At 67.3% G+C, this 57671-nt stretch carries 52 protein-coding genes (2 of these 52 running past the window's edge); 24 read left to right on the forward strand and 28 right to left on the reverse strand.

Translation table 11 applies throughout. The features are described 5' to 3' along the window. The 6 genes in view from A5688_RS25760 to A5688_RS25785 are tightly spaced (at most 44 nt apart) and all read right to left on the reverse strand, a layout consistent with a single transcriptional unit that may run on beyond the window. A protein-coding gene (locus tag A5688_RS25760; protein WP_067913912.1) for a thiamine pyrophosphate-binding protein crosses the window boundary here: on the reverse strand, positions 1 to 1202 show its 5' portion. The gene continues 511 nt to the left of window position 1, outside the view; 1202 of the gene's 1713 nt are visible here — the first part of the coding sequence; its start codon is at positions 1200 to 1202; its stop codon lies beyond the left edge, outside the window. Between the two features lie 44 nt (positions 1203 to 1246). Next, positions 1247 to 2389, reverse strand: coding sequence for a CaiB/BaiF CoA transferase family protein (locus A5688_RS25765; protein WP_067913909.1), 1143 nt, complete (start codon positions 2387 to 2389; stop codon positions 1247 to 1249). Positions 2390 to 2402: 13 nt separating this feature from the next. Next, complete coding sequence (locus A5688_RS25770; RefSeq protein WP_067826929.1) at positions 2403 to 3356, reverse strand: SDR family NAD(P)-dependent oxidoreductase; 954 nt, start codon at positions 3354 to 3356, stop codon at positions 2403 to 2405. Then, on the reverse strand, positions 3353 to 5218 hold the full coding sequence (locus tag A5688_RS25775; protein ID WP_067913906.1) for a flavin-containing monooxygenase: 1866 nt from the start codon (positions 5216 to 5218) through the stop codon (positions 3353 to 3355). The genes A5688_RS25770 and A5688_RS25775 overlap by 4 nt, the downstream gene beginning before the upstream one ends. 5 nt (positions 5219 to 5223) lie before the next feature. Continuing rightward, on the reverse strand, positions 5224 to 6591 hold the full coding sequence (locus tag A5688_RS25780; RefSeq protein ID WP_067913903.1) for an aromatic ring-hydroxylating oxygenase subunit alpha: 1368 nt from the start codon (positions 6589 to 6591) through the stop codon (positions 5224 to 5226). Then, positions 6588 to 7445 carry an SDR family NAD(P)-dependent oxidoreductase gene (locus A5688_RS25785; protein WP_067826920.1) on the reverse strand — a complete coding sequence of 286 codons (858 nt, stop codon included), beginning with the start codon at positions 7443 to 7445 and terminating at the stop codon, positions 6588 to 6590. The genes A5688_RS25780 and A5688_RS25785 overlap by 4 nt, the downstream gene beginning before the upstream one ends. A 219-nt stretch (positions 7446 to 7664) precedes the next feature. Here A5688_RS25785 and A5688_RS25790 point away from each other — a divergent pair, with 219 nt between their 5' ends. Genes A5688_RS25790 through A5688_RS25810 form a run of 5 tightly spaced genes read left to right on the forward strand, consistent with a single transcriptional unit; the run spans position 7665 to position 13960 of the window. Beyond that, positions 7665 to 9287 carry an SMP-30/gluconolactonase/LRE family protein gene (locus tag A5688_RS25790; protein ID WP_067913900.1) on the forward strand — a complete coding sequence of 541 codons (1623 nt, stop codon included), beginning with the start codon at positions 7665 to 7667 and terminating at the stop codon, positions 9285 to 9287. After that, positions 9287 to 10027 (forward strand): GntR family transcriptional regulator, encoded by a 741-nt coding sequence (locus A5688_RS25795; protein ID WP_067827008.1) that lies wholly within the window; start codon positions 9287 to 9289, stop codon positions 10025 to 10027. Before A5688_RS25790 ends, A5688_RS25795 begins: the two co-directional genes overlap by 1 nt. Positions 10028 to 10050: 23 nt before the next feature. Then, positions 10051 to 11691 carry an AMP-binding protein gene (locus tag A5688_RS25800; protein WP_431602688.1) on the forward strand — a complete coding sequence of 547 codons (1641 nt, stop codon included), beginning with the start codon at positions 10051 to 10053 and terminating at the stop codon, positions 11689 to 11691. 2 nt (positions 11692 to 11693) lie between these two features. Next, on the forward strand, positions 11694 to 12476 hold the full coding sequence (locus A5688_RS25805; RefSeq protein ID WP_207546747.1) for an SDR family NAD(P)-dependent oxidoreductase: 783 nt from the start codon (positions 11694 to 11696) through the stop codon (positions 12474 to 12476). Next, complete coding sequence (locus A5688_RS25810) at positions 12461 to 13960, forward strand: AMP-binding protein (RefSeq protein WP_067913894.1); 1500 nt, start codon at positions 12461 to 12463, stop codon at positions 13958 to 13960. The genes A5688_RS25805 and A5688_RS25810 overlap by 16 nt, the downstream gene beginning before the upstream one ends. Here the strand turns inward: A5688_RS25810 and A5688_RS25815 are convergent. Then, positions 13957 to 15117 (reverse strand): NDMA-dependent alcohol dehydrogenase, encoded by a 1161-nt coding sequence (locus A5688_RS25815; RefSeq protein WP_278184224.1) that lies wholly within the window; start codon positions 15115 to 15117, stop codon positions 13957 to 13959. The two genes, A5688_RS25810 and A5688_RS25815, sit on opposite strands and share 4 nt — an antisense overlap. Beyond that, complete coding sequence (locus tag A5688_RS25820) at positions 15114 to 15584, reverse strand: SRPBCC family protein (RefSeq protein ID WP_067913886.1); 471 nt, start codon at positions 15582 to 15584, stop codon at positions 15114 to 15116. The genes A5688_RS25815 and A5688_RS25820 overlap by 4 nt, the downstream gene beginning before the upstream one ends. 124 nt (positions 15585 to 15708) lie before the next feature. On the opposite strand from A5688_RS25820, the gene A5688_RS25825 reads away from it, so the two are divergent. Further along, entirely contained in the window at positions 15709 to 16074 is a 366-nt protein-coding gene (locus tag A5688_RS25825; protein WP_067826903.1) for a nuclear transport factor 2 family protein, read from the forward strand. Positions 16075 to 16113: 39 nt separating this feature from the next. Further along, positions 16114 to 16335, forward strand: a complete 222-nt coding sequence (locus A5688_RS25830; RefSeq protein ID WP_067826901.1) for a hypothetical protein — start codon at positions 16114 to 16116, stop codon at positions 16333 to 16335. Positions 16336 to 16445: 110 nt separating this feature from the next. On the opposite strand, the gene A5688_RS25835 is transcribed toward A5688_RS25830, so the two are convergent. Further along, positions 16446 to 17183: a DUF899 domain-containing protein gene (locus A5688_RS25835; RefSeq protein WP_067826897.1), complete on the reverse strand. Its 738-nt coding sequence runs from the start codon at positions 17181 to 17183 to the stop codon at positions 16446 to 16448. A 25-nt stretch (positions 17184 to 17208) separates the two neighbouring features. Further along, positions 17209 to 17979 carry an SDR family oxidoreductase gene (locus A5688_RS25840; protein ID WP_067913883.1) on the reverse strand — a complete coding sequence of 257 codons (771 nt, stop codon included), beginning with the start codon at positions 17977 to 17979 and terminating at the stop codon, positions 17209 to 17211. 158 nt (positions 17980 to 18137) lie between these two features. Between A5688_RS25840 and A5688_RS25845 the strand changes: the two genes are divergently transcribed. Together A5688_RS25845 and A5688_RS25850 are read left to right on the forward strand one after the other, a co-directional pair. Then, positions 18138 to 19094 carry a sigma-70 family RNA polymerase sigma factor gene (locus A5688_RS25845; RefSeq protein WP_067826892.1) on the forward strand — a complete coding sequence of 319 codons (957 nt, stop codon included), beginning with the start codon at positions 18138 to 18140 and terminating at the stop codon, positions 19092 to 19094. Between the two features lie 158 nt (positions 19095 to 19252). Beyond that, positions 19253 to 24082, forward strand: a complete 4830-nt coding sequence (locus tag A5688_RS25850) for a cation-translocating P-type ATPase (protein ID WP_067826889.1) — start codon at positions 19253 to 19255, stop codon at positions 24080 to 24082. A 63-nt stretch (positions 24083 to 24145) separates the two neighbouring features. Here the strand turns inward: A5688_RS25850 and A5688_RS25855 are convergent, their stop codons facing one another. Beyond that, the gene (locus tag A5688_RS25855; protein ID WP_067913963.1) at positions 24146 to 25711 is read right to left on the reverse strand and encodes an AMP-binding protein; all 1566 of its coding nucleotides are present in this window, start codon (positions 25709 to 25711) and stop codon (positions 24146 to 24148) included. Beyond that, complete coding sequence (locus tag A5688_RS25860; protein ID WP_067826882.1) at positions 25701 to 26597, reverse strand: SDR family NAD(P)-dependent oxidoreductase; 897 nt, start codon at positions 26595 to 26597, stop codon at positions 25701 to 25703. Before A5688_RS25860 ends, A5688_RS25855 begins: the two co-directional genes overlap by 11 nt. A gap of 302 nt (positions 26598 to 26899) precedes the next feature. Here A5688_RS25860 and A5688_RS25865 point away from each other — a divergent pair, with 302 nt between their 5' ends. Further along, positions 26900 to 27643 (forward strand): cutinase family protein, encoded by a 744-nt coding sequence (locus tag A5688_RS25865; protein WP_067913878.1) that lies wholly within the window; start codon positions 26900 to 26902, stop codon positions 27641 to 27643. A 46-nt stretch (positions 27644 to 27689) separates the two neighbouring features. Here A5688_RS25865 and A5688_RS25870 read toward each other — a convergent pair whose 3' ends face one another. The 4 genes from A5688_RS25870 to A5688_RS25885 all read right to left on the reverse strand — a co-directional run bounded on the left by A5688_RS25870 (position 27690) and on the right by A5688_RS25885 (position 32229). Further along, positions 27690 to 29054: an aldehyde dehydrogenase family protein gene (locus A5688_RS25870; protein ID WP_067828151.1), complete on the reverse strand. Its 1365-nt coding sequence runs from the start codon at positions 29052 to 29054 to the stop codon at positions 27690 to 27692. 35 nt (positions 29055 to 29089) lie between these two features. Further along, positions 29090 to 30193, reverse strand: a complete 1104-nt coding sequence (locus A5688_RS25875) for an AMP-binding protein (protein ID WP_067828146.1) — start codon at positions 30191 to 30193, stop codon at positions 29090 to 29092. A 171-nt stretch (positions 30194 to 30364) separates the two neighbouring features. Continuing rightward, the gene (locus tag A5688_RS25880) at positions 30365 to 31129 is read right to left on the reverse strand and encodes an SDR family oxidoreductase (RefSeq protein WP_067828143.1); all 765 of its coding nucleotides are present in this window, start codon (positions 31127 to 31129) and stop codon (positions 30365 to 30367) included. A 149-nt stretch (positions 31130 to 31278) separates the two neighbouring features. Then, entirely contained in the window at positions 31279 to 32229 is a 951-nt protein-coding gene (locus tag A5688_RS25885) for an oxygenase MpaB family protein (RefSeq protein WP_067828139.1), read from the reverse strand. A gap of 182 nt (positions 32230 to 32411) precedes the next feature. Between A5688_RS25885 and A5688_RS25890 the strand changes: the two genes are divergently transcribed. The 3 genes from A5688_RS25890 to A5688_RS25900 all read left to right on the forward strand — a co-directional run bounded on the left by A5688_RS25890 (position 32412) and on the right by A5688_RS25900 (position 35302). After that, positions 32412 to 33035 carry a TetR/AcrR family transcriptional regulator gene (locus A5688_RS25890; RefSeq protein ID WP_067828148.1) on the forward strand — a complete coding sequence of 208 codons (624 nt, stop codon included), beginning with the start codon at positions 32412 to 32414 and terminating at the stop codon, positions 33033 to 33035. Between the two features lie 15 nt (positions 33036 to 33050). Beyond that, positions 33051 to 34427, forward strand: a complete 1377-nt coding sequence (locus tag A5688_RS25895; RefSeq protein ID WP_067828136.1) for an adenylate/guanylate cyclase domain-containing protein — start codon at positions 33051 to 33053, stop codon at positions 34425 to 34427. Between the two features lie 128 nt (positions 34428 to 34555). Then, a complete protein-coding gene (locus tag A5688_RS25900) occupies positions 34556 to 35302 on the forward strand; it encodes a methyltransferase domain-containing protein (protein ID WP_067913875.1) in 747 nt (248 codons plus the stop codon). 34 nt (positions 35303 to 35336) lie between these two features. On the opposite strand, the gene A5688_RS25905 is transcribed toward A5688_RS25900, so the two are convergent. After that, entirely contained in the window at positions 35337 to 35795 is a 459-nt protein-coding gene (locus A5688_RS25905) for an SRPBCC family protein (RefSeq protein ID WP_067828131.1), read from the reverse strand. Positions 35796 to 36040: 245 nt separating this feature from the next. Beyond that, complete coding sequence (locus A5688_RS25910) at positions 36041 to 36736, reverse strand: SDR family oxidoreductase (protein ID WP_067913872.1); 696 nt, start codon at positions 36734 to 36736, stop codon at positions 36041 to 36043. A 147-nt stretch (positions 36737 to 36883) separates the two neighbouring features. On the opposite strand from A5688_RS25910, the gene A5688_RS25915 reads away from it, so the two are divergent. Beyond that, complete coding sequence (locus A5688_RS25915) at positions 36884 to 37474, forward strand: CGNR zinc finger domain-containing protein (protein ID WP_067832422.1); 591 nt, start codon at positions 36884 to 36886, stop codon at positions 37472 to 37474. On the opposite strand, the gene A5688_RS25920 is transcribed toward A5688_RS25915, so the two are convergent. From A5688_RS25920 to A5688_RS25940, 6 genes are all read right to left on the reverse strand, one after another. Beyond that, positions 37409 to 38020: a class I SAM-dependent methyltransferase gene (locus A5688_RS25920; RefSeq protein WP_067832401.1), complete on the reverse strand. Its 612-nt coding sequence runs from the start codon at positions 38018 to 38020 to the stop codon at positions 37409 to 37411. The two genes, A5688_RS25915 and A5688_RS25920, sit on opposite strands and share 66 nt — an antisense overlap. A gap of 27 nt (positions 38021 to 38047) precedes the next feature. Next, positions 38048 to 38212 (reverse strand): hypothetical protein, encoded by a 165-nt coding sequence (locus tag A5688_RS27865; protein WP_165606908.1) that lies wholly within the window; start codon positions 38210 to 38212, stop codon positions 38048 to 38050. A gap of 156 nt (positions 38213 to 38368) precedes the next feature. After that, a complete protein-coding gene (locus tag A5688_RS25925) occupies positions 38369 to 39214 on the reverse strand; it encodes an SDR family oxidoreductase (protein ID WP_067913867.1) in 846 nt (281 codons plus the stop codon). An 86-nt stretch (positions 39215 to 39300) separates the two neighbouring features. Continuing rightward, positions 39301 to 40065 (reverse strand): DUF2127 domain-containing protein, encoded by a 765-nt coding sequence (locus A5688_RS25930; RefSeq protein WP_067832405.1) that lies wholly within the window; start codon positions 40063 to 40065, stop codon positions 39301 to 39303. Positions 40066 to 40131: 66 nt separating this feature from the next. Continuing rightward, positions 40132 to 41520: an MmgE/PrpD family protein gene (locus A5688_RS25935; RefSeq protein WP_067913960.1), complete on the reverse strand. Its 1389-nt coding sequence runs from the start codon at positions 41518 to 41520 to the stop codon at positions 40132 to 40134. A gap of 110 nt (positions 41521 to 41630) precedes the next feature. Further along, positions 41631 to 42584, reverse strand: coding sequence for a LysR family transcriptional regulator (locus A5688_RS25940; RefSeq protein WP_067832408.1), 954 nt, complete (start codon positions 42582 to 42584; stop codon positions 41631 to 41633). A 180-nt stretch (positions 42585 to 42764) separates the two neighbouring features. Here A5688_RS25940 and A5688_RS25945 point away from each other — a divergent pair, with 180 nt between their 5' ends. Continuing rightward, a complete protein-coding gene (locus A5688_RS25945) occupies positions 42765 to 43286 on the forward strand; it encodes a carboxymuconolactone decarboxylase family protein (RefSeq protein ID WP_242660371.1) in 522 nt (173 codons plus the stop codon). Positions 43287 to 43365: 79 nt separating this feature from the next. On the opposite strand, the gene A5688_RS25950 is transcribed toward A5688_RS25945, so the two are convergent. Beyond that, a complete protein-coding gene (locus tag A5688_RS25950) occupies positions 43366 to 44232 on the reverse strand; it encodes a helix-turn-helix domain-containing protein (RefSeq protein ID WP_067913864.1) in 867 nt (288 codons plus the stop codon). A 115-nt stretch (positions 44233 to 44347) separates the two neighbouring features. On the opposite strand from A5688_RS25950, the gene A5688_RS25955 reads away from it, so the two are divergent. The 5 genes from A5688_RS25955 (at position 44348) to A5688_RS25975 (ending at position 49088) form a co-directional block, all read left to right on the forward strand. Continuing rightward, positions 44348 to 45400 carry a zinc-binding dehydrogenase gene (locus A5688_RS25955; protein WP_067832428.1) on the forward strand — a complete coding sequence of 351 codons (1053 nt, stop codon included), beginning with the start codon at positions 44348 to 44350 and terminating at the stop codon, positions 45398 to 45400. Then, the gene (locus A5688_RS25960; RefSeq protein ID WP_068268309.1) at positions 45397 to 45810 is read left to right on the forward strand and encodes a nuclear transport factor 2 family protein; all 414 of its coding nucleotides are present in this window, start codon (positions 45397 to 45399) and stop codon (positions 45808 to 45810) included. Before A5688_RS25955 ends, A5688_RS25960 begins: the two co-directional genes overlap by 4 nt. Continuing rightward, positions 45811 to 46629, forward strand: a complete 819-nt coding sequence (locus A5688_RS25965) for an SDR family NAD(P)-dependent oxidoreductase (RefSeq protein WP_067909130.1) — start codon at positions 45811 to 45813, stop codon at positions 46627 to 46629. It begins immediately after the preceding gene. A 253-nt stretch (positions 46630 to 46882) separates the two neighbouring features. Then, entirely contained in the window at positions 46883 to 48190 is a 1308-nt protein-coding gene (locus tag A5688_RS25970; protein ID WP_082955033.1) for a sodium/calcium exchanger protein, read from the forward strand. A 61-nt stretch (positions 48191 to 48251) separates the two neighbouring features. Then, positions 48252 to 49088, forward strand: coding sequence for an SDR family oxidoreductase (locus A5688_RS25975; protein WP_082955034.1), 837 nt, complete (start codon positions 48252 to 48254; stop codon positions 49086 to 49088). Between the two features lie 68 nt (positions 49089 to 49156). Here the strand turns inward: A5688_RS25975 and A5688_RS25980 are convergent, their stop codons facing one another. The 3 genes from A5688_RS25980 to A5688_RS25990 form a co-directional block, all read right to left on the reverse strand. Then, on the reverse strand, positions 49157 to 50734 hold the full coding sequence (locus tag A5688_RS25980; RefSeq protein WP_067909133.1) for a flavin-containing monooxygenase: 1578 nt from the start codon (positions 50732 to 50734) through the stop codon (positions 49157 to 49159). Then, positions 50731 to 52536, reverse strand: coding sequence for a flavin-containing monooxygenase (locus A5688_RS25985; RefSeq protein ID WP_067909136.1), 1806 nt, complete (start codon positions 52534 to 52536; stop codon positions 50731 to 50733). The genes A5688_RS25980 and A5688_RS25985 overlap by 4 nt, the downstream gene beginning before the upstream one ends. Positions 52537 to 52677: 141 nt before the next feature. After that, entirely contained in the window at positions 52678 to 53358 is a 681-nt protein-coding gene (locus A5688_RS25990) for a TetR/AcrR family transcriptional regulator (RefSeq protein ID WP_068268311.1), read from the reverse strand. 320 nt (positions 53359 to 53678) lie between these two features. On the opposite strand from A5688_RS25990, the gene A5688_RS25995 reads away from it, so the two are divergent. From A5688_RS25995 to A5688_RS26010, 4 genes are all read left to right on the forward strand, one after another. Then, positions 53679 to 54698, forward strand: coding sequence for an LLM class flavin-dependent oxidoreductase (locus A5688_RS25995; protein WP_067910728.1), 1020 nt, complete (start codon positions 53679 to 53681; stop codon positions 54696 to 54698). Between the two features lie 150 nt (positions 54699 to 54848). Then, positions 54849 to 55499: a TetR/AcrR family transcriptional regulator gene (locus A5688_RS26000; protein WP_068268313.1), complete on the forward strand. Its 651-nt coding sequence runs from the start codon at positions 54849 to 54851 to the stop codon at positions 55497 to 55499. 48 nt (positions 55500 to 55547) lie between these two features. Then, the gene (locus A5688_RS26005; protein WP_067909479.1) at positions 55548 to 56807 is read left to right on the forward strand and encodes a cytochrome P450; all 1260 of its coding nucleotides are present in this window, start codon (positions 55548 to 55550) and stop codon (positions 56805 to 56807) included. Beyond that, on the forward strand, positions 56804 to 57671 hold the 5' portion of the coding sequence (locus A5688_RS26010) for an AMP-binding protein (RefSeq protein ID WP_067909476.1). The gene runs 791 nt beyond the window's last position; 868 of the gene's 1659 nt are visible here — the first part of the coding sequence; its start codon is at positions 56804 to 56806; the stop codon falls past the right edge of the window. The genes A5688_RS26005 and A5688_RS26010 overlap by 4 nt, the downstream gene beginning before the upstream one ends.

Here is a 57671-nt window from a genome sequence, read left to right on the forward strand (position 1 = left end):
AAGATCACGGTCGCGCCGCCGTCGCGCACCAGGATGCCATCCTCGAGTTCGTTGAACGCCTTGGTCGCCTCGACGACGTAGCGCGCCGGGTGGATCGGCGAGCGCCCAGACGGCGCCGATTCCGCCATGTCCGCAAGCTCTTTCGCATCCTTTTCGATCAGGGCCTGCAGCGTGGGTGCGGGTTGACGCGGCGAATCCTTGAGTGCGGAGACCAGCTGCGGCACGACACCGCGCAGATCGCCGACCAGCGCCACGTCGAAGCGGCGGTTGACACCGATGGCGGCTGGGTCCTGCTCGACGTACACCCATTTGCGGTTCGCATCGTTGCCCGCCCAATGCTGGGTCCGACCGTAGTGCATGGGCTCGCCGAGTTCGGTGCCGAGCGCGACGCACAGGTCGGATTCCTCGACGGCCTCGTTGGCTGCCGGGGAGAACAAGTAGGGGAACGTGCGGTCCTGCAGTCCCGGGATGTACGAGGTGCCGCCGGAGGTTTGGATCACCGGGCAGGCCATCAGCTCGGCCAGTTCCTTGACCTCCTGTTGGGTCCGGGAGGTGTGCACGCCGTGGCCGACCAACAGGACCGGGCTCTTGGCCTCGCGGATCAGCTTTACCGCTGCGGCCACCTCGCGGGTACCGGCGCCCTGGTTGACCAGCCGGTAGGCCGACGGGCTCGGCGCCTCGGCGACGTCGAGTTCCTCCAGGATGACGTGCGACGGGTACTCGATGTAGGCCGGGCCGGGCGTGCCGGACATCGCGCGGCGAATGGCCTCGTGGACGATCTCGTCGGTCTGGTCGGCGTATTCGATCGAGGCGCTGTACTTGACGGACGAGGCGAAAAGTGGTTCCTGACGGACGAATTGGATGCGTCCACGCCGGACCCGGCGCTCGGTGATGCGGGCGCGCTGGCCGCCGAGAAAAATCACCGGCGAGTTCTCCACAAGCGCGCACTGGATCGCGCCGGCGATGTTGGCCATGCCCGGGCCGAGCGTGCCGATGCACAGCCCCGGCTTTCCCGTCATCCGCGATGCCGCCTCGGCCATGAAACCCGCGCTCAGTTCGTGGTGCGGTGCAACCACCGACCACCCGCGGGCGTCGGCCTCGGCGAACATGTGCACGAAGTTGGGATCGGGGATGCCGAACAGCGTGTTCACGCCCTCGGCCTCGAAAAGGTCGAGGATGCGCTTGTAAACGGGCACGGCCATGGTGGGAAACTCCTTTACTGACAATAGGTTTCGATAAGCGAGTGTTATCCGGGGTTCACGTCGACGGCCAGCCCCAGCTCGTCGAGCACCGCCGCGGTGTGGGCGCCGAGCTCGGGCGCCGGCCCCGCCACGCGGCCCGGTGTTTGGGAGAACCAGGTGGGTACGCCGGGGAAGCGCACCGGTCCGTGTGGGCTGTCGACCGTCTCGAACATGCCGACGGCGTTGAGATGCGGATCGTCGAAAAGCGCGCCGGGCGTGTTCAGCGGCGCGGCCGGTATCTCGAGTTCGCGCAGCAGCTCCAACCACTCCGCGGTGGACCGCTCTTTCATGGTCTCGGCCACCAGCCCGTAGACCGTGTCGATCTCGCGGGCGCGCTGTTCCAGCGTCGAATACAGCTCGCTGGCCCACGGCGGCCGAACGGCTTTCATGAAAGCGTTCCAGTGCTTGTCGTTGTAGATCAGCGCGGCGATGTGGCCGTCGCTGGTGCAGTACGGGCGGCGGTTGGGTGCCACGGTGCGCGGATACACCGCGGGACCCAGGGGCGGGTCGAACAGGGCGCCGTTGGCGTGTTCGACGAGCATGAACGAGGCCATGGTTTCGAACATGGCAACCTCGACTTCTTGCCCCTGCCCGGTGCGCTCGCGGTGGAACAACGCCATCGTCGTCGCGTACAGCGCCGTCAGGCCGGCGATCTTGTCCGCCATGATCGTTCCAACGTAATCGGCCTCACCGGTCAACTGCTGTTGCACCGCGGGCAGGCCGCATTCGGCCTGGATCGTGTCGTCGTAGGCGGGGCGATCGTGGTCGGGTCCGCGGCGCCCATACCCGTAGCAATTCGTATAGACGACAGCGGGATTGATCGCGGCGACGTCGTCGTAGCTGAAGCCGAGTTTGGCGATGGCCTTGGCGCGCATCGAGTGGATGAACACGTCTGCCGTCTCGACGAGAGCGCGCAACGCGCGGGCTCCGGCGTCGGTTTGCAGGTCGAGCACGACGCTGCGCTTGCCCCGGTTGACGTTGACGAACACCCCGCTCATGCCCGGCGCCGGACCCACCGAGATGTAGCGGGTGTTATCGCCTTGCGGCGGTTCGACTTTGATCACGTCCGCGCCCATGTCGGCCATGATCTGCGTGCAGTACGGTCCCATCACCATGGCGGTCAGGTCGATGACGCGCACACCGGCCATCGGGCCCGTCGGGCTAGCCATTGAGCGCTCCTTGGTCGGTCAAGCCATGTAGTTCGTTTGACCTCCGTGCCAGGTCGAAGCTGTAGCGGATGTGCTCGTTGTGTCCGTCGGGGACGGCCGGAAAGATGAGGGGTGCCGCCACGTATCGGATCGCATCCAGGTGGTTGGCGACGTCCTCGACGGTCCACGACGGCCGGCACACGCCCGGGCTCTCGGCGATGACCGCCCGGGCCACGCGACCCGCCAGCGCGATGAACAGTTCGCCGGTCACCGAGCAGGATTCGTGCGCGAGCCAGCCGACCACTGGCGCAACGAGATCCGCGCCCATCGGCGGGTAGGCCGAGGTATCGATGCCGTCCGCCATGCGCGTCACTGCGGCCGGCACGATCACGTTGCACCGCACGCCCTCGGCGGCGCCTTCGAGCGCGGCGACGTTGGACAGTCCGATCACGCCGGCCTTGGCGGCCGCGTAGTTGGCCACGTCGTGGTTTCCGTACAGGCCGCCGATCGATGATGTCAGCACGATGCGGCCGTAGCCCGCCGCGCACATGTGCGGAAATGCGGGCCGGACCACGTTGAAGGCGCCGCGCAGATGCACGTCGAGCACGGCGTCGAAGTCCTCGTAGCTCATCTCCTTGAGCGAGGCGCGGCGGACGTTGCCGGCGTTGTGCACCAGAACGTCGATGCGACCGTAGCACTCGAGCGCGGTCGCGATGATCGCCTCGCCGCCTTCGCGGGTCGCGACGGATGCGCTGCACGCGACGGCCTCGCCCCCGGTTGCGGTGATCTCGCCGGCCACCTGCTCGGCCGGACCGGCGTCGACGCCCTCGCCGCCGAGGCTGCCGCCAACGTCGTTGACGACCACCTTCGCCCCGCGCGAAGCGAGCAGGTGCGCATACGCACGACCCAGCCCGCGTCCGGCGCCGGTCACCACGGCGACGCGGTCGTCGAAACGCAACCCGCTCACGAAAGCTCAAGGCCTTCCAGGTCACCCCGGGCGCGCCACTCGGCGATCAGGTCACCGAAGGCGTAGAAGCCCGGCGAGTAGAAATCACCGAGGAACGCACCATTGTCTTTGGCGCCACCCTGACCCTCGTTGTTGTAATAGCCAGGGGTGCAGGACATCTCGAAGGCCGAGTTGTCGATCGCGAGTTCGGCGACCGTTTTGACCCAACGGTCCTGGCCCTCCTGACTGGGTTCGACGGTAGTCGCCCCACGTTTCTTCGCCTCGGCGATGATGTAGGCGATGTGCTCGGCCTGTTGCTCGAACATCGCGGTGGTGTTGGCCGAGACGCCGCCCTGGATGAAGCCTGTGAAGAACTGGTTGGGGAATCCACGGGTGGTCATGCCGTGCAGCGTCTGGTACCTGTCGTGCCAGTAGTCGAACAGCGACAGCCCGTCTCGGCCCTCGATGACGTCGACCGCGAAGCGCCGACTGATCTCCGTGGAGATCTCGAACCCGCTGGCGAAGACGACGCAATCGACCTCGTACTCAACGCCGTTGGCGACAATGCCATTTTCCGTCAGGCGTTCCACTCCCTTGGATTCGGACACGTCCACCAACGTCACGTTGGGCAGGTTGAACGCCGGCAGGTACGTCTCGCTCGAACACGGCCGCTTGCACATGAAGCGGTAGTACGGCTTGAGCGCCTCGGCGGTGTCGGGGTCGTCGACCAGCGCGGCTACGCGGCGGCGCAGCCGCTCCATGATCTTGTAGTCCTCCTCCTCCCGGATCGCCATGATCTCCTCGATCCCCAGCGAGGCGGGATCCGGGCTGGCGGCAATCCGGGCGGTCATGTTGCGGCCCAATTCGGTCCAGAAGTCGCACACCAGATCCGGTTCGCCGAAGACCACCCCCACAAACGGTGACCAGTTGTGGAAGTTGCGCTTGCGCTCCTCCTGCCAACCGGGCTGCAGGGCCGCCGCCCAGGCCGGGTCGGTGGGCGTGTTGGCGCGCATGTCCACCGACGAAGGTGTGCGCTGGAACACGAAGAGCTGCTTGGCATCCCGGCCGAGATGCGGCACCAGCTGGACTCCGGTAGCACCGGTGCCGACGAGTGCGACCCGCTTGTCGGCCAGCCTATGCAGGCCGCCGTTGGCGTCGCCGCCGGTGTAGTCGTAGTCCCAGCGTGCGGAATGGAACGCGTGGCCGCCGCTGTCCAGGTACTCCTTGATACCGGGGATACCGGGCAGCTTCGGCTTGTTGTACGAGCCCTGCGCCATCACCACGAACCGCGCGCGGATGTCGTCGCCTCGGTTGGTGATCAGTCGCCAGCGCTTGCTCGTCTCGTCCCAGCGCATGGTCTCGACCTGCGTTGAGAAGATCGCGCCGTCGTAGAGGTCGAAGTGTTTGCCCATGGCCTGGCAGTGCGCGAAGATCTCGGCGCCGTCGGCGAACTTCTTGCTCGGCAGGAAGTCGAGCTCCTCGAGCATGGGGATGTAGCAGTAAGCGTCGTTGTCGCACTGGATGCCCGGGAAGCGGTTCCAGTACCACACTCCGCCGAAGTCCCCGGCCATGTCGATGACCCGAACATCCTGCACACCGGCCTTTTTCAGATAGGCGCCCGACAACAATCCGGCGAACCCGCCGCCGAGGACGGCCACCTCGATGTCCCCGTCGATCGGGGCGCGGTCGGCCACCGGGGTGTACGGGTCCACCTCGTAGAGATCGGCCAGGTCACCGTCGAGTTCGAGGTACTGCGCGCCGCCGTCGGTGCGCAGGCGCTTCTCGCGCTCCCGGGCGTACTTGGCCCGCATCGCTTCGATGTCGACGTCCTGCGGTACGTCGGTGGGCCCGCAGATCTCGGACCGCCCATCAAACTGGGTCATCTATCTCAAAGCTCCTGTGGCTCGCCGGTGCCCATGTATCTCGACAGTTGGTAGTGCAGATTGACCGTGCTGCGTTCCCGGTACGGATTGGGCCTGGTGCCCGGGAAGCCGAGGGACTTCATGCCCTGCTGCACGGCGGCCATATTGGAGAAGTCCTGCGGTAGAACCGACCGCCACCGGGGGTCGCCGACCGGCGTGTACTCCCACTCGGTCTGGGGCTCTTGACCTTTCGGGTACAGCTCGAAGACCGATACCTCGAAGATGCACTTATCCGGGTTGTAGCTGGGATGCGGCCGCGCTCCGTAGCACAGCGCAACCGTCAGACCCTGGCCGATCTGGAAGTTCGGGAAGATCTGCCACGCGGTGCCGGCCTGTCCGAGGATGTCGGACGGAATCGTCGGCCAGATCACGCCGCGCGCCTCGTCGTCGCGGCGCGCCGAGGCCAGCCAGTGCTCGAGGACCTTGTCGGCCGGTGTCCCCTCGGGCAACTCGTCGACCAGGCGTTTGGCGGCGTTCACCAGTGTCTCGGTGGTGGAGGTGTTGGTCTCCTCCATCGTGTAGATCTGCATCTCCGCGGTCGACACCCGCGGATCGCCGCCGGTGCCGAGGCGGATCTTGGACTTGGTCGCCGCGAGATCGTCCGGGGCGTCGTAGCCGATATTGCTGTGCCTGCCCTGCGCCTTGGCCCAGCCCTTGAATTCGCCGAACTTGTTGAACTCGGGATGCGTGGTGAACACGTGGTAGGTCTCGTTGAAGGCCTCCAGCGCGACCTTCCAGTTGCAGTCGAAGGACAGCCACTTGCGCCACTTGTAGCGCATGTCCTCCAAACCGAACGGGTCGAGGATCTTCGCGGCGGGGAACAGGTAGTCGGCCAGCGGCTCGCAGTCGGGGTCCATGTTGATCCACAACCAGCCGCCCCAGGTATCGACCCGGACCGGACGAAGGTGGGTGTTGTCGGGCGTCAGCGCGTCCTGCCAGTCCTGCTGCTCGCGGATATGCGTGCACGCCCCGTCCAAACCGTAAGTCCAGCCGTGAAATCCGCAGACAAACGATTTACGGGCGCGGCCACAGGCATTCTTCGCCCCCTCGGGGGTGTCGATCAGCCGGCGGCCGCGGTGCATGCAGACGTTGTGGTGGGCGTGAAATTCGTTGCTGCCGGTGCGGACCACGATGATCGAGTCGTCGAGAATGTCGTAGGTGAGGTAACTGCCCACCTCCGGCAGCTCCTCGACGCGCCCGACCTGCTGCCAGACTTTGCGCCACAGCTTGTCGCGTTCGGCGCGGGCATACTCCTCGGAGATGTAGGCCTCGACGCCGATCGTCATCGGTGCCGAAAGTTCCTCGGCCACCGCATCTTTGGCCAGGTCGGTCATTCCATCCTCCTAATCGCCGCGCGGAAGGATTCGTCCTTGAGGAAAAGCGACGTGTTGTCGGCGGCGAGATGGCTCCACTTGAGGTCCAGCCCGCCGTCGACCAGCAACGTCTGGCCGGTGATGTAACTCGACATTTCCGAGAGCAGAAAAAGGATGGCGCCGGCCTGCTCTTCGGGCCGTCCACGCCGACCCATCGCGATCGCCTGCCGGTCCCGCTCGGGGTCCTCGTCGACGTAGGTGCGCGAGGCCGCCGTCTCGGTGACGCCCGGCGCCACGGCATTCACCCGAATTCCCGACAGCGCCAACTCGAGGGCCATGGTCCGGGTCATCGCGGTGATCGCGGCCTTGGCGGTGCCGTAGGCGACGTGGAAGGGCGCGGTGTTCATGCCGCTGATCGAGGAGATCGACACGATCGACCCCCGCTGTTGCTGCGCGACGAGTTCGGATGCCAGGGCCTGGCTCATGAAGAATGCCGTTTCGAGATTGTCGGCGAAGATCTTGCGCCAGTCGCTGCGCGTCACCCGGGTCGACGGCATCCACGTCGACGGCTCGGCGCCGCCGGCAACGTTGACCAGCCCGTACAAGCTGCCATCGGCGCGGCGCGCCTGGTCGATCACCGCGGCGATGCCCTCGTCGGTCGACGCATCGGCGGCGACGGGCACCACGGACAGTCCCTGGGCTGCCAGCGGAGCGATGTGCTCGTCGAGGTTCTCCTTCGACCGGCTCACCGCGATCACCGTGGCCCCGGCCCGGGCGGTCATCGCGGTGACGGTCGTACCGATGCCACCTCCACCGGCACCGGACACCACCACGATGCGACCGTCGAGCGCAAGGAGATCCTCGTGATCGGCCATGACCTGCTTCCGCCTGCCGCCAACGCGTCGGGCGCCGCGGCGGGATCGAATACTCGTTTTGTCCGGACAAAATATTGCATTCTGTCCATTGGAGAACACTATTCCGATCGGTGGACTTGGCTGTCAAGGCCGGGCGGGGACGCTTTGGGTGGCTATTGTCTGGACTAGTAGGAGTTGATAGCGTCCAGCCCAACGGCTGACGGAAGGACCTCAGCGAGCATGTCCATCTCAAGGGCCATCTCTACGCAGCCCTCGCGGTACGCGGTGCCACACCCCGTCGACGTCGCCGCGGGCTGGGAGCTCGAACGGGTCACCGGACCAAGTCGGCTGTTCGGCGCCAACGGTCTGCGCACCGGTCCGGACGGCCGCATCTACATCGCCCAGGTGACCGGCAGCCAGATCAGCGCACTGGATCACCGCACCGGGGAACTGGTGACCGCCAGCCCCAAGGGCGGCGACATCGTGGCGCCCGACGACGTCGCGTTCGACGGCGACGGCAACCTGTACGCGACCGAGGTGATGGACGGCCGGGTCAGCGTACGCGACACCAGCGGCCGGACCCGGGTGCTGCGCGACGACGTGCCGTCGGCCAACGGCATCACCTTCCAGCAGGGCCGGTTGTTCATCGGCGAATGTCGCGAGGGTGGGCGACTCCTGGAGTTCGACCTGGCGGGTGGGCCGCCGCGCGTGCTCCTGGAAAACGTGCCCTCCCCGAACGCGATGGAGGTCGGCCCGGACGGCCTGCTGTACTTCCCGGTGATGGGCGCCAACGAAATCTGGCGCATCGACCCCGACGGCGGCGACCCGCAGTGTGTTGCAACCGGTCTCGGTGTCCCCGACTCGGTCAAATTCGACGCACAGGGCTACATCGTTTCGACGCAGGTGGCCAGCGGGCAGGTGCTGCGCATCGATCCCCGCAGCGGCGAACAGCGGCTGCTCGCCCAGCTGAATCCGGGGCTGGACAACTGCACCTTCGTCGGCGACAAGCTGTTCGTGTCCAACTTCACCGGCGAGATCACCGAGATATCACCCGATGGCACAACGCGATCCGTGTTGGCGGGCGGACTCAACTGGCCGATGGACCTCGCGGTGGGCCACGACGGGCAGCTCTACATCGCCGACGGTACGTACTTCTACGTCGCCCTGCCCGATGGATCCCTGCACACCGCGGGGATGCTGTTCAGCCCCGGCTATCCCGGGTTCCTGCGCGGCGTCGCGGCCAGCGGACCCGGCGAGTTCGTCGTCACCACGTCCGGCGGCCAAGTCAGCCGCTATCGGCCGGAGGCGAACGAAACCGACGTGCTGGCAGACGGTTTCGATCAACTCTACGGTGTCGCCCTGAGCGCCGGCGGCGTGATGTTCGCGGAACTGGGCACCGGCCGGGTGCTGTCGCTGCACTCGGGTGGCATCGAGGTGCTGGCGACCGGGCTGCTCGAGCCGGTCGGCGTCGCAATCGATGCCGACGGCGCGTGTCTGGTGGCCGAGGCCGGAGCCGGGCGGGTGATCCGGCTGAGCGGGTCGAGGATCGACACCGTCATCCCCGATCTGCAACGCCCGCAGGGCCTTCTGGTCCGCGACGGTGTGCTCTACGTCGTCGATGCCGGCGCCAAGGAGTTGATCGCGCTCGATCTGAGCACCAACGTGCGGCAGACCATCGCCTCCGGGCTGCCGGTCGGTCCCCCGCCGGGCGTGACGCCCAAGCCGTTGCGCGGCATGCCGCCGTTCTCCGGGCCGCAGGGCCCGTTCGCCGGGATCACCGCCGCGGCCGACGGGACGCTCTACCTCTCGGCCGACGGCGACGGCAGCGTCCTGGCGGTGCGCCCGGCACCGGGCGGCCCATGATGTCCCAGGCCATCGCCGGCGATCACCGCTACCTGCAGATTGCGCGCACGCTGCGCAAGGAGATCGTCGACGGCGTTTACCCGGTCGGTTCGCAGCTGCCCACCGAGCACCAACTGTGCGAGCGCTTCGCGGTGAGCCGTTACACCATCCGCGAGGCGCTGCGCCGGCTGCGCGAGGACAACCTGGTCGCTTCCCGGCCGAGGGCGGGCACCCGGGTGGTTCCCCGGCCGGCGTCGAGTTCCTATGCGCAGGATGCCATGTCGATCGACGACCTCCTCGCGTTCGCGGCCGGTGCGCAGCTGACCATCGAATCGAACGCGATGGTGACCATCGATGACGAGCTCGCCGTGCGGACCGGCCTGGAGGTCGGTACCCAGTGGCTATCGGTCCGCGGCTACCGCCAGGCCGACGGCGCGTCGGTCCCGCTGTGCCGAACGGAGTACTACATCAGCCGGAATTTCGCCGCGGTCGGCAGGCTGCTGCAGCGCCACGTCGGTCCGATCTTTCCGTTGATCGAGGACCTCTTCGGCGTGAGCGTCGCCCAGTTGCATCAAGAGATCGCCGCCGTCCTGCTGTCACCCGAACTGGCCGACGGCCTCGGTGTTGAAGCGGGGACCGCCGCGCTGGAAATGCGACGCACCTACACGACGTCCGACGGCGAGGTGGCCCAGGTGACGATCAACACCCATCTGTCTTCGAGGTTTCGGTACGCGATGACCATGCGTCGCGTGGATGAATAGGCCCCAAGTATGAGGTCGCGGTGATCGGCCGGGCTCCCCGGGACGCGGCGCGTGCGGCAGAGGCGTACCGGCGCGGCTTGTGGGTGCACACGACGCTGGCCGACTGGCTGCGCGCCGCCGCGGAAACCTCGCCCGGACGGACGGTGCTGGTGGACGCCGATATTCGAATGGACTGCGCCACGCTATATGCCCAGGCCCGCGGGCTGGCGACCGGCCTGCTCGCGCGGATGCAGACCGGCAGCGTCGTGTCGTTCATGCTGCCGAACTGGTACGAGGCCGCCGTCATCTACCTGGGCGCGACCATGGCCGGGATGGTGGTGAACCCCATCCTGCCGTCGCTGCGCGACCACGATCTACGTTTCATACTCGAAGATGTCGGCGCCGCGGCGGTTTTCGTTCCGCGGCAGCACAGCGGCCATGACTACGCGGCGATGCTCGAACGCGTGACGGCCGCGATGAGCCCGGCGCCCGAAGTAGTGGTGCTGCGCGGCGATGCCGGCTCCCACACTCCGTATCCGGCCTTGTTCGAGGATCATTCGGATACCGCCGTGCTGCCGGCGCTGGATCCCGACGCCGTTCGGATGGTCCTCTACACCTCCGGCACCACGGGTCGCCCGAAAGGCGTGTTGCACAGCCATAATTCGATCAATGCGCTGATTTCCCAGCTCCGTGACCACTGGAACATCAACCCGGGCGACACGTTCCTGGTCCCTTCGCCGATCGCCCACATCGGTGGGTCGATCTACGCATTCGAATGCCCACTGCTGCTGGGCACCGCCGCGATCTTGATGGACCGGTGGGATCCGGCGGCGGCCGTAACGCTCATGGGCCGCGAGCGGTGCACCCACATGGCCGGTGCGACACCGTTTCTGCAGCAACTGTTGTCCGCCGCGCAGCGCGCCGGCACAAGCTTGCCTGACCTGAAGGTGTTCATCTGCGGGGGCGCATCCGTCTCACCGTCGCTCATCCGGAGCGCCGCAGGGTATTTCGACCGTGCGGTCATCACCCGGGTGTATGGCTGCACGGAGGTTCCGGTCGCGACCGTCGGCGCACCGCGGCCGGACGAAGCCGATTACGCGGCGGACACCGACGGCAGGCCCGGCATCGCCGAAATCAAGCTCGCCGCTCACGACGCCGCGCCCAGCGGCTGCGGTGAGATCTGTGTGCGCGGACCTCAGATGCTGCTGGGCTACCGTCATCCCGAAGACGATGCGGAGTCCTTCGATGCCGAAGGATTCTTCCGCACCGGAGATCTCGGACGCTGGGTCGACGAGCGGTACCTGCTGGTGACCGGCCGCGCCAAAGACGTCATCATCCGCAACGGTGAGAACATCTCGGCCAAGGAAGTCGAGGATCTGCTCGCCGAACATCCCGGTATCGGAGAGATCGCCGTTGTCGGGCTGCCCGACGCGCGGACCGGGGAACGGGCGTGTGCGGTCATCGTGCCCAGGGGTGAGCCGGCGCCGGATGTGGCAAGCCTGCTCGCCCTCCTGCAGAGCAAGGGCGTCGCGAAATTCAAAGCGCCGGAACAGGTCGTGGTGTGGGATGCGCTGCCCAAGAACGATGCGGGCAAGATACTCAAGCATCAGATCCGGGCGTCGCTGATGCGCGGTGATCGCGAGCGCGGCGAAGCCGGGCGCGGCGGGTCGCCGCGCGGAGACTAAGGATGGGTGAGATGCAGGTCGCAATCGTCACGGGAGCAAGCAGCGGCATCGGCCTGGGGTGCGCGACGAAACTCGCCGAGATGGGCATGGCGGTCGTCGGCACCGGCCGCGACTCCGAACGGCTCGCCGAACTGGAAACGGCGATCGGCGACCCCGACCGCGTCGCCACCATCGCCGTCGACCTGACCGACGACGACGCGCCGCGCCGCATCGTGGACCTCGCGGTCGAGCGGTGGGGCCACATCGATTTCCTTATCAACAACGCGGGGGTGGGCAGCCCGAAGCCGCTGCACGAAACCGACGACGAAACCCTGGACTACTTCCTGGATTTGATGCTGCGTGCGCCGTTTCGGCTCGCGCGCGACGTGCTGCCGCACATGGCGCCCGGGTCGGCGATCATCAATGTGACGTCGACCTTCGCGGTCATCGGCGGCCTGCGCGGCGGCGCCTATTCCGCCGCCAAGGGCGGGCTGACCGCGCTGACCACTCATATCGCCTGCCAGTACGGCGCATCCGGCATCCGCTGCAACGCCGTGGCGCCCGGCGTGACCGTGACGCCGATGGTCGAAAAGCGGCTGGAGGACGAGCGTTTCCGCAAGATCAACACCGAGATGACGCCGCATCAACGGTTGGGCCGCATCGACGACATCGCCAGCACCGTCGCCTTCCTGTGCTCCGAGGGAGGCAGTTTCATCAACGGCCAGACGATCGTCGTCGACGGCGGATGGAGTTCGACGAAGTACCTTTCGGAATCCGCGCTGGCCGCGGAATGGATCGAGCGATGAACCTGTTTGCGATGCTCGATCAGGCCGCGAGCCGATTCCCCGACCGTGGCGCCGTGTATCTCGGCGAGCGCCGCATCTGCACCTGGATCGAGTTGCGCGACCGGGTATTGCGGCTGGCCGCATCGATAGGGCGACAACAGGGTGCGGGCGCCCGGATCGCGGTCGCGACCCACAATCGGCCGGAGATCATCGAGCTGATGTTCGCAATCTGGGCCGCCGAATGCGTCGTCGTCCCGATCAACTACAAGCTGCATCCCCGCGAGATGGCACAGATCCTGGAGGATGCGGGCGCTGCGCAGGTGTTCGCCTCCTCGGCAATCGGCGCCGAGCTCGCGCCGATCACCACGGCCCCGACGGAAATCATTGATTCGCAAGACTATTCACGGCGCTTCAGCGTCACCCCGTCGGCGCCGCCGCGCACCGACCCCTCGGCGCTGGCGTGGTTGTTCTACACCAGCGGAACCACCGGCCGATCGAAGGGCGCGATGCTCTCGCACCGCAACCTGACGGCGATGACCGTCGCGCACCTCGCCGACATCGACGCTCCGGACCAGGACTGCAGCCTGCTGCACGCGGCACCGATGTCGCACGGCTCCGGCCTCTACATCCTGCCGTACGTGCTGCGCGCCGCGCGCCAAATCATACCCGCCTCAGGCGCGTTCGATCCCGACGAGTTCCTCGATCTCTGCGGGCACCACCCTGGCGTCAGCGCGTTTCTGGCCCCGACGATGGTGCAGCGCCTGGTCGACACGGGCCGCGGTCGCCCGGCCAATCTCCAGCTGATCGTCTACGGCGGCGGCCCAATGTACGTCGAAAGCCTGCGGAAGGCGATCACGGCGTTCGGTCCGATCTTCGCGCAGATTTACGGGCAAGGTGAGTCACCGATGACCATCACCGGATTGCGTTGTGCCGATCACGAATCCGACGACGACGCGATCCTGGGTTCGGTCGGCTACGCGCGGTCCGGGATGGAGGTCGCGGTGCTGCGCGCCGACGGCGACCCGGCATCCGTCTCCGAGATCGGCGAGATCGTCTGCCGCGGCGACGCGGTCATGTCCGGGTACTGGCGCAATCCCGATGCCACCAGCGCCACCCTCAAAGGCGGCTGGCTGTACACCGGCGACATGGGTTCGTTCGACGCGCGCGGTTTTCTCACGCTGCGGGATCGGTCGAAAGACGTCGTCATCAGCGGCGGCAGCAACATCTACCCGCGCGAGGTGGAGGAGGTCCTCCTGGAGCACCCCGCTGTCGCAGAGGCATGCGTGGTCGGCACACCCGATACCGAATGGGGTGAGGTGGTGGTCGCGTTCATCGTCGGCGCGGTCGACCCCGGGGAGTTGGACGCGCATCTGTTGCGGCGCATCGCCCGCTTCAAACGGCCCAAGCGCTACGAATTCGTCGATGAGCTGCCGAAAAACAGCTATGGCAAGGTGCTCAAGCGGGAACTGCGGGCGACCCTGGCGCCACCGGACCGGGTTGGTTAGACGCCGGCGAAGTCGATAATTCCGCGAATGTTGCGGCCCTCGCGCAGGTCCGCCATCGCCTCGTTGATCTCGTCGAGCCGGTAGTGGCGGGTGACCAGTTCGTCGAGTTTCAACGCCCCCGCCTGATACATCGAGAGCAGCATCGGGACGCTGGTGCGCGGATTCATCCCGCCGTAGAGCGCCCCCTTGAGTTGCTTGGCCGACAGCACCATCTCCTGCAGGACCAGCGGAACGGTGGGCTCGGTGTAGGGCGTGATGCCGGTGACCACACACGTCCCGCCCTTGCGAAGCAGCCTCATGGCCAACGGGATAAGGTCCACATGCACCACCCCGGCGGTCACGACGACGCGGTCGGCCATGACGCCCGCGGTGATGTCGGTTACCAGCGGTATTGCCTCCTCCGCGGAGGCGGCGCTGTGCGTGGCACCGAATATCTTTGCCGAATCGCGTTTGTATTCAACGGGATCCACCGCGACGACGTATTTCGCGCCGGCGGCGCGTGCCCCTTGCAGGGCGTTCATCCCCACACCGCCGGTGCCTAGGACCACGACCGTGTCACCGGGCTCGGTGCCCGCCGAAATCGTCGCGGAGCCCCAGCCGGTGCTGACCCCACACGACACCAGTGAGGCCGCATGAAAGGGAATCGCGTCGTCGATCTTGATGACGGACCGTTCGGTGAGCACCGCGTATTCGGCGAATGTGCCGAGTTGGCCATAGGCCATGAGGTTTTCGTCGCCGAGATGCCGGCGGCAGGTTCCGTCGGTCGGCATCTCCCTCGAAAAAAGGCTCGCGCCGGCGTCGCAGATGTAGCTCTGACCGTTCACACAAAACCGGCAGCTGCCGCATGCGGGAATGAACGACATCGCCACGTGGTCGCCAGGCTGCACCGTCGTCACCCCGGGCCCGACCTCTTCGACGACACCGGCGCCCTCGTGGCCACCGAGCATCGGGAACCAGTCCGGCTCGGGGATACCGGTCAAGGCACGCACCTCGGGTGTCGGCAACACGTCGCCGGTCACAAGGTGGTCGTCGGAGTGGCAGATGCCGGCAACGGCCATCCGCACCAGAACCTCACCGGCGCGGGGCGGATCGAGCTCGATCTCGCGGACCTCCCAGTCCCCACCGACCCCACCGAGCACAGCGCCACGACACTTCATTGCGACCTCCCTAGTTCGAAGTGACCCCGGATGCCCGCCAGCATCTTGATGTGCGCCTTGACACCCTCGCGGATGGTGACGCCGGCCAGTAGCCGCGGGGCGGTGATCGCGATCCGTTCGGTGATCCGGGTGCCGCCGTCGACCGGATCGAAGCTCACCGTGCCGCGCAGCCGCACGCCCGGTGACTGATCGGCCTCGGTCAGTACGTCGCCGTCGACGGGCACTCGCAGCCGGGCCTGGTATACGGTTCGTAAAGTGAATGGTCCCAATGGGATTCGGTCGACGACCCGATAGGTCTGATGGTAGCCGTCCTGGGTTTCGCTGCGGGACAGCGTTTCCACGGACACGATCAGTGGGTGCACCAGCTTGAGGTTGTCCAGGTCCGCGTAGTAGTCGCGTACGGCGTCGGGCGGCGCGGGCACCTGCTCGCTCAGCGTCCGGTCGGCGTGCACGGTCCACCAGCTCATAAGAGGAACCTAGCCCGACGACGATGCGCGCCGCGCAGCGGCGGGCTGAGGAGTCAGGCAATCGAACCTGGCCCGACGGGACTGTCGGGCCTACCGTTGACCCAGCCGAGCAAGCGGAGGCGACATGCGCACTCAAGATCACGCGGTCGAGCGCTACCTGGAATGCCTGGCCGCTCATGACTGGGACGGGCTGGCCGACACCATCGCCGAGCGGGGCCTGACCCGGGAGGGTCCGTTTTGCGACGTGGTCGAGGGCAAGGCCCACTACGTCGCCTACCTGCGCAAGGTCTGCACCAATCTGCAGGGCCATCGGTTGCACGTGGAACGGGTCTCGCACGTGGACGCCCGGGTCTCCTTCGCCGAGCTGTCCGAGACGTTCGAGATCGACGGCGTTGCGACGACGTGGCCCGAATGCATCCTGTTCGAGCAGGACGACGACCGATTGATCTGTCACGTCAGCGTGTTCTTCAAGCAGCGGGGCGGCGGCTGACTATTCCCTCCCCCACCGAATTGACCTACCGTGGCATGCATGGAGGCAGATGCAACTCCGGAGTCGGTGTCGGTCGAGAAATTGCACTCGGGCGACCCGATCACCGATTGTGGTCAGCGGTACATAGTTCTCGAATCGAAGGCGCTCAGCGACTGCGTGGTGCTCGAGCTCGAATCCAGAGTCGACCACCAGCTGCAGGTCATCGAGAAGTCATTCCCCGCCGGGTATCAGGTCGGCAGAGCGAACCACCGAATCCTGTAGCCGAATTTCGTCGCAAGTAGTGCGCGAGTAGCCGGTCGACGGCTACCGCGCATTCGTGTTTTCAGGCCACATCAAGCTGGCACCACGAAGTACCAAACACGCCGCGCCACTTAGCTTTCGCGCGGCGGCCGGATGTCGTTGGGGTCATCCGGGTCGGGCTCGCCGAACCAGCGTGACGGCTCATGCCGGCCGTACGCGTCGTGCCAGTCCCACCACTCGTAGGGCGCGGTCTGCGGGTAGCCCTCGGGCGAATCCTCCCAATTCTCCTGGCGTCCCAGCGCGGTCATGTCGAGGAAGCTCCACGTGGTTCCGAGCGCCTCGTCGCCGCGGTTGTTGATGAAGTAGGTGCGAAAGACGCGGTCGCCGTCGTGGATGAAGGCGTTGGTGCCGTGCCATTCGTCGACCCCGAAATCGGTGTCGAAGTCGTCGGTGAGGGTGTACCACGGCATTTTCCAGTCCATCCGGAGCTTGAGTCGCCGGATGTCGGCCTGCGGCGCGCGCGACACGTACACCAGCGTGGTGTCGCGGGCGTTCAGATGGGCCAGATTGCCGACGTGGTCGGCCATCATCGAGCAGCCCCGACAGCCGTGGTCGGGCCAGCCGTCGATGTCGGGTCCGTAGAAGGCGCGATAGACGACGAGCTGGCGCCTGCCCTGGAACAGATCCAACAGGCTGAACCTGCCCTCGGGTCCCTCGAATTCGTACTCCCTGTCAACGGCCGTCCACGGCATCCGGCGCCGCATAGCCGCCAGTGCGTCATGGGCCCGGGTGAGTTCCTTCTCCTTTGCCAGCAGCTGCTGGTGCGCGCTCGCCCACTTCTGGGCCGAGACGATCGGCGGGGTGTTCATCGCTGTCTGCCTTTCGGTTTCGGTTTCAGGCCAGCGGCGCAAGGCCGGCCGAGGTGAGCAGGTAGGCGTCGTGCTCGGTGGCGCCGCCGGTGGCGATCTCGAGCACGGACTTGCCCACCTGCTCGGCGGTCAGCGCCGGCCCGGTGGCCTGCACGAAGGACTCGACGTCGACGCCCTGCCGCTCGGCGTAGGCCGCGACGGCGACCGCGCCCAAGCCGGTGGCCGGCGTCAACCGCGGCAGGACCGCGGTGAAGCCGATCCCGAGACCGGCACGTTGCGACTCGATGGTGGCATAGCTGGTGATGAACCTGACGGTCGCCTTCGCACCCGCGTAGCCTCCGGACAGCGGCGACCCGGCCAGGGCGGCACCGCTGGACATCGCGATCACAGAGCTGCCCGGCGCCAGCGGGCGCCGCAGCGCATGACGAATCCAGTGAAACGCCTGTGCGACGTCGGAGTTCCAGTTCTCACTGAACGTCTCCCACGACTGGTCCTGTAGCGGCGTCATCCGCGGGGTCGCGCCGGCGCACAGCACCAGTGTGCGCGGCCGGTATTGGTCGATGAGCCGGCCGGCTATCGCCGGGTCGGCGGCGTCGGCCACCATCGGGGTGAAGGAGTCGCCGAGCTGGGCGCGCACCTCCTCGAGTTGCAATCGGGTGCGCGCGACACCGACAACCTGCGCGCCGGCCGCCGTCAACGCCGACGCGATGGCACGGCCGAAGCCGCGGCCGGCTCCGGTCACGATCGCGGTGGTACCGGCGAGCCCATCGGGGTGGGCGGTGCGGGATTGGTTCATGGTTGTTCTCGCTCTCTGAGGTGGTCTGCGGCTGTGGCCGCGCCTTCACCAATGCAGATACGGCCCGGCCGCCGGATTCATCGCCTGCGAACCGATGAATCTCGGGGGCCGGATGTCTCTAACGGAGTAGGTTGCGTCGCAGCCGAGAGGAGGAGGTCGTGCCGACGCAGGAGGATTTCGTCGAGCAGGCGGCACCGTTTCGGGCCGAGCTGATCGCGCATTGCTACCGCATGTTGGGTTCGGTGCACGACGCCGAGGATCTGGTCCAGGAAACGTATTTGCGGGGTTGGCGCGGCTATCCGGCATTCGAGGAGCGCGCGGCGTTGAAGACGTGGCTGTATCGGATCGCGACGACCGCCTGTCTGCGTGCGTTGGAGAGCCGGGCCCGCCGCGTGCTGCCGATGGGAGTGGGGGACGGCTCGCTGGACCCGGACGCCGATTTCGACGCGAAGGTGGCCGCACACGCCTGGCTCGAACCCATTCCCGACGCGATGATGTTCACGGGCCCGGAGGAGGGCCTCGCCGCCAAGCAGAGCGTGCGGCTGGCAGTGATGACGGCCCTTCAGGAGCTTCCGGCGCGGCAGCGCGCGGTGTTGATTCTGCGCGACGTCGTGCAATTCAGCGCCGCGGAGGTCGCCGAACTGCTCGAAACCACACCCGCCGCGGTGAACAGTGCGCTGCAGCGCGCCCGGGCGCATCTTGCCGAGCTCTCCCCCGCCGAGGAGAGCATGTCCGAGCCCGACGATGCCGGGCGCCGCGAATTGCTCGACCGGTATTGCGCGGCATTCGAAAACGCGGACATGGCGGCGCTGACGGCACTGCTGCAAGCCGACGTCAAACTCGAAATGCCGCCTATGCCAATCTGGTTCACCGGCCGAGATGCCGTGCTGCGGTTCCTCGCCGGCCGCGCTCTGGCCGACCCCGGGGATGTCGTGATGATCCCGACCGCCGCGAATGCGCAACCCGCCGTTGCCGAATACCGGCGCGCCCCAGACGGGGAGATGCGGGCCCATTCCATCCACGTCTTGACCACCCGGGCCACCGGGGTGGTCGGCATCACCGTCTTCCTCGACCCCGGGCTGTTCAGCACGTTTGGTTTGTCGTCAACCCGGTAACCTTGTCCCGGGACGTGATTGCGCCCTTGCCCGTTAAGGGAGGCCCACCTGCATCGTCATCGGCGTCGTCGCACGGTTTACCGTCCCGGCGCACGTGTGGACAGGTCCTGCACCGGCCAGGATCATTAGGCGCGGTAGACGAAGTTGAAGGGTGACGAGTGAAGATTCCCGGCGTTTCCAGCGTCGTCGCTGGTGTAGCTGGCGGAGCCGCGCAGGTGGTGCGGGCCGGTGTGTCCACCGCGGCAGGGGCCGCTGGCGCGCTGCAGACGTTGGCCAGTCCGGTCACCGAACTCGCCGGCCCGGTCATCCAATCGGTGGCGCAGACCACGGGACGAGTGATCGGGTTGGACGGTTCGTCCAACGGCGCCCCCGCCATCCTGCCGCCGGTGCGCTGGCACAGCGGGCAACGAGTGCACCTGGACTTGGATCCGTTGTTGCCGTTCCCGCGTTGGCACGAGTACGCGCCCGCCGTGGAAGAGCCGGTGCGCCGAATCCCGGGTGTGGCCAAGGCCCACGTGGAGGGGTCGCTGGGCCGCCTGGTGGTCGAACTGTCCGACGACGCGGACAACGGCGCCGTTCTGGACGAGGTGCGCGCGACGGTTTCGTCGATCGCCTCCGACATCACCTGGTCGAAGTCGGAGGCGGCGCCGCTCTCCGCGCCATTCGCCGACCCGGGTAACCCACTGGCGATCCTGGTGCCGCTCACCGCCGCGGCAATGGACGTCGTCGCGATGGGGGCCGCGGTCACCGGGTGGGTGACCCGGCTGCCCGCCGCACCGCAGACGACCCGGGCCGCGGCCGCGCTCATCAACCATCAACCGCGCATGGTCTCGATCCTGGAGGGCCGGTTGGGGCGGGTGGGCACCGACATCGCACTGGCCGCGACTACGGCGGCCGCCCACGGCCTGACTCAATCATTCGGCACACCGATGCTGGACCTGACGCAACGCACCCTGCAGGTCTCCGAGGCGTCGGCGCACCGGCGCGTGTGGCGCGACCGCGAGCCGCAGCTGGCCTCCCCCGACCGGCCGCAGGCTCCGGTGGTCCCGGTCATCTCCTCGGCCAAGTCGGAGGTGCCCCGGCACAGCTGGGCCGCCGCGGCGGCCGGTGAGGCCTCACACGTCGTGGTCGGCGGAACGATCGACGCCGCAATGGATAAGGCCAAGGGCTCGATGGCCGGGCCGGTGGAAAGCTATGTCGATTCGGCTGCCAACGGCTCGTTGATCGCCGCCGTCAGTGCGCTGGTCGCCGGCGGCGGCACCGAAGACGCCGCCGCGGCCATCGAGGCCGGGGTACCCAGGGCCGCGCATATGGGCCGCCAGGCCTTCGCGGCGATACTCGGCCGCGGGCTCGCCAATTCCGGGCAGCTGGTCCTGGATCCGGGCGCGCTGCGCCGCCTGGACCGGGTGAAGGTGGTCGTCATCGACGGTGCCGCGCTGCGCGGCGACCATCGCGCGGTCTTGCACGTCCGCGGCGACGCTCCCGGCTGGGACGACGACCGGGTCTACGAGGTGGCCGACGCGCTGCTGCACGGCGAAGAGGCGCCCGAGCCCGATCCCGATGAGTTGCCCGCGACCGGTGCGCGGCTGAGATGGGTTCCGGCGCAAGGATCTTCGGCGACACCCGCGCAGGGCCTGGAAAGCGCCGACCTGATCGTCGACGGCGAATGCGTCGGCAGTGTCGACGTCGGCTGGGAGGTCGACCCCTACGCGATCCCGCTCTTTCAGACCGCGAACCGCACCGGTGCGCGAGTGGTGTTACGCCATGTCGCGGGGACCGAGGACCTCACCGCCAGTGTCGGCACCACGCATCCGCCCGGCACGCCGCTGCTGAACGTGGTCCGCGAGCTGCGAGCCGATCGCGGACCGGTGCTGCTGATCACCGCGCTGCATCGGGACTTCGCCTCGACCGACACCCTGGCCGCACTGGCGATCGCCGATGTCGGTGTGGCGCTGGATGATCCGCGTGCCGCCACCGCGTGGACCGCGGACATCATCACCGGCACCGACCTGGCCGACGCGGTGCGCATCCTGTCGGCGATCCCGGTGGCGCGGTCGGCCAGCGAATCGGCGGTGCACCTGGCGCAGGGCGGCACCACGCTGGCCGGGCTGCTGCTCGTCACCGGTGAGCAGCAGACATCCACCAGCCCGGTGAGCTTCCGGCGCTGGCTCAACCCGGTCAATGCCGCGGCGGCCACCGCCCTGCTGACGGGGACCTTCTCGGCGACCCGGGTGCTGCGGCTGCCCGACCCCACTCCGCAACCGCTGACCGCTTGGCACGCACTGGATCCCGAGATCGTGTACTCGCGACTGGCCGGGGGTGCGCGGCCGATGGCCGTCGAAACCGAATCGTCCTGGCGGCGGCGCCTGGACGACCTGTCCTACAGCCCGGCGCTGGAACCCCTGCGCAAGCCCTTGCACAACGTGGCCCGGCTGGCGTCCGCCACCCGCACCGAACTCGCCGATCCGCTGACACCCATCCTGGCGGTCGGTGCGGCCGCGTCGGCGATCGTCGGCAGCAACATCGACGCGCTGCTCGTGGCCGGCGTCATGACCGTCAACGCGATAACCGGTGGAGCACAACGACTTCGGGCCGAGTCCGCGGCGGCCGAGCTGTTCGCCGAGCAGGACCAGCTGGTGCGCCGGGTGGTCGTTCCGGCCGTCGCGACGACGCGCCGCCGGCTCGAGGCCGCCCGACACGCGACCCGCACCGCGACGGTGTCCGCGAAGTCGCTGCGGCCCGGCGACGTGATCGACCTGGCCGCACCCGAAGTGGTGCCCGCCGACGCCCGCCTGCTGGTCGCCGAAGACCTGGAGGTCGACGAGTCGCTGCTGACCGGGGAGTCGCTTCCGGTGGACAAGCAGGTGGACCCGGTCGCCGTCAACGACCCCGACCGCGCCAGCATGCTGTTCGAGGGCAGCACCATCGTCGCCGGACGTGCCCGGGCGATCGTCGTTGCCACCGGTGTCGGGACCGCCGCGCACCGCGCGATCTCGGCGGTGGCCACCGTCGAGACGGCGGCCGGTGTTCAGGCCCGGCTGCGCGAGCTGACCAGCAAGGTGCTGCCGCTGACGCTGGCCGGCGGTGCCGCGGTGTCGACGTTGGCGTTGCTGCGCCGCGCGCCGCTGCGCCAGGCGGTGGCCGACGGCGTCGCGATCGCGGTGGCCGCGGTCCCCGAGGGCCTGCCGTTGGTGGCCACCCTCTCGCAGCTATCGGCCGCCCAGCGGCTGACCGCGCGCGGAGCCCTGGTCCGCGCCCCGCGCACCATCGAGGCGCTGGGCCGGGTGGATACCGTCTGCTTCGACAAGACGGGCACGCTCACCGAGAACCGGCTGCGCGTCGTGTGCGCCGTGCCCCACGACGTGGATCCGCACGATCCGTTCCCCGAGCTGACCGATCCGGCGTCGGCGGCGCTACTGCGGGCCGCCGGGCGGGCGTCCACGCAGCCGCAGGAGGGCCAGGGGCACGCGCACGCCACCGACGAGGCGATCGTGACCGCGGCGAGTTCACTGAACGGGCACAGCGATTCGGACTGGACGATGCTCGCGGAGGTGCCGTTCGAGTCCAGTCGCGGCTTCGCCGCCGCGATCGGCACCGTGGGCGACGGCACCGGGGCCGCCGCTGACGGCCCGCTGCTGATCATCAAGGGGGCCCCCGAGGTCATCCTGCCGCGCTGCAAGTTCGCCGACCCGGAGGCCGATCAAGAGCGGGCCGAGGCGGTGGTGCACGGCCTTGCCGAGCAGGGGCTGCGGGTGCTCGCCGTGGCGCAGCGTATTTGGAAGCACGAGACGGAGGACGACGACACGGACGCCGACGCGGTGGACGCCGCGGCGAAGAACCTCGAACTGCTCGGCTACGTCGGCCTGGCCGATACCGCCCGGGCATCGGCCCGCCCGCTGATCGAAGCGTTGGTGGACGCCGGCCGCGACGTGGTGCTGATCACCGGCGACCACCCCATCACCGCGCAGGCGATCGCCCGGCAGCTGGGCCTGCCCGAGGATGCGCGGGTGGTCACCGGCGCCGAACTCGCCGGCCTCGACGAGGACGCGAGCGCCAAGCTGGCCGCCGACGTGCAGGTGTTCGCCCGGGTCAGCCCCGAGCAGAAGGTGCAGATCGTGGCCGCCCTGCAGCGTTGCGGGCGGGTGACCGCGATGGTCGGCGACGGCGCCAACGACGCCGCGGCCATCCGGATGGCCGATGTCGGCATCGGGGTCAGCGGTCGCGGCTCGTCGGCCGCCCGCGGCGCCGCCGACATCGTGTTGACCGATGAGGATCTGGGCGTGCTGATGGACGCCCTGGTCGAGGGCCGCAGCATGTGGGCCGGGGTCCGCGACGCCGTCACGATCCTGGTCGGCGGCAACGTCGGCGAGGTGTTGTTCACCATCATCGGCACCGCCTTCGGCGCCGGACGGGCACCGGTGGGGACGCGTCAGCTGCTGCTGGTCAACCTGCTCACCGACATGTTCCCCGCGCTCGCCGTCGCGGTCACGTCGCAATACGTCGAACCCGACGAAGCCGGGTACGAGTCCGCCGAAGCCGCCGAGGAGGCGCGCCGCATGCACCGCCGCGCGGTGCTAACCGGACCCACGCCCTCACTCGACGCCCCGCTGATGCGCCAGATCGTCACCCGGGGCGCCGTCACCGCCGCCGGGGCGACGAGCGCCTGGGCCATCGGACGGTGGACGCCGGGCACCGAACGCCGCACGTCGACCATGGGCCTGACCGCGCTCGTGACAACGCAGCTGGCGCAGACACTGTTGACGCGCCGGCACAGCCCGCTCGTCGTGGCGACCGCCCTGGGCAGCGCCGGCGTCCTGGTCGGCATCGTGCAGACCCCGGTGATCAGTCAGTTCTTCGGGTGCACGCCGCTCGGTCCGGTCGCCTGGTCGGGGGTGTTGGGTTCGACGGCGGGAGCCACCGCGATCTCGGCGCTGGCACCCAACTGGCTGGCCAAGCAGGTCGCCGCGCTGGAGCCCGGCGAGAAGTGAGCCTTCAGTCCGGCGACGGCGAGCGCCGTGTAGCGGCGCGAGTAAGGAGGCGGACGATCGTGTCTAGCCGGACAACTCCCCGCGCAGCACCTTGCCGGCGGGGTTACGCGGAATGCTGTCCACGACGTTGATGTCGCGGGGCTGTTCGAACCGGGAGACCCGGCCCTTGAGGTATTCACGCAGCTCCGCCTCGTCGATCTCGCTGCCCTGCTGCGCGACCACGAACGCCGCCAACCGATGCCCGAACCGTTCGTCGGGAACACCGATGACCACGCTGTCGGAGATGGCGGGGTGCTGGGCGAGGGCATTTTCGACCGCCCGCGGGTAGACGTTCTCGCCGCCGGAGATGATCATGTCGTCTTCGCGGCCGACGATGAACAGTCGGCCCGCGTTGTCGAGATAGCCCATGTCACCGGTGCTGGTCATGCCGTCGACGACGGCCTTGGCACCACCATCCGTATAACCCTCGCTTGCCAGCTCGCCGCCGACGAAGATCCGCCCGGTGACCCGCGGCCCGACCGGTTGGTTGTTCTTGTTCAGGATGCGCACCGGGCACCCGGCGACCGGCTTTCCGACGGTCTCGGGCGCCTCGCGCAGATCGGCCGGCGTGGCCAGCGCACCGATGCCGACCTCGGTGGAGCCGTAGCCGTTGTAAAGGATGTCGCCGTAGGCGTCCATGAACCGCTGGCCCAGAGTGGGGTCGAGGCGGTCGCCGCTGGAAATCACCGTCCGCAGGTACGGCACCGGGTTTCGGGCCCGCACCTCGTCGGGCAGGTCCAGGATGCGAGCGAGCACGACCGGCACCGCGGTGAAGGCGTCGGCGCGGTGTAGCGACGCCTGGGCGAGCGCGGCTTCGGCGTCGAAGTCACGACGCGTGAGCGCGGTGCCGCCAAGGGCGATCGTCAGCATTAGCATGCCCAGCCCAAGTCCGTGAAACATGGGCATTGCCACCGAGATTCGCGATCCGGTGCGTAACCGGGTGCGGTCGAGGAGTGTCACCCAGACGCCCACCGCGGAGCGCATCCGCGGGGTGCGCGGCACCCCTTTGGGTTTGCCGGTGGTGCCCGAGGTCAGCAGCACGATGCGGCCGGGTGCGGCCACGTCCGGCCGGCGGGCGTCCTCGTCGATCCCAACCGTCGCGGGGTCGATGGGGACAACCGATTCGTCGGCGGCCCGGACCCGCTCGGCGAATTCGTTGTCGGCGACGATCGTTGAGATGCGGTGGCTTTCCACCGCGGCCGCCAGCGCGTCGCTGCGGAACTCCGTACTGATGAGGACGACGTCGGCGCCGAGCAGAGCGGCGGCGAAAACGCCCGCCACGAAACCGCGTCCGTTGCGGCACATGACCCCGACCGCCTGTCCGGCCGCGACACCCTCACCGGACAACCGCCGCGCCAGCGACTCGGTGGCCAGTTGCAGCTGGCGATAGCTGAGGGCCCCGTCGTCGTCGACGATCGCCGTTCGGTCGGGCCAGCGGGCCGTCGTGACCGCCAACAGCGTGTAGGGATTCGTGCCGCCCCGGCGTGCCTCGTGGAGCAGCCGGAAAGCCGCAAGCGGCGCCGGTGGATTGAGCAGACCGGAATGCATCAGGGCCCGGGCGGCGGTGGTGACCACGCGGTCATTCGTCATGGTCGGCCTCATCGTCGTCGGGCTCGGTGAAGAAGCGGCGATACCACAGCCTGGCCGCGTAGTCGGCCGGGCCGGCCAGGAGCACCGAGGCCAACTCGGCCGGCAGCACCCAGGGCGGTTCGATGGTGCGGGGCCGCTCGATGATCGCTTTGGCAATCGCGTCGGCGGCCTCGTCCGGCGACATACCGGGAAGGCGGCCCAGCAGCGGGGTGGGCGCGATCATCCTGGTGCGGACCAGCGCGAAGTAGACCGTGGTGACCTCGACACCGTCAGTGTGCAGTTCCGGAGCGACGCTGCGTAGCCAACGATCGAAGGCGCCCTTTGACGCCTGGTAGACGCCCCACTGCGGACCCGGTGCGACCCGCACGGCAACGCTGGACACGTTCACGATGTGCCCGCTGCCGTTGCTGCGCATGGCCGGCAGCAGGCCAAGAAGCAGCCGGACAGGCCCCAGATAGTTGATGTCGATGGTGCGCTGGAAGTCGTGCGGTCGGTCGTACTGGTCGTGCAGCGAGCGGCGCAACGACTTGCCGGCGTTGCTGACCACGATGTCGAGCGGGCCGTGCTCCTCGGTGATCCGCTTGGTCAGGGTGGTCACGGCCGATTCGTCGGTGAGGTCGGTCGGGTACGCGACCGCGTGACCGCCACCGGCGTCGATCGATGCCGTCAGGTCGGACAGCCTGTCCTCGGATCGGGCGACCACCAGCACGGTGGCCCCCGCGGCGGCCAGGCTGCGCGCGGTCGCCTCGCCGATCCCGTAGGAGGCGCCGGTCACCAAGGCGGTCTTGCCGGAGACGGCGTCGCGCAACTTGCCGGGATCCGACACCCGCGCCGGGTTGGCGACGTGGTCCGTGATCGTGTTCAGGGCTTGCGTTATCGCGTTCACTTCGCTGCCGCATTCACTCGAGCCGCTCGTCGAGGTCGGCCGTTGCTTCACCGTGCCCCGACTCGTAACTACCAGAAGCACACCACATTGCACCGCGGGCCCGCGCTCCGCCCCGGCCGTAACGACTCCCAGGGGCAAACTCGATGATTGCCGGGCACACGCAGTGCGAGCGCCCGCGCCGGATGAGCGCCGCGCACAACCAATCTCAGCCCGTCCGCATCAGCGGCGGTTCTTTTATGAGAACACAGTAATTTCGGTGTTTCCCGTGTTTAAGAGGCGTGTCGGCTGGGCACAATGGCGGCATGATCGCACGTCACGTCATTCGTTCCCTTGGTCCCGCAGTAGTTATCGCAGCCTCGGGCGTGGCCTTCTCGGCCATGTCCGCTTCCGTTATTCCCTCCGCCTCGGCCCAGTGTCCGGACGTGCAAGTGGTGTTCGCCCGCGGCACCGGTGAAGCACCGGGTGTGGGCCCCACCGGTCAGGCCTTCGTCGACTCGTTGCGCCAGCGCGTGGGCTCACGGTCCTTCGACGTCTATCCGGTCAACTACCCCGCCACCGACCAGTGGGACACCGGCATCGACGGCGTCAGAGACGCGGGCGCCCACGTGGTTTCGATGGCCCACGACTGCCCCAACACCAAGATGGTGCTCGGCGGCTACTCCCAGGGCGCGGCCGTGATGGGCTTTGTCACCTCGGCCGCCGTGCCCGACGGCATCGACCCCAACACCGTGCCCAAACCCTTGGACCCCTCGGTGGCCAGCCACGTCTCCTCGGTCGTGCTGTTCGGCATGCCCAACGTGCGGGCCATGAACTTCCTCGGTGAACCGCCCGTCGTCATCGGACCCACCTTCGTCGACAAGACCGTCAAGGTCTGCGCCACCGAAGACCCGGTCTGCTCCGACGGGATGAACTTCGCCGCCCACGACACCTACGCCGACGACGGCGCCATGATCGACAAGGGCGTCGCCTTCGCCTCCAGCCACCTGGGCACCGGCGGCCCCGGCGCGACCTCGGTCGCGTCGCCGCACGGGGGCTTCGGCGAGTAACCGGCTCGCGGGGTTCTGTTGTCCGACGCCCTATGTCGGGACAGCCCTACTCCCCGATGAAGCCTTTGTTGCGCATCAGGGCGTCCGCCAGGAATCCGTCGTGCGGAATCTCCGGTGCGTGCATCCACGTCGGATGATGACCGCAGTAGACATTGGCGACGGTCGGTTCGGCGACCAGATCGTCGATCAGCGCCTCGTCGCCGGTGATCGCGGTGACGACCAGCGAATGCCGCAGCGGCTCCACCCCGGTACCGCGCGTGAAGGGCGCCACCCACACACACGGGAAGGGCAACTCGAGGTTGAGTTTGTCCACGTCGGCTTCGGCCATCAGGTGTACGGCGGGACGCAGCGCGGCGTATCCGTCGCCGAGGTCGGCGACCACCTGATCGGCGCCGAGCAGCGGGGTTGACCCGGCGGCCTTGGCCGCCAGGAAGTTCGCCAGGGCCCGCGCCTTATCGATGGGCTGGGTGGGCAGGACCGCTCGCTCGTCATCGGTGGGCAGTGGCTCGATAGCCGCCAACCGTTCGGCGATCGCCCGGGCCAACGGTGCGGGATCGCCCTCGTAAAGCACCGCGGTGGTGTTGACGCACGCCATGCCGCCGTGATCGGCGATCGACTCGACGACGACGTCGAGATAGTCATGCCAGTCGCGGTCGGCGGTGATCACGATCTTGGTGCGACCCGGCCCGTTGACGATCACCGTTGGATCGTCGGCGTACTTGTCGACCACCTCCTGGCCCCCGTACACCATGGCGAGGTCGGCGGACCGGATGATTTCGTCCGCCCCGGCATGGTCGGTGGGCAGATAGGCGGCGTCCTCGGCGCGAAAGCCGGCCTGCCGCAGCGCGCACACCAGCCGATGCGCGGTCAGCGGCTCGCGCCGCGACGGGCGCACCGCAACCCGGTAGCCCAGCGCGAGCGCCTGCGGCCAGAGCCCGTGGACGCCGGGGCCGTTTCCGGCCGCGTGTACGGCGAACACCTCCCCGCGCCGCACCCACAGCGCGCCGCCCGCGCGGGTGCGCTCCTCGCGCCAGTCCAGCGTCGCCCCCACCGGCCGAGCCGGCCGGACCGCGTCGAAGGCGCCGGCGACCGCGTCGGCCACCCCGCGCGCCCCGGCGCGCGTGATCGCGATCGGCATGCCCGAAATCCGGCCGGTCAATTCGACGTAGGCCTCGAAATCCAGTCCGGCGATCACGCCGTTCGCGAAGATCTCGGCGGCCCGGGACAGCGCGGCCGCGCGTTGGGCAAGCGGCAGCGGCGCGGCCTTGCGCTGCGCGCCCAGCGTGCGCGAAACGTACAGCGGCGGAACGATGCTCAACTCCGCGGCCGCCACACCGCCGGTGGTCGCGACGACCTCCCTCTTGCGGGTCCGGAATTCGCCGTCCGCGCCGAGCGCGTCGAGGGCTACCAAACCGGCTGCGGCGAATTGGTTTTCACGCCCCACGTTCAGTACACACCCTCGATCACGGCCTCGCCTTCGAAAGTGGCCACCGGCCGCACCTCGCTGACCGAATCGCTGAGTTCGCCCGCCGGTCCGGGCATCCTGATCGCCAGGTCGCGCTCCAGGTTGTTCGGTATGAACATCCCCTTGCTGAGGTGGTTCATCACCACTTGACCCGGCTGCCCGTACGGCACCCGTTCGCCGGTGTCGGGGTCGGCCACCCAGAACACCACGTACGGGGTGCGCGGGTCGAAGACGAACGCGTCGCCGTCGACGGTTCGGGTGACCGCCTGCGACAACACCATGGTGCTGCCGAACGCCATGGTGATCGTCGTCGCCGGGAAGATGCCGCGCAGCAGGCCAAGCGTGTCGGCGTCCACGTGCGCACCGCTGAGCAACAGATAGCGGATCTTGTCGTTGACCAGGTCGACCACTCGGTCGTTGCGGGCGATCGCCTCCAGCAGCGGCGGGGTGGTGTGCAGGTTCGCGACATTCTGCGTCTGCAGCACGTAGACGGCCTGCTCGACGACATGGTCGACGTAGGCCGCCACTTCGCGGGCGGCCGCGCGGGCGGCGATCTTTTTGACCCAGCGGGGATCGATGTCGATCGCGTGAAAAACCGCGCCCAGCCGCTGCGACACCAGCCGGGAGAAGTAGCCGACGCCGTGCGGCCCGCTGGGCATCAGGCACAGGAAGCCCCGCTCTCGCACAAAGCCGCCGGCGGCGAAGTCCTCGGTTTGCCATTCGATGACCTGCGCGACCCAATCCGGCATCTGCACAGTGCGTTTCGGGGCGCCGGTGGTGCCGCCGGACTCGAAGATCAGGGGCAGCGGCGGCGGCGATCCCGGCGAGGCGTAACCCCGCGGGATGAGGTCCTCCACTGGGACACTGCGTAATTCGTTGACCAGGTTGGGAAACAACCGCAGGTCGGCAAAGGTGGTGACGTCGGTCAACGGGTTGAAGTCCAACCCGCGGGCGGTCCGCAGCCAGAACGGCGAGCCGGTGTCGTCGCCGAAGTGCCAGGCGATCACCGCGCGCAAATAGGCCTCGGCGTCCTCGACGGGTGCCGATCGCGGGACGTCCAACAACGTGAAATCGACTGCGGCCATGCCCTCGATCCTGTCCCATCGCGGACCGGTACGCCAAGGACATCGCTCGTGTGCGCAGGTCACCGTCGCGCTCTATCACCTTATTTCACAGGGAGTTTCATCTGCGTGCACGCGGCGTTCAGCGCCGCGCCGGTTTGCGCGGGTAGCCGGGCAAGCCGAACCGGGCGTGGCCTAACTGCCGAGCATGGCGGTGATCGCCTCGTTGAAACGGGGATAGATGTCGTCGTAAGTGCCGTCGCGCTCGGCGAAGCGGAACATCTTGACGCGCTCCACCACGATCTCCTTGGCCTGCGGCTTCGTCTGCAAGAGCGTCATCGTCTCGGTGATGTAATCCTCCAGCGGCATCGCCCGCGGGTCGAATCCCCGCTCGCCCTGCAGCGCGGTCCGCACGTGCGGCGGAATGATCTCGATCACCTGCACCGAGGTGTCGCGCAGCTGGAACCGCAGCGATTCGGTGTAGGAGTGCAGCGCGGCCTTGGCGGCGCAGTAGGTGGGGGTGAGCGCGCTGGGCATGAAGGCCAGCCCGGACGTCACGTTGAGGATCGTGGCGTGCGGCTTGCGCAACAACGCCGGCAGCAGGGCCGAGGTCAGCCGGATGGGACCGAGCAGATTGATCGCGATGCTCTGTTCGGCCAACCCGACGTTGCTGCCGGTGAGGTCTTCGACCCGCTGGATGCCGGCGTTGTTGACCAGCACATTGAGGTCCGGGTATTGGTCGGTCAGCTTGGTGGCGAATCGCCGGATGTCGGCGGGGTCGCCCTGATCAAGCGAATAGGTTTGCATGCCCGGGTTGGCCTCGGCCACGGCCCGAAGGTGGTCGCTGCGCCGGGCGGCGATGATCACCTGGTTGCCCAGCCGGTGAAACGATTCGGCCAGGCCTCGGCCGATGCCGCTGCCACCACCGGTCACCAGAACGGTATTGCCCGTCATCTGCATCGCGGTCCTCCTTCGGGTCGCCCTGCCATCGGCTCGCTGGGCCGACCTACGCGGCCGACCTAGCGGAATGCCCCAATGCGGAGCCGGTTAACCACGATGCCTCATGGGCCCGTGCGGTGTCACGATAACTGCGGCGGTGGCGGATTCTGTTACGCGGCCGGCCGGTTGTGCAGCCGGCGCGGATCGACGCCCGCGCGGTTCCACGCGTCGGCCGCCCAGCTCGTGTAGAGCACCCGGATCGGGAGCCGGTTGAGCAGCGGGTTGAGCGCGCGGACGGCCGCGGCGATGCGCTGAAATCGCTTCTCCTTCTTGGCATCCCACGGCAGCTGGCATACCTCGCGCATCTGCGGCGGCAGGGTTCCCACCACGACCAGCCGGGTGTAGGCGTTCAACGGCGCCGACAGGACCTTCCATACCGGCTTGGGAATCCGGCGTGGCCCCGGTATGCCTTTGCGAATGTAGCCGGTGCCGTACAGCACGGTCTTGTGCGGGACGAACCGGTCGAGCATCTCGTCCCAGTAGGCCAGGAAGTCGTCGTAGGTCTGCGGTTGTCCCCGGTCGCTGACGCCATACAGGCTGTACCAGAGCTTGCCCTCGTTGAAGATCTGTTCCTTTTCGGCACGGGACAGCCGGCGGATGAACGTGTCGGTGTTGTAGATGACCTGGTCGACGAAGCTGGCGTGCGCCCAGTAGAACAGCTCCGGGTTCAGCGCGTGATATCTCGATCCGTCGCTGATGGTGCCCTTGATCGTCTTGTGGAAGTCCCGCACCTTGCGGCCCCATTCGTGGGGTTGATCGGAGTAGACGGTGTTCATCAGGGGCGGCGCGGTCCGCTTGGCCCGGCCCAGCGTGTCGCTGAAGATGACGGAGTGGTCCAGCACGCCTTGCGCGAGTTGCTCGATGCAGTTCTCTACCCCGGCGGTGCGCTGGAACCCGAAGAGCTGAGTCCGGTTGTCTCCGTAAAACTTCCAGATCAACGAGTCCGGCCCCAGCCGCGGGGAGGTGCCGGCGATCTCGTCGTCGATGGGCATGGGCATCGCTTCGCGGACGCCGGTGTCGAACCGCGACCCCGCGGTCACCGCGTCGTTCTGGGCGGTCATGCCCACCTCCTTGTCGCAGGGAGCCGCGCGTCACGGCATCCCCGACCACGCATTGTGAACCAATGACACAAAGCCGTATCTTTGTTTCAAAGCCTAGCAAGGGCTCGATGCCGGTGCACAGCCCGGGGCCCGGAAAAATCGGCGATGGACCAGGCCGAGGAGTTGATACGATGCCGCGAATCATGCAGTCCGAACCGGGTTCTGCCGTTGCCGAGGCGCTCACCGATCTCGATCGCACCATCTTGGACACCGCGCGCAGCGTGTTCGAGACCTATGGCGTGCGTCGCGCCAATATCGACGACATTGCCGCGCGGGCCGGGGTCAGCCGCAGCACCATCTACCGTCGTTTCCCGACCAAGGAGAACCTGTTTGCACAGGTGGTGCGGCGCGAGGCCGGCCTGTTCTTCATCACCCTGGACCAAGCGACACGGGGCTGCGATCCGCAACAGGCGGTGGTCGAGGCGTTCGCACTCGGGGTTCGCCTGGTTCAAGACTCACCGCTGTATTCGCGGATCGCCGACAGCGAACCCGAACTGTTCGGCCTGTTCTCCCGCTCGCACGCCTTCCCGATTCGCCAGTTCGCTGACGGGATCGCCTACACCCTGCGGCGTTGCGGCGCCGGCGCGGCCGACTCCGACCTGGACAACATCGCCGACATCCTGCTTCGCGTGGCGCTGGGCATCATCGTGTTTCCCACCGACCGGCTCGACACCTCGGACCCGGCCGCGGTTCGCGAGTACGCCGCCCGCTACCTGGTTCCGATCATCAGCGGGGCCGCCAAGGCACCTCGATTGTCGGCACCCTGAACTAGCCTTGAAGCCGTGGCTGGGAGTTCTGCGGCTCCGCGGACCCGGTACGCCAGTTGCGGCGAGATCGACATCGCCTATCAGGTCTTTGGCGATGGCCCGATCGACCTGCTCATGCTGCCGGGCCCGTTGATCCCGATCGACTGCGTCGACCTCGAGCCGTCGATGTACCGCTTCCATCGCCGACTCGCGTCGTTCTGCCGGGTGATCCGGTTCGACCAGCGCGGCATCGGCCTGTCGTCGCGGGTTCCCTCGTTGGACATGCTCGGCCCGGAATCCTGGGCGAACGATGCGCTCGCGGTCATGGACGCGGTGGGATGCGAGCGGGCAACCATCTTCGCCCCGGGGTTCACCACGCTGGCCGCGATCGTTCTCGCGGCCGACCATGCCGACCGGGTGAGCAGCCTGGTCATCGCCAACGGCGCGGCACGCACGCTGCGTGGCCCCGATTACCCCATCGGCGCCGAGCTCGAGGCCGCCGATCAATTCACGACGGTCGGGATGGAGCCCGACGCCGTCGAGCAGGGTTTCGACATGCTCGGCATCATCGCGCCCTCCGTCGCGGACGACGAGGCGTTCCGCTCGTGGTGGGACATGGCCGGTAACCGGGCCGCCTCGCCGAGCATGGCCCGCGCGTTCATCAACAAGATCAGGGAGGGCGACGTCCGCGACAGGCTGCCTCGGGTCGCCGTGCCGACGCTGATCCTGCATCGCGACAACCAGGACTTCAGCCCCGTCGAGCACGCGCACTATCTCGCCGGGCACATCGCCGGATCGCGACTCGTGGAGTGCCCGGGCGAGGACGCCCTGTACTGGGTCGGCGACACCGCGCCCATGCTCGACGAGATCGAGGAGTTCATCACCGGGGTCCGCGGCGGCTCCGACGCCGAACGGCTGCTCACCACCATCATGTTCACCGACATCGTCGGCTCCACCGAGCGCGCCGCGATCCTCGGTGACCACCGTTGGCGCGACCTGCTGGACAACCACGACCGGATCGTGCGCCACGAACTGCAACGCTTCAGCGGCCGCGAAGTCAACACGGCCGGAGACGGATTCGTCGCGACGTTCAGCAGCCCGAGCGCGGCGATCGCCTGCGCCGACGCCCTGGTGGACGCCGTTCGGGTGCTGGGCATCGAGGTGCGGGTCGGCATCCACGCCGGCGAAGTCGAGGTCCGCGGCGCAGACGTGGCGGGCATGGCCGTGCACATCGGCGCGCGGGTGGCCGCACTCGCGGCACCCGGCGAGGTGCTGGTGTCCTCCACGCTGCGCGACATCGTCACCGGGTCGCGGCACAGGTTCGGCGACCACGGCGAGACGGCGCTCAAGGGCGTGCCCGGTTACTGGCGCCTGTACGCCCTGGTCCGCGAGCACGCCGCCGTCCGGCGGTGACCACGCGACAAATCGCAGCGGTCGAAGCGTCGGCGTAGGCTGCGATCGGGGACTTACCGGAGCCGAGGCTTCGCGGCTTTCCATTCGATTTCTGGCGCCCAGCTTGACATTTGATCGAAGGAGTACGCATGACCGACGTGCACATCTCGCTGCCTCCCGCGCTTCGGCGAGCGCTGGATCTGCTCATCGATCCGCCGGCCGATCCCGACGTGAGCAAGGGTTACCTCGACCTGCTCGGCGCCGGCCCGGCGGGGGACGGCGAGGTCGAGAAGAACACCGGCCCGATCCAGGCGGCTTGGGCGTCACCGATCGGGTCGATGCTCTACGACAACGCCCAGGCCCTGTCTCGCCGCTGGATCAGCGCATGGCAACTGCCGCTGGAGTGGTTGGCGGTCCCGCCGGGCGGTATCGCGCTGGACGTCGGCTCGGGTCCGGGCAACGTCACCGCGTCGCTGGCGCGCGCCGCCGGCCCCGACGGGCTGGCCCTCGGTATCGATATCTCCGAGCCGATGCTTGCCCGCGCCGTCCGCAATGAAGCCGGCCCGCAGGTCGGCTTCATCAAGGCCGATGCGCAACGACTTCCACTGCGCGACAACACTATCGACGTGGCGATTTCGACGGCCGTACTGCAGTTGGTTCCGGACCCATCCGCCGCCCTTGCCGAGATCGCGCGCGTGCTGCGGCCCGGCGGCAGGCTGGCCGTCATGGTTCCGACCGCCGGGCGCCTGGCCCGGTACTGGCAAATGCTGCCGAACGTCGGGGCGCACGCGTTCGACGACGACGAAATCGGTGATGTCTTGGAAGACAACGGCTTTGCCAGCGTGCGGGTCAAGAACTTCGGCACCTTCCAATGGGTGCGCGGTAAGAAGGGCTGACCCGCCCGGCGTTTCCGCGACCGGATGCCGGGCCCTATTCCGGCGATTGCGCCAGCATCGCGAGCCGATCCATCGACTCGCGCAGCATGTCCGCCGTCGTGGCACGCGCGCGCTCGAGTCGGGTGGCGTCATTCAGCGCCGTCCAGTCGTAGGTGTGGGTCACCGTGGTGAGTTCGGCGTTGACCGGGCTGAGCTCCCAACGCCACAGGTGGCCCGGCGGCTGCTTGTTGGGTTCGGCTGGGCGCCAAGCGATTTTACTGCCCTCGACGAACTCGGTGACGTGGTTCTCCCGCACCGCACCATTGGTTAGCGTCGTCTTGAACACGTCACCCACTCGATGGACCCGTTGCCCGGGAGCCGACGATGCCAGGTTGTTGTTGCCGTCCCAGCTGGGCTGGCGGGACGGGTCGGCGATCAGCTCGAAAATCCGGGCGGCATTGGCTGACATCACGCGGGTGGCGCTGACGACGCGTTCAGCTTCCGTATCGGACATGCCGCTATCCAAGCATGTCGCGCAGCATGGTGCGTTGGTGACTTTGGGCCGAGCCGCTGAGGACTTTTGGCCATCGCAGCACCGACGGTCGGGATGCGACCGTAATGGGTGCCGGGGCAACCCCGGTGGTCTGCTCGAAGTGCAGTAAGCCCATTTTTGGGCGAGGCCAACCGCAAGGGCCTGCTTGACCCACCGTCGTAAGACGGGGATCTGCCTTCGGGCAGACCTTCATGCGTCCAGGCGGTTCACCCCATCCGGGGCAGCGCCCCGACCGGGCCGGACAGGGCCACCTTGACGTAGCGGGTGTCGTCGTCGGCCAGCACCTCGGTGTCGTCCGCCTCGATGCCGTCCACGATCGCGCGGGCCACCTGGCGCGGGTCGTTCTTGGGTGCGTCGAAGCCGGTGGTCATGTCGGTGTCGGTGAAGCTGAGGTGCGCGGCAACGACCAGGGTGCCCTGCTCCTCGAGCTCGATACGCAGCGAGTTCGTCGTCGACCACAGTGCCGCCTTGGAGTCGCCATACCCGCCGGATCCAGGCATCCAGGACAAGATCGAGGCGATGTCGACCAGGGCGCCACCACCGTTGCCGGCCAGGATCGGCGCGAACGCCTTGGCGACCCGGAGCGCGCCGAAGTAGTTCGTCTCGAACACGGCGCGCACTTCCTCGATGTCGCTGTCGAGCAGCTTGCGCGCGCCGAGGACGCCCGCGTTGTTGATGACGATGTCGGCGTCCGGAGCCGAAACAGCCAGCGCCGCAACCGACTCGGGCTTGGTGACGTCCAATTCGACACTGACCACCCGGGGATCCTGACTGGGCTTCGGCGCCCGCGCGGTCGCGTAAACCTTGGCCGCGCCCCGCTCCAGCAATTCCGCCACGATGGCCTTGCCGAGACCGCGCTGCCCGCCGGTGACCACCACCGTCGACCCCTTGACGTTGACCATGACCCGCTCCTTTTGACCTAGGCAAAGCTATTTTGTTTGCGTCACGTTAGTGACTGGTTCGACATAATCAATTATTCTTTACCTATGTCTATTCCGTGGGGTGCGTCACAGCGGTACGGCTGCGCCACGGCTCCGGGTGGCGTCGGCCTGGTCCAGGATTTCCTCAACACGAGGGCCATCGACGGGTACGGGCCGGACCTGCTGGCCGACACGGAGAGCGCCGGCGACTGGGCGGCCACCGCGGTCCGGGCGTGGTCGTCCCTCCGCGATGTGGATTTGTCGCCGCCGGAGTTGCGCGACGCGGATCTGGCCAAGCTGCGCACCCTGCGGGCCACCATCGAGCGGCTAGTGGCCGGCGAACCGCCGAGCGGTCGGGGCGTGGGCGGTGTTGGCGCATCTTTCGCGCTGTCCGATACCGGTGAGGTGCGGCTGGACCCCAGCGGCAGCGGTTGGCGCTGGCTGGCATCGGCCCTGTGGGGCGAGATTCTGCTGAGTCAGCAAGCCGATACGTGGCGGCGGATCAAGCGCTGCAACAACCACCGGTGCGGTTCGACGTTCTACGACCGTTCGAGGAACAACAGCGGGGTCTGGCACGACGTCAAGACGTGCGGCAACGCCGTCAACCTGCGGGCCTCCCGGGCCCGGCGGCGCGAACGCGATCGGGCCGCGAACTCAGGCCTTCTGCCAGAGCAGGCGGTACCGGTAGTAGAGACCTCGCCGGATGCCGGCCCCCGGTAGGACCTCCGTTGCGGTCTGCCGTATTTCGGCCAGACTTTCGCGGGGATCGGCGACCGCCACCCCGATGTTGCGAGTTTCCCGGTGCAGCAACGAACCCGCGTATGCCGCCGGTGTACAAAGACCGGCCCAGACCCAGTCGGTGACGCTCTTGTTGGCGGACAGTCCGATGACAGCCAATTTTCCTGCGGGGCGCAGCATTTCGCGCGCCTTCTGCAATGCGGCGCGCAGCGGCAGATGATGCAGGCTGGCGACGAAGGTGATGAGGTCGAAGGAACGTTCGGCCGGCTCGAGATCCTCGAACCGCAGCAGTTCCACCGAGGCGTTTCCGATCGGCTGCAATCGCTCCGATGCGCGCCACACCGATATCGGATCCGCATCGATGCCCACGACGCTGCGTGATACCGCGGCTAACCGCTGAGCCAGCAGCCCCTCCCCGCATCCGACGTCCAGAACATCGCCGCGGTTCCGCGAGGCGATACCGACCAGCCAGGGGTGATAGGCGCTGTTGTGGTTCCAGTAGTCGTCGTGCTTCGCGTAGTCATTCACCGTCGCCCCAGTCTGCCCGTCTGGGGGTCAGCAGCGTTCGACGCCCCTGGACATCAGGCGCGGACCCGCAGTCGCGGGGCCCCGCTTGCCTTTGAGCATCACGTGCAGGACGCCGGAGGCGCGCGACTTCAGTGGCGCGATCACGTCGAGAGTGGCGGGAGCCTGGCTGACCCAGGCCGGAAGTGTAGCCACAGTGTGTTCCTTTGTTATTTCGGCCTGCGCGGCCGACTCATTCAATTGCACCGCAGCTGTTTTACGGGGGTGCCGCGCCGTGGTAAACGCGACGAAAAGCCAATCTGTGGCGTACGGCACACCTATGCCGCAACGCGGGGTACGCAACCTTACTTGCTAGTGAAAACCCTTGAACCGGCGTAGATAACCGGGCAATCGATATGCCGGCACTGGTTTGGGCCAGTCGTCGGAACGGAAATACGCGTCGGTGCCGCCGTCGACAAACACTACACTGCCGCACAGGAAATCGGCGGCATCGGACAACATGAAGCACATCCACTCGGCCATGTGTCCCGCGTCACCGAAGCCGCCGAGCGGGACCGGGAACGACCGGACGGCCTTGGCCTGCCGGGAGTCCGACAATTGTTCTTGCAGAAGCGGTGTCATGATCGCACCGGGCGACAGGGCGTTCAGGCGCACGCCCGACCCGGCCCACTCCGGCAGGACCGCGTGTCGCCGCACCCAACGGCTGACAGCGATCTTGGACGCCGCATACATCATCGTCGGCGCCGCCGGACCCAGGAACCGCACCGTTCGCAGCGCCTTATCGGCATCGTGATCAAGCAGCGCCTTCACGGCCCGGCGCGGCACCGCGGGCACCGTCGTTGTCGAATTACTAGCGACGACAACAACCTTCGCGCGTTCAGCGGCCGCCAGCGCCGAGCGCCAGGCGACCAGCAGTTCGACTACCCCGAAATAGTTGACCGCGGCGATCTGGCGGACTCGATCCCGGCCGGGGCTGGGACCCAGACCGGCCGCCAGCACCGCGCCGTCCAGTCTGTTGTCGCAAGTCCCCAAGACGCGGTCGGCGGCCTCTTTGCGCCCATCTGGTGACGACAGATCGGCGACGATGTCGGCGTCCTTGATGTCGACACCGATGATGGTGTGGCCGTTGTCCCGAAGACGCTGCGCGGTCTCGCGGCCCATCCCCGAAGCCGACCCGGTAATCGCATAGGTCCCCATAGGCTCCTCCGTTCTCAGGGCAGTATGCCCGGTGAACCTGCCGCTCCGAGGGGCCCCGCCCGCTGAGTGGACGAGGGCAGTATCGATCAGCTTTCCGCCGCGGCCTTCTCGACGTCGAGCAGCTGTTCGCCGCGCCGCTCCTCGTCATAGGCCTTGCGGCCGCCCCGCAGCCCGAACAACCGTTTCGAGATCAGCAGGTAGATCACCGCGGCGACGTTGATGGTGAAAGTCACCGCCCGGGTCATCGTGATGCCCCTGGCCAGGTCGTAGATCTCCAGCGGCAAGAAGACCGAGGTGGCGATCACCGCGAAGTATTCGCCCCAGCGTTTCAGCAGCCACAGGCCCACCCCTTCGACGACCTCGAGCAGCGCATAACCGGCCAGCATCAGGGTCAGCAGCGCCAGGGTGGACGGCTTGGCGGCCAGTGCCTTCTCCAACTCGTGCACGATCGTCATCTGATCGACCTTGAAGCCCGCGGCGCGAAAGACCGGCAGGTCGCGATCGAAGGTGGCCTGAATGGCGCCGCGCGCTCCGCGAAACTTCCACACCGCGTACGCCGCCAGCGCAATCGCCACCGCCCGGAACAAGCGTTCCACCGCCAGTATGCGGATGATGATGGCCTGGCGTAATGCCTTGCCGCGCATGATCATCGGTGCGTCTTCGGCGCGGCCACGACCATGCGGCTCGCCGACGGTGAATTCGCCGCACCGCAAGCAGCGCCATACGTCACCCAGCCCGGTGCGCCCACTCAGCCGGTCGGCCAGTGACTTCTCGTCGGGTGCATAGGTGACGTGGCCGCCAACAGCGCAGGTCACCAGTTCCCATCGGTTGTGGCCGTGTTCTTTGCCCATCGCCGGATCATTCACGGCGGGCGGTCGGCCACGCAAGGGGGCGCGCACAACCTGCGTGACAAGGCGTCAGAAGCGCGGCTTGCTGCGGGCGCGCTGGGCGGTGGGACACACCGACCCGAGCAGGCCGGTGAGTTCGGCGATCGGGATTTCGTCGAGCCGGGCCACCGCGGCGACGATGTCGTCGCGCAGCGGGTCGTCGCAGAACGGTTCGGCGAGCCAGCCGAACTTGTCCACCACCCGTTCCCAGGACATCGGGCGGGTGGGTGATCCCTCGTAATCCGACTGCTCGCGGCTGAACTCTCGCCCGTCGTTCGCGATCACGTGCACCCGGGCCGCCGTGCGTTGCGGATAATCCGCGGTCAGATCGGCGGCCGGCCTGACCTCCACCCGCGACAGCAGTTCCTGGACGTCACGTCGCGAAACCCGGTCGTTCTCAAGCTGTTCGGGGCCGACACCGCCGTCGATCAGGGCGACCGCGGTCAGGTATTTGAGGTTGTAGTCGGCCTGCTCCTTGGTGACCGGATGTTCTTTGTCGCCGTACGCTCCCCCACCGGCGAAGTCGTATGCCCCCTGGAAGACCTCGAGGACGACCCGCGCGACATCCGCGCCGCGCAAACCGTTCTCGCTGCGGACTGCCAGCACCGCATCGATCACCACCTGGCCGTGGATGAGCGAGCAGTACTGCTTCAAGTAGGTCTGCGCGACGCAGTCCAGACCCCGGTCCCCGGTGCGGAGATCGATGGGCTGATCGAACAGCTGCACCAGCCCGTGGGGGCCTTCGAACAGCGACTTGGGTCCGGTGATACCGCGCGCGGCCAGCATCGTGGTGTACACCGCACGCATGCCGGTGATCGCCGGCGAGATGCCCTTCCAGTTCGAAACCGGTTCGGCGTGCACCGTCGCCAGCGACACGTTGTCGGCGGCCGCGGCGGCGATGGCGTTGGCGGTCTGCTCGGCGCTCAGTCCCAGCAGCTTCGCGCTGCCCGCCGCGACCGACATCGAGAGCTGCAGCGCGTGGTTGAGTCCGCGGGCCATCACGGGAACCTGTGCGCTGAAACGACATTGGACCTCGTAGGCGACCGCCAGCGCCAGCAGAAAGTCGTCTCCGCCGGCGCCGGTGTGCTCGGCCACGGCCAAAACGGCGCCGACGTTGTCGGCGGGATGGCAGAGCCCGCCCACCGTCAGATAGGTGTCGAGCAGATCGGGATAGCGCACCAGCACCGCATTGAAAAACGCGGCCTGGTCCACCGACGCCCGCCCGCCGCCGACCAGGGTGGTCGTCGGGGCGCCACCGAACTGGGCGGTGTGTTCGCGAAGCGTCGGGATGAGCTCGCCGTCCAATGAACCGACCGCGCACGCGATGCTGTCCAGCACGTTGCGTTTCAACAACGCACCTGCGTGTGCGCCGAGATCCGATTGCGCCGCATCGACTACGAACCCGGCGAGATCCTCCACGACGTATCTCTGTCCCATGATTATTCGCCCTTCTGCCGCTGCATCCCAGCAAAGCCCGGCAACCCACCACCGTCCAGGACCAAGTGCCTACAAGTGCTCAGCCGAACTTCCTACCGCTGTTCAGTGCCGTCGAGCGCGCTCCTATGGGGATCATCGGCCGGGATCCACCAACGGCCGGCCGGAGGGAGCGGCCAATGCCGGCCCTTCGCCAGTTCCAGCAGCGACTCCACGAGATGCAGTACGCCGGGACGGTCGTCATTTTCGCGGTGCACCAGTGACCACGTCCAGAGCGGCACCGGGTCGGCAACGGGCCGCCGGCCCAGACTCGGTGGAGTTACGGCGTTATGTCGCTTGGGCGAAGCGAGAATCGGCGCGCCGATTCGGCGCACATGGCCGTAGAACGCGGGGCCGGTGACGCCGCCGTCGTCGATCCGGACAACACGTGCTCCGGTCGCGACCGCGAACTCACCGGCGAAACGATTCCACGAAGTCCAGGCCGACTCGTCCGCGTCGAGCAGAACTGTAAGCTGTTGCGCTGCAATCGGTGCAGCTGAGCTCACACTTGGAAGGACCGCATGCAGCGGCTCGGCGCGCACCAGGTACGTCGTCAGTCCGCGCTCCCTCGCCTGTTGCGCGGTGACCCAGGTCAGTGCGGCATCCAGGGTGCCCTCTGCGACGCGATCGGCCTGCACGTGTGACGGCAGGACCCATTCGTCGAGTCGCAGCGACACCGCCGGCGCCAGTGCGGCGGCAATGTCGTCGGGCAACCAGCTGACGTAACCCAGCCGCATCGGAACACTGTCGACCGCCGCCCGCTGTAGTCGCTTCTTGGACTCATCGGCCAGGGCCAACATCCTGCGGGCATCCGGCAGCAGGCTGCGCCCCGCTTCACTTAGCCGGACGCTGCGCCTGTCGCGGACGAACAGGTCGGCGCCCAGCTCACGTTCCAGGGCGATGATCTGTTGCGACAGGGCTGGTCCCGAGATGTGGATCCGCTTGGCCGCGCGCCCGAAGTGCAACTCCTCGGCAACAGCGACGAAGTAGCGCAGTTGCCGCAGTTCCATAGGACGATTTTAAGTGGGCCTACCTGGGGTAGGAAGCGCCACTTACCACTGATCGAAACTGGGTCGTGGACGCGTCGGCCTTCCCGCGATTGGCTGGGTTAATCCGTCCGATCGTAAGGAGTGAGCGCCGTGCGACTTCCGCCGTTGCCGCCGACCAGTCTGACCGCCACACAGAAGGACTTGTATGCCGACATGCGGGCTGTAATCGATAGCGGCTTCGGCGAACTCGTCGCTTACCGCGGCGACGAAGCACTGATCGGCCCATTCAACGGCTGGCTTCACTTTCCCCAATTCGGCTCGCCGGCTTGGGCGTTCAACAGATCGCTGTGGGAGCATGGGCTGTTGCCCGGCGGTATCCACCAACTGGTCATCCTGGTCACCGTCGCAAGGTTCGGGGCGCGCTACGCGATCTACGGGCATGAATACTTCGCTCGGCGCGCCGGGCTGTCCGAAGAAAAGATCGCCACCATCGCCAGCGGCGAGCGCCCCGCCGATCTCACCGACGACGAAAGGGCGGCCTACGACATGGCGGCGGCACTCAACCGTGGCGGCGCGCTCCCCGAAACCACTTACCGTTCCGCCGTCCGACACTTCGGCGAGGACGGGGCAGCCGAAATCGTTTTTCTGGTGGGTTGTTTCTCCATGGTCGCCGTCACCATCAACGCATTCGACGCCGGCGTACCGGGGCGCGCGGACACGTAGCCGCAATCCCCAAAATGATTGCCGTACGACGCGTACGCGGCGGCAAGCAACGGCTACGAGAAGCAGGGGACGCCGTGCGCTAGATGACTCGATGCAGCGTGTCGGGTCTTGGTGACGATCCGCTGAGTTCGGCCGTCTCGTCGGTCAGGTGTTTACCGATGTCCTTGATCTGGCGGGCGCTCAGCGCGCATAGCGGGTGCACGGCCACCATCAGGGCGACGCGCCGCCGGTCGTCGAAAACCGGCGCGGCGATGGTCACGACGGGTTGCTTGCGGCGGCCCGGGTTGTCGTCGGACAGGAACCCGATGGTGGTGAACTCGACCAGCAACTGGTCCATGATGTGACGCACCGGAGTCGGGATCTCGCTTATGTCCAGCGTGCCGACCACCTGCACCGCCTGCGCGAGGGCCGGCGTCGTCCAATCGACGTCGAAGCCCCGTTCACGCGTGTGCGCCAACACCTGTTGGAGGCGCTGCGTGCGGTCGGCATTGCCGCCGGCGCCACGCCGGATCCACGCGCGTTGTTCCTCCTCGGTGTCCCAGGCCGCCATCGCGACGCCGAACGGCGGCGCGTACGGGATGCGATCACCCGGTATCCCCGACGGCTGAGTGGCCGGTTCACCCTCAAATGCGGTGACCACCAGGGAATCACCGAACTTCTCGACCACCGAACAGGCGTAGCCGACTTCGCGGGAGAGTCGCAGCGCCGCGGATCGCGCCGCATGCGCGAGCGGCCGGGCGGTGTCCGTGCGGGCGGCCACCACGGCGAGCGCGGGACCGAGGGTGAAAGTTTTCGCGACCGGATCGCGACTTGCCCAACCGCGGTCACACAACGTCTTCAGAATCGCGTGCGCGGTCGCCTGGGTGAGATCCAGCTCGCGCACCACGTCGGAGAAGCGCAGTCGCGAACTTCCGGACCGCGCCAGCAGCTCGACGACATCGAGCACGCGGGCGGTCGGCGCTGACGTCGATCCGCGAATCGCTTGACTCCTTTACGACGGCGTTTTTAGAGTTGTACGACCATTCGAGATCATATATCGACTATTCGAGAAGGTTAACGCATTGCGGGCTGTCGTGTTACGGGACGGGCGGTTGCAGGTCCGCGAGACGCCGGACCCCGAGCCCGGGCCGGGCGAGTTGCTGCTGCGCACGTTGAGCACCGCGATCTGCGCATCCGACGTGCACTTCATGGATCATCCCGAACTTGCCGTCGACGATCCGACCGGTCGCTCGCTGTACGACACCGAGCGCGACATCGTGCTCGGCCACGAATTCGCGGGCGAGGTCATCGGGCACGGGTCCGGTTGCACCGACCAGTTCGCCCTCGGTACGCGCGTGACGGCCATGCCGGTGCGCCTGGTCGACGGCGGTGCGGGCGGAATGCGGATCATCGGTCAGCATCCCGAGGCGCAGGGCAGTTTCGCTGAGCTGCTGGTGGTTTCGGAGGTGGCCGCCAAATCCGTTCCCAATGAGGTGTCCAGCGACGCCGTGGCATTGACCGACGCGTTCGCCGTCGGCGAGTTCTACGTGCGGTCGGCGCAATTGCAACAAGGCGAGATCCCCATCGTCATCGGCGCGGGAGCGATCGGGCTCTCGGCGGTCGCGGCCCTGGCCCGTCGCGGCATCGAACCCATCGTCGTCACCGACTACAAATCCGACCGGCGCCAACTCGCCCGTGACCGCTTCGGCGCGCACGTCTTGGTCGACGCGGCCGAAACGTCCCCCTTCGACGCGTTCAACCAGGTTCGTGCGCAACGCGGATTGCCAGGCCCCGCAGTCATATTCGAATGCGTCGGGGCATCCGGCTTGATTCAGAAGCTGGTCGAATCCGCCGAAATGGGCACCCGCATCTACTGTGCGGGCGGCTGGTACACCGGCGACACCCTCGACATCACCACCGCCACCCGCCAGGGCGTGACCATTCAGTTCGGTGGTGGCCCGCACCCGCAGGACTGGTACGGCACACTCGACGCCATCGTGGCGGGCCGGTTGGACCCGCTGCCGAGCGTCGGCAAGATCATCGGCCTCGACGAGGTGCCCGACGCCCTCGATCAGGCCCGCAGGTCCGACGGTCCGCCCCGGGTCGTCGTCCGTCCGAATGGAGACATTCCGTGAGCGAACGCGATGACCGCCAAGACATCTGCGAGCTGCTGGTGCGGTATGCGACGGGGATCGACCGGCGCGACTGGCCGCTGTTTCGCACCGTGTTCACCGACGACTGCGAACTCGACTACGGCGAGATCGGTACGTGGCACGGCGTCGACGCCGTCGCCGACTTCATGGAGCAGGTACACGCCCTGGCGGGGCACACGCTGCACCGCCTGACCAACCAGGCCATCGCCCTCGACGGTGACAACGCCACGGCGCGCACCTACATCGACGGCCTGATCATGGCCGGCGACAACAACTCTGGCGTCAACGCGATCGGCTTCTACGACGACGACATCGTGCGCACACCGGCGGGGTGGCGCATCGCCCGCCGGCGCTACACCCAGGTGCGCATCACGACGGTGGGGAACGCATAGATGACATTCGCGACGAAATACGGACCGTGGGCGCTGGTGGCCGGAGCTTCCGACGGCGTGGGCGCGGCGTTCGCCGAAGGCCTCGCCGAGCGCGGCGTCGACGTGGTACTGCTGGCCCGCCGCCAAGCCGTTCTCGACCGCGTCGCCGCCGAGATCGAGGCCAATACTTCGGCGCAAACCCGCACTATCGCAATCGATCTCGCGCGGCCGGGTGCGGCCGCGACGATCGCCGCGGTGACCGAGGACCTGGAGATCGGAATGCTCGTGTACTGCGCGGGTGCCGACCCGAATTTCGAACCGTTCCTCGCCAATTCGATCGAGGCCGCCGAGGCGATGGTGCAGCGCAACTGCATGGTGCCCATGCAGTTGTGTCACCATTTCGCGCCCGCAATGGTGCAACGAGGCAGCGGCGGCATCGTCATCTTCGGTTCCGGCGCCGGGCTGGCCGGCGGCCCGAACATGGTGGCCTACGGCGCCTCCAAGGCGTTCGACATGGTCTTCGCAGAGGCGCTGTGGGCCGAACTGCACGACAAGGGCGTCGACGTCCTGGGCCTCATCCTGGGCAAGACCAACACACCGGCATTGCGCGAACTCGAATACAGCCGCGGCCAGCTGGGCTCCCCCGACGAGGTGCCATCGGACGCGGCGGCCGTGTCCGACGTCATCGCCGAGGCGTTCGACAACCTGGGCAACGGCCCGACCCTGATGGTGGGCGACACCATGCGTGCCGCCGCGCAACTGCTGGCGTCGCTGAGCCGCAACCAGGCCGTCGAGCTGTTCGCCCAAGCCGCCGCGGCGGCCATGGGCCCGGACGCTTAACGGGAGACCGGCGGGAACCGCGGGCGTTCGCTGTGCGTCGTACAGTTAGCGGCGAGGTTTGCCAAAGTTCTAAATCAGGGCAGCCTAACTTTGGCCTTAAGGAGCCCCTGGACAGCAAATATAGGTGCCGCCGTGCTGTTGCCTTCGCGAACCCGCTGCGTTGCTGACCGCGTAGGCCCGGGGTAGTTTGGGTATCCGATTCGCCACGGCAACCGAGCCGACGTAGCCACCCGATCGCCACCGCCTGCGAAGGATGACGATGCTCGCCATAGACAGGCCCGCAGCCACCGTCTCGACGACGGCACGCTGGCGGCGCCGCACCCTCACCCGTTCTGGACTGATCACCGGCGCATTCGTCGCCCCGGCCGTGGTCGTCCGCATCGCCGGCCTGCATACCGGCGCGGTGCTGGCCCTGCTGATCTTCGGGGCGGCGGTGGTCGCGGCCAGTTTCTTGCTGGCGTGGGCCGCCGAGGCCGCCCAGATCGACGTCTCCGGCGGGCTGGCGACGGCGCTGCTCGCCTTGATAGCCGTGCTGCCCGAATACGCCGTCGACCTCTACTACGCCTACGTATCCGGCCACAACGCGGATTACACGCAGTACGCCGCCGCCAACATGACCGGGTCCAACCGGCTGTTGATGGGTCTGGGTTGGCCGGTTGTGGTGCTGGTGAGCATTCTGGTCGCGCGCAAGTCCGGTGCGCAGAAGTCCACCGGTTTGACGCTGGAGCCAGCAAACCGCGTCGAACTCGGATTCCTGTTGGTCGCCGGTGTGATCGCGTTCCTGATCCCGGCGAGCGGCCAGATCCATCTCGGGCTGGGGCTGGCGTTGCTGGCCTGGTTCGGGTTCTACCTCTACAAGATCAGCCATGGCGACGTCGAAGAGCCCGACCTGATAGGCACCGCGGCCGCTCTGGGAGAACTGCCCGACCGCCGGCGGCGCATCGCCGTGGTCGCCCTCTTCCTGGTATCGGGCGGGGTCATCCTGCTGTGCGCCAAGCCCTTTGCCGACAACCTGGTGGCCGCCGGCACCGAACTGGGCATCAACCGCTTCCTGTTGGTGCAGTGGCTGGCCCCGCTGGCCTCCGAAGCACCGGAGTTCATCATCGCGACGATCTTCGCCACCCGCGGCAAGGGCACGGTGGCCATCGCCACGCTGATCTCCTCCAAGGTCAACCAATGGACCCTGCTGATCGGGTCACTCCCGATCGCCCACCTGCTGGGCGGCGGCGGGTTCTCCCTGTACCTCGACTCCCGCCAGGTGGAAGAGGTGCTGCTCACCGCGACCCAGACGATGATGGGGGTGGCGCTCATCCTGGCGTTGCGGTTCCACCGGGCCACCGCATGCACACTGCTCGGACTCTTCGTCGTCCAGTTCCCGATCTACTCGACACAGGGGCGGCTACTGCTTTGCGGGGCCTACACCGCGGTGGCCGTCGTCGGGCTGATCCTCAACCGCCGTCACATCGCGGCCACCATCAGGGCGCCGTTCTTCGGCACGGCCCTCCGGCACAGCGGTCACCCGCACCACGACGGCGCGGAAGGTGTCAGCCGCCCCGCGTAGGCCGGCGCCGATGACCGCCCCGCGGCCGGATCCGAAATCGCGCTGCGTATACCGTCCAGGTATGAATCGAGTGTCGGTGATCACGGGCGGCGCCGGTGGCATGGGTGTGGCCACGGCCAAACTCGTCGGCCGCGACCATGCCTTAGTCCTCTGCGACGTCAGGCAAGACCGTTTGAAGGCCGCGGCCGCACACCTGGAAGAGCTTGGGATGACCGTCACGGCCGTCGACTGTGACGTCACCGACCGGCGAGCGGTCGCGGACCTGCTCGACACCGCCAACGGTCTCGGGACGCTCGCCTCGGTGATCCACACCGCGGGGGTGAGCCCGAGCATGGGCCCGGCCGACTACGTCATGCGGACCAACGCGCTCGGCACGCTCAACGTCAACGAGGCGTTTTTCGCGGTCGCCGCCGAGGGCGCGGTGATCGTCAACGTGGCGTCGATGGCCGCGCACCTGCTGCCCGCGGAAATGGTTCCGGTGGATCAGTTTCCGCTGGCGCTGACGGACGCCGATGCCTTTTTGGAGGCCATGCTGACGACCTGCAACATCGTGCCCGAGGAAGCGCGGTCCGGGCTCGCCTACGCTGTGAGCAAGAGCTTCGTGAAGTGGTACAGCCAGTCTCAGGCGGAGCGCTTCAACACCGGTGGCGTGCGCATCGTCTCGGTGTCGCCGGGATCGATCGACACCGAGATGGGCCGGCTCGAGGAGCAGGCCGGGGCCGGCGCGATGGTCACCAACGCCGCGGTCCCGCGGTGGGGCAAGCCGGAAGAGATGGCCGAGCTGCTCGCGTTCTGCGCCAGCGAGAAGGCCGGATATCTCACCGGCACAGACATTCTCAACGACGGTGGTGTGGTCGCCTCGATGACCGAACGAGCCAGGGTGGCCGCCGGCAGCTAGACGAGGTAGTACAGCTCGGCGTGCGGGGCTCCTTGAGCGTAGCGATGAAGGGCCGCTTGCGGACTCGGCTATTCCGCGGCGCCGACGCCGACTTTGCCATCGGGCAGGTCGGCACCTGCACGGAACCTGCGGTGCAACCAGTCTCGCCGTCGCAGCCGCCAGGTCCGCCGGGCGTACTCCAGCTCCGTGTAGGGCCACTGGGTCACAATGCGGCCGGTCGGCGAGCGGAAGTAGCTGTCGCACTGGGTCCACACGCTGCGCTCCAGGTCGGCACTCAGTTGCTCGTTGTATCGCCGCTCGGCCTCAGGCCGCACCTCGAGGTAGCCGCCGCCGCGCGCCAGCCGGCCGGCCGCGCTCGCGACAAGCCTGGCGCCCGCCTCCAGGATGTAGACGATCGAGTTGCCGCCCTGGTTGGTGTTGGGGCCGTACAACATGAAGAAGTTGGGGAATCCACTCATCGCCACACCAAGGTAGGCGCTGGGATCTGCACCCCACCGCTCGTGCAGACTTTCGCCGTCCCGTCCGATCACCTCGATGCCGGCGAGGTAGCGGCTGGTCTGGAACCCGGTGGCACACACGATGGCGTCGGCCTGCACCGATTCGCCGCTGACCGTAGCGATGGACGTCTCGGCCACCCGGGCGATCGGTTCGGTCACCAGATCGACGTGGTCCTGCTGCAGCGCACGGTAGTAGTCGGAGCCGAGTAGTACCCGCTTGCAGCGGAAAGCGTAGTCGGGCGTCAGGACCCGGCGAAGCCACTCATCGCCGACCGTGCGCTGGAGAAAGGACGTCGCCACCTGTGAGCGACTCGCCACCTGTGGGTCCTCGACCGCATTTCCGGCGAAGTCGTGGAATTGCTTCCAGATTCGCCAGCGTTCCCTGTGGGCCGCCCACGGATGACGGCGGAACCTTGCCAGCTCCCGGGCGGTGAACGGACGATCGTCCTTGGGCACCATCCATGGGGGCGTGCGCTGGAAAACAGTGACACGCGACGCGATTCGGGCCAGCTCCGGCACCACCTGCACCGCGCTGGCACCGGTACCGATCACCGCAACCTTCTTGCCCGCCAAGTCCACGCCGGGCTCCCACGCGGACGTGTGCATCACGTGGCCGCGGTAGCTGCCGAGGCCGTCGATGTCAGGCAGCCGAGGAGGGCCGAACAACCCGACGGCGCTCACTACGACATCGGCCCACAACGTGGTGACGGTATCGCTGTTCGCTTGCTGCAGCTGCAATTCCCACTCGCAGCTGTCCTCGTTCCATTGCGCCCGCCGTACGTAGGTGCGCAGGTTCAGGTGCCGGCGCAAATCGAAGTCATCGACCACCGATTCCAGGTAGGCCAGAATCTCGGGCTGGCGAGCGTAGGTACGGGTCCAGTTACGGTTCAACGCGAACGAGAACGAGTACAGGTGGCTCTGCACGTCGCATGCGGCGCCGGGATAGATGTTGCGCCGCCAGGTTCCGCCGACGCCGTCGCCGCCCTCGATTATCACCAGGTCGTCAATGCCTCTGCGGCGCAACGCCACCGCCGCGGCGATCCCGCCGAAACCGGCGCCGATGATCGCGACCTTCGGTCCGCGCCGCCGCCGTGTCGCCGCTGCGAGCCGACCGAGGGAATACAGACGAGCGGCGGCACGGCTCGTCATGGTGCGACCTGCTGGTTTCGCAGTTCCAGTCCCTCCAGCGCCCCGCTGGCACGCCAGTCCGCGAGGATGTCGGCGTATTCGGTCGGGGTTCCGAAGAAGAAGCTGCCCTGCCGGGTTTTGGCGTCGGCCTGCCCCTCCCGGTTGTAATAGCCGGGAGTGCAGGTCTTGGCCCGCTCGGCGGTGAGTGCGGAGCGGGCCAGCACCGTGTCGACCCAGGCGGCCTCGGCGTCCGCGGCCGCCTCGATCTCGGTGATGCCTCGCTCGAGGGCACGCGCGATGATCCAGGCGACGTGGCGGGCCTGCACCTCAAGGAGGTAGGGGAAGTTCACTGTAAGTCCGGATTGCGCGATGCTTTCGATGAAACAGTTCGGGAAACCGTGAACGCACAAACCCTGAAAGGTCCGAACCCCGTCATTCCATGCGTCGGTCAGCGTCACGCCGTCCCGGCCGACCACTTCGAAGCCGGTGCGACGACTGTAGTCGGTTCCGACCTCGAACCCCGTGGCGAAGATCAAACAATCGAGCTGGTGTTCGATGCCGTCGACGACTACGCCGGTGTCGGTGATGCGCTCGACTCCGCGCCCGTTGGTGTCGACGAGGGTGACGTTGTCGCGGTTGAAGGTTTGTAGGTATTCGTCGTGGAAGCACGGCCGTTTGCAGAAGTAGCCGTACCACGGCTTGAGCGCCTCTGCGGTCGCCCGGTCAGCCACCAGGGCGTCCACGCGGGCACGGATCTCTTCCATCTGCGCGAAGTCGGCCAATTCCACGTCGCGGACCCGTTGCAGTGGGTCCGACGTGTCGGCGGTGTCGCCGTGGCGCATCACCGGCAGCTTCCGGGTGATGCTGGTCCATGCGTCGGCGACCAGGTCTTCTTCGGCTTGCCCTCCGGCGGTGAGAATCTGGAAGTTCTCGATACGGCGCCGCTGCCAGCCCGGCGAGAGCGTCTCCACCCACTGCGGGTCGGTAGGCCGATTCGCGCGCACGTTCACCGACGAAGGCGTGCGCTGAAACACATAGAGCTGCTGACTCTTTCGGGCTAGGTGCGGAACACATTGGATCGCCGTAGCGCCGGTGCCGATGATGCCGACCCGTTTGTTGCCCAGATGTTCGAGATCTTTGCCGGTGTACGCGTAGTCCCACCGACTGGTGTGAAACATGTGACCGCGAAACGACGCGATTCCGGCTATGCCGGGAAGCTTGGGTTTGTTCAAGTAGCCGTTGGCCATTGAGATGAATCGGGCTCGCATCGCGTCGCCGCGATCTGTGGCGATGATCCAGAGGGAATCCTTTGGCTCCCAACGGATCTCCCGCACCTCGGTCTGCAGACACGCATCGCGGTACAGGTCGTAGTGCTCGGCGATGCGCCGGCAGTGCGCGAAGATCTCCGCACCCTTGGCGTACTTTTCGGTGGGGATGTAGCCTAGTTCCTCCAGCAGCGGCATGTACACATACGATTCGACGTCACAGGCGATTCCCGGGTAGCGATTCCAGTACCAGGTGCCACCCACGTCTGCCGCCTTGTCGATCAGTCGCACACTGTCGACGCCTTCTTCGCGCAGCCGTGCACCTGTGAGCAGGCCGCCGAAGCCGGCTCCTATAACCGCGACGTCGACCGTGTCGTTGAGCGGGTCGCGGGAGCGGTGCGGGTCGGCCCATGGATCCTCGCCGAAGGATGCGAACCGGCCCCCCACTTCTACGTACTGTTGGATGCCGTCGGGCCGTAGCCGTCGCTCCCGCTCCTGGTCGTACTTGCGTCGTAGCGCCTGTTCGTCAAATGGCCGACCGTCCGCCGTCGTCACCATCTACGACCCCTTCTGCCGGCTTGTTGGGGAAAGCCGAGTCGCCGAGCGGATGTACCCGCCGAGGCATGCACCGCCAGCATATAATCAATCAATTGATCGTATCAATGAGCCGACCTCTTGCTCACCGGTGATCCGCTTGGCTCAACGCCGGGGTGGGCGCTTGGCAACCCCCGCCGACCGGCGCGCTGACGTCCCGCCGCCCGCCGCGAACACTGCGCCCCTGATCAGCGGCTTCGCCGCCGAAAGCGCTCGCTGATACGCCCTGGGCGAGGCCGTTGCGCCCAGTTCGGTCAGGCCGTAGAGGAGCGCATAGATGACCTCGACGGTGGACCGTGCCTGCGCGCGATCGCCCGGCCGCCGGGTGCGATGCGCGTCATGGATCACGCCCTCGATGATTTCGCGAAGCGCGTGCAGTTCGACGTCTCCACCCTCGCCCGCCGAATGGTCGACGGTGCCCTGGGCACGGATCGCCCACTCGAACGCCGCCAGGTCAGGGTATTCGCGCATCAGCCGACCCGACTCGTCCAGTACGGCCTCTATGCGGTCGACCGCGTCGCCCGGCTGTTCGGCGGCTCGGCGCAACCGGGGCAACGCAATCTCGGTTCTCGCCGCGATGGCCGCGTTGATCAGTTCGGTCTTGTTCGGGAAGTAGTTGTAAAGGCTGGCACTGGTGACGCCGGCCGTGCGAGCGATTTCGCGGATGGTTGCCCGTGAATAACCCTTTTCGGCCACACACCGCATCGCCGCGACGATGATGCGCTGACGCGTCTGCTCGCCGCTCGCACCGACAGGACGGCCCAGCTGATTTGTCGTCGTTGTCATATCCCCAGCCAAATCTGGCAAGCCGCCGCTCCTCCATCGGTCGCCCGCAGCGATCGGCGACCCGTACGGGCGACCAGGCGGAGCGCTGCGCGGCTGCAGCCAATATTAATGCCGCGGAGGTTCTGCATCGCGCCCATTGCGTGGTGCTAATTAAACAATTGATCGCTTAACATGTCGGAACGCGGGTAACCCTGCGCTGTCATGTGATTGGCGTTGCGCCCTTCGCGCGGCGTAGTCACCGGCCGGCTGCCGATACCCCGCGGGCGCAGGGCTACCGCCAACGAGGTAACGCCGTTGTATGACCATCGGAAGGGTGATCCATGGGTTTGATGACCGCATTGCGTTTCAACATGACCAACGTCGCCGATCCCGCGCGAAGGCACGTAGATCGCTACCAGGCCGCCCTGGATATGGCCGCGTACGCCGATCAGCACGGCTTCACCGGCGTCAGCTGTGAGGAGCACCATCTGGCGGCAACCGGGTGGTTACCCTCGCCGTTGATCATGGCCGCCGCCCTGGCGGCGCGCACCACTCGTGTCCGCATCAGCATCAACGCCCTACTGATCACTCTCTACGACCCGGTGCGGCTTGCCGAAGACATCGCGGTGCTGGACAACGTTTCCAACGGAAGGTTCAGTTTCGTTGCGGGCATGGGATATCGGGCCGAAGAATACGCGGCCGTGGGCAAAGACTGGACGCAGCGCGGTGCCTTGATGGATCGCTGCATCGAGGTGCTTCTCGACGCGTGGGGCGACGACCCGTTCGACTACAACGGGCGAATCATCAACGTCACGCCCAAGCCACACACCCGTCCTCGGCCGTTCTTTTTCGTCGGTGGCATGAGCGCTGCAGCGGCGCGGCGCGCGGCGAGGTTCGGCCTGCCGTTCGCGCCGCCGATGGCCATGCCCGACGTGGAAGCGGTGTACGTCCGGGAGCTCGAGAAACACGGCCGCCGCGGTTTCGTCTATCGCCCGGAAAACGGCAGCACCGTGACGTTGTTGAGCTCGGACCCGGACACCGCTTGGAGCACCTACGGACACTGCATCATGAACGAAGCGGTGGAATACAGCCGGTGGAAACGCCCCGGCGTCACCCGTCCCCACGACATGGCGGCGCGCTCCGTCGAAGAGGTGCGCAGCCGCAACATCGTGGAGATACTCACCCCGGAGGAGCTGCTCAGCCAGATCGCCGGTGGCAGAAGGGAAATCGTGATCAACCCGCTGATCGGCGGGCTGCCGCTCGAAGAAGGTTGGGCAAGCCTGCATCTGCTAACCGAGAAAGTGTTGCCCGCGGTCGAGGCGCCTGCGGTGAGTGCAGCCCGGCGGGACACGCCCGCCTGAAAGCCGGCGTGATATAATCAACTGATCGATTTAATAGCTCCGGCCGCGGCAAGCAGGAAGTGCAGGCATGTACGTCGAGCAGAATCAGGCATCCGAATCGCGTGTCTACGGTGACTTCGCGCCGCAGTCGCCCCCCGGAGGGCCCGGATCGTGACCGCGGCATCACAGCTCGGCCGCCCGGTCGGTGCCAACGGCGAGGAAACGCGTCGGCGGATCATCACCGCGACCATGCGCTGCGTGGCCGAGGTTGGGTACTCACAGGCGAGCATCCGTGAAATCGCCCGTGCCGCAGGCATGACCAGCGGCAGCCTGTATCACTACTTCCCCAACAAGGCGGAACTGCTCAAGGCCACGGTCAAAGAAATCGAGCAACTTGTGTTTCCGCGATTACGCGCGGCCGGCGGCCGTGACGGCAACGTCGTCGACCGCCTCGAGGCGGTGCTCGACGAATCCGACCGGTTGATGCGCGAATACCCCTACCTGGCCGCGTTCGAGCGCGCGATCCGCGCCGAAAGCGCCGCCTACCTGCGCAGCGGAGACCCCAACCGCACCGGATTCAAACCCTTGCGGGGCATCATCGCCGACATCATCGAAGACGCCCGGGCGCAAGGGGCGTTGGCTGCCGACATCGATGCCGCCGGAACCATCGATGCGCTCTACGCGCTGACCCGCGGCTTGACCGAACAGGCGGCCAACCTGACGCCACAGGCCTACCACGTCACGCTCAGCGCGGCCAAACAACTGATCCGCGGAACGTTGTTCGGGCCCAACACCAAACGCCGAGCCGCACAGCGCCGTTGACATCAGGTATCGATCGACCCCGCCGTCGCCACACGAAGGAATCCCGAGATGGTCGCCCCGAACATACCCACCGGGTTTGATTTCACCGATCCCGACATCTACGCACAACGCCTGCCCGTCAATGAACTGGCGGAACTGCGACGAACGGCACCCATTTGGTGGAACGAACAACCGATCGGCAAGGGCGGTTTCAACGACGGCGGCTTCTGGGTGGTGACCAAGCACAAAGACGTCAGAGAGGTGTCCCTGCGCAGCGACGTCTTCTCCACCTACGCGAACACCGCGCTTCCGCGGTACCCGGACGACGTGGAGCGGGAAAACATCGACGCCGCGCGCGCGTCGATTCTCAACATCGATGCCCCCCATCACACCCGGTTGCGCAAGATCATCTCCCGCGGCTTCACCCCGCGGGCCGTCGGACGGCTGCGCGACGAACTCAACGAGCGCGCACGGGCCATCGTCAAAGCCGCTGCGGCCCAAGGGTCCGGGGACTTCGTCGAGCAGGTGGCCCATGACCTGCCGTTACAGGCGATCGCCGGGCTGCTCGGTGTGCCGTTGGAGGACCGCACGAAGCTCTTCCGCTGGGCAGACGAAATGACCGGCAGCGAAGACCCCGAATACGCCGACAGCGACGGCCAGGCGTCGTCGGTCCAGGTGCTGACCTACGCCATGGAGATGGCCGACATCAAGGCGAAGAGCCCTGGTGACGACATTGTCACCACGCTGGTGAACGCAGACATTGACGGAGAGAAGCTGTCGGAGGCGGAATTTGGCTTCTTCGTGCTCACGCTGGCCGTGGCGGGAAATGAGACCACGCGTCACTCCATCACCCAGGGCATGATGGCGTTCAACGACTTTCCCGACCAGTGGGACGTATACAAGCGGCTGCGTCCCGCGACAGCGGCTGACGAGATCGTACGCTGGGCCACTCCGATCACCGCGTTTCAGCGCACCGCGCTAGAGGACACCGAGCTTTCGGGCGTGCCGATAAGGAAGGGCCAGCGGGTGGTGCTGTTCTACCGCTCGGCCAATTTCGACGACGAGGTGTTCGAAGACCCCCACACATTCAATGTCTTTCGAAGTCCCAACCCGCAGTTGGGATTTGGCGGCACCGGTGCACACTACTGCATCGGCGCAAACCTGGCGCGGATGACGATCGATCTCATCTTCAATGCGATCGCCGACCAGATGCCCAACCTGCGACCGCTTTCCCCGCCGGAGCGGCTGCGCTCGGGATGGCTCAACGGCATCAAGCACTGGCAGGTCGACTACACCGGCGACGCAGCCGCGCACACCCCGGCGCAGTGACGCCCACGCCGGCGCTTCGAGTCACCCGGGTGGCCCGCCTGGCCGGCGTCTTGTCACGCGTTCGGGAGGAGACCTGGGCGCTGTATCAGGTCGGCCGTGCCGGGGCGCTGCGGCCTATGCCGCTGCGCCGACTGCCCGAACTGTCCCGGGCCATGCGCGCCTACGGCCCGACCGGTGGGGCGGTCCGCGTCGCGGCCCTGCGTTTCGGTGATCGGACCGCACTGATCGATGAACGCGGCGCGCTGAGCTTCGCCCAGCTGGATACCCGCTCCGACGCACTGGCCAATGCGTGGCGCGGCCGGGGGCTGCGCGGGGGTGACGGCGTAGCCATCCTGACGCGCAATCACCGTGGCTTCGTCGACGCGCTGTTCGCCGCCGCCAAAAGCGGCGCGCGAATCGTGTTCCTCAACACCGACTTCGGCGCCGGCCAGCTCCGCGACGTGTTGGCGCGGGAGGGCGCCGACCTGCTGGTGCACGACGCCGAATACCTCGATGCGGTCGCCGGGATCGACTTGCGGCTGGGATGTATCACCGCGTGGAATGACGCGCCCACGGCGGAGAGCCTCGACGGCCTCATCGAGCGCGGTGATCCGTCGCCACCGCCATCCCCGGCAACCAGAGCCCGCCTGGTCATCTTGACGAGCGGCACCACCGGGACCCCGAAGGGAGCCCCGCGCACCGAGCCGCGATCACTGCTGCCGGCGGGCGGCCTGTTGAGCAAGGCGCCCTTTCGGGCGGGTGAAGTCACCGAGTGCTGCGTTCCGCTGTTTCATGCCCTGGGGTTCGGTCATCTGATGCTCAGCCTGCTGATGGGTTCGACACTGATCGTGCGCCGCCGCTTCGAGGCGGGGCATATCCTGCGGA

The organism is Mycobacterium mantenii (genome assembly GCF_001667865.1).
Lineage (GTDB): Bacteria > Actinomycetota > Actinomycetes > Mycobacteriales > Mycobacteriaceae > Mycobacterium > Mycobacterium mantenii_A.

Bases quoted from the DNA above. Each gene is read 5' to 3' on its own strand.
- A5688_RS25765 (WP_067913909.1), bottom strand. From the start codon at position 2,389: ATGGCCGGTGTGCGCGTCATCGACCTGACCGCCATGGTGATGGGACCG.
- A5688_RS25775 (WP_067913906.1), bottom strand. From the start codon at position 5,218: ATGACCCAGTTTGATGGGCGGTCCGAGATCTGCGGGCCCACCGACGTA.
- A5688_RS25780 (WP_067913903.1), bottom strand. From the start codon at position 6,591: ATGACCGACCTGGCCAAAGATGCGGTGGCCGAGGAACTTTCGGCACCG.
- A5688_RS25785 (WP_067826920.1), bottom strand. From the start codon at position 7,445: ATGGCCGATCACGAGGATCTCCTTGCGCTCGACGGTCGCATCGTGGTG.
- A5688_RS25790 (WP_067913900.1), top strand. From the start codon at position 7,665: ATGTCCATCTCAAGGGCCATCTCTACGCAGCCCTCGCGGTACGCGGTG.
- A5688_RS25795 (WP_067827008.1), top strand. From the start codon at position 9,287: ATGTCCCAGGCCATCGCCGGCGATCACCGCTACCTGCAGATTGCGCGC.
- A5688_RS25805 (WP_207546747.1), top strand. From the start codon at position 11,694: ATGGGTGAGATGCAGGTCGCAATCGTCACGGGAGCAAGCAGCGGCATC.
- A5688_RS25810 (WP_067913894.1), top strand. From the start codon at position 12,461: ATGGATCGAGCGATGAACCTGTTTGCGATGCTCGATCAGGCCGCGAGC.
- A5688_RS25815 (WP_278184224.1), bottom strand. From the start codon at position 15,117: ATGAAGTGTCGTGGCGCTGTGCTCGGTGGGGTCGGTGGGGACTGGGAG.
- A5688_RS25820 (WP_067913886.1), bottom strand. From the start codon at position 15,584: ATGAGCTGGTGGACCGTGCACGCCGACCGGACGCTGAGCGAGCAGGTG.
- A5688_RS25825 (WP_067826903.1), top strand. From the start codon at position 15,709: ATGCGCACTCAAGATCACGCGGTCGAGCGCTACCTGGAATGCCTGGCC.
- A5688_RS25830 (WP_067826901.1), top strand. From the start codon at position 16,114: ATGGAGGCAGATGCAACTCCGGAGTCGGTGTCGGTCGAGAAATTGCAC.
- A5688_RS25835 (WP_067826897.1), bottom strand. From the start codon at position 17,183: ATGAACACCCCGCCGATCGTCTCGGCCCAGAAGTGGGCGAGCGCGCAC.
- A5688_RS25840 (WP_067913883.1), bottom strand. From the start codon at position 17,979: ATGAACCAATCCCGCACCGCCCACCCCGATGGGCTCGCCGGTACCACC.
- A5688_RS25855 (WP_067913963.1), bottom strand. From the start codon at position 25,711: ATGACGAATGACCGCGTGGTCACCACCGCCGCCCGGGCCCTGATGCAT.
- A5688_RS25865 (WP_067913878.1), top strand. From the start codon at position 26,900: ATGATCGCACGTCACGTCATTCGTTCCCTTGGTCCCGCAGTAGTTATC.
- A5688_RS25875 (WP_067828146.1), bottom strand. From the start codon at position 30,193: ATGGCCGCAGTCGATTTCACGTTGTTGGACGTCCCGCGATCGGCACCC.
- A5688_RS25880 (WP_067828143.1), bottom strand. From the start codon at position 31,129: ATGCAGATGACGGGCAATACCGTTCTGGTGACCGGTGGTGGCAGCGGC.
- A5688_RS25885 (WP_067828139.1), bottom strand. From the start codon at position 32,229: ATGACCGCCCAGAACGACGCGGTGACCGCGGGGTCGCGGTTCGACACC.
- A5688_RS25890 (WP_067828148.1), top strand. From the start codon at position 32,412: ATGCAGTCCGAACCGGGTTCTGCCGTTGCCGAGGCGCTCACCGATCTC.
- A5688_RS25900 (WP_067913875.1), top strand. From the start codon at position 34,556: ATGACCGACGTGCACATCTCGCTGCCTCCCGCGCTTCGGCGAGCGCTG.
- A5688_RS25905 (WP_067828131.1), bottom strand. From the start codon at position 35,795: ATGTCCGATACGGAAGCTGAACGCGTCGTCAGCGCCACCCGCGTGATG.
- A5688_RS25910 (WP_067913872.1), bottom strand. From the start codon at position 36,736: ATGGTCAACGTCAAGGGGTCGACGGTGGTGGTCACCGGCGGGCAGCGC.
- A5688_RS25925 (WP_067913867.1), bottom strand. From the start codon at position 39,214: ATGGGGACCTATGCGATTACCGGGTCGGCTTCGGGGATGGGCCGCGAG.
- A5688_RS25930 (WP_067832405.1), bottom strand. From the start codon at position 40,065: ATGGGCAAAGAACACGGCCACAACCGATGGGAACTGGTGACCTGCGCT.
- A5688_RS25940 (WP_067832408.1), bottom strand. From the start codon at position 42,584: ATGGAACTGCGGCAACTGCGCTACTTCGTCGCTGTTGCCGAGGAGTTG.
- A5688_RS25965 (WP_067909130.1), top strand. From the start codon at position 45,811: ATGACATTCGCGACGAAATACGGACCGTGGGCGCTGGTGGCCGGAGCT.
- A5688_RS25970 (WP_082955033.1), top strand. From the start codon at position 46,883: ATGACGATGCTCGCCATAGACAGGCCCGCAGCCACCGTCTCGACGACG.
- A5688_RS25975 (WP_082955034.1), top strand. From the start codon at position 48,252: ATGAATCGAGTGTCGGTGATCACGGGCGGCGCCGGTGGCATGGGTGTG.
- A5688_RS25980 (WP_067909133.1), bottom strand. From the start codon at position 50,734: ATGACGAGCCGTGCCGCCGCTCGTCTGTATTCCCTCGGTCGGCTCGCA.
- A5688_RS25985 (WP_067909136.1), bottom strand. From the start codon at position 52,536: ATGGTGACGACGGCGGACGGTCGGCCATTTGACGAACAGGCGCTACGA.
- A5688_RS25990 (WP_068268311.1), bottom strand. From the start codon at position 53,358: ATGACAACGACGACAAATCAGCTGGGCCGTCCTGTCGGTGCGAGCGGC.
- A5688_RS25995 (WP_067910728.1), top strand. From the start codon at position 53,679: ATGGGTTTGATGACCGCATTGCGTTTCAACATGACCAACGTCGCCGAT.
- A5688_RS26005 (WP_067909479.1), top strand. From the start codon at position 55,548: ATGGTCGCCCCGAACATACCCACCGGGTTTGATTTCACCGATCCCGAC.